Annotated in this window: 52 protein-coding genes (2 of these 52 running past the window's edge); 33 read left to right on the top strand and 19 right to left on the bottom strand. The window is 69.8% G+C overall.

Annotated features, from left to right (window positions below):
* Positions 1-395, top strand: the 3' end of a protein-coding gene (locus tag G9272_RS42850) for a PP2C family protein-serine/threonine phosphatase (protein WP_171401580.1). The gene continues 799 nt to the left of window position 1, outside the view; only the last 395 of its 1,194 coding nucleotides appear in the window; its start codon lies beyond the left edge, outside the window; its stop codon occupies positions 393-395.
* Positions 396-689: 294 nt separating this feature from the next.
* Here the strand turns inward: G9272_RS42850 and G9272_RS42855 are convergent, their stop codons facing one another.
* The 3 genes from G9272_RS42855 to G9272_RS42865 form a co-directional block, all read right to left on the bottom strand.
* Positions 690-2,408 (bottom strand): SpoIIE family protein phosphatase, encoded by a 1,719-nt coding sequence (locus G9272_RS42855; RefSeq protein ID WP_171401581.1) that lies wholly within the window; start codon positions 2,406-2,408, stop codon positions 690-692.
* A 344-nt stretch (positions 2,409-2,752) separates the two neighbouring features.
* Positions 2,753-4,156, bottom strand: coding sequence for an SMI1/KNR4 family protein (locus tag G9272_RS42860; RefSeq protein ID WP_171401582.1), 1,404 nt, complete (start codon positions 4,154-4,156; stop codon positions 2,753-2,755).
* Between the two features lie 186 nt (positions 4,157-4,342).
* Positions 4,343-5,254, bottom strand: a complete 912-nt coding sequence (locus G9272_RS42865; protein WP_171401583.1) for a phosphotransferase family protein — start codon at positions 5,252-5,254, stop codon at positions 4,343-4,345.
* A 425-nt stretch (positions 5,255-5,679) separates the two neighbouring features.
* Here G9272_RS42865 and G9272_RS42870 point away from each other — a divergent pair, with 425 nt between their 5' ends.
* Positions 5,680-6,228, top strand: coding sequence for a DUF1062 domain-containing protein (locus G9272_RS42870; protein WP_171401584.1), 549 nt, complete (start codon positions 5,680-5,682; stop codon positions 6,226-6,228).
* Positions 6,229-6,388: 160 nt separating this feature from the next.
* Here G9272_RS42870 and G9272_RS42875 read toward each other — a convergent pair whose 3' ends face one another.
* The gene (locus G9272_RS42875) at positions 6,389-6,985 is read right to left on the bottom strand and encodes an HD domain-containing protein (RefSeq protein WP_171401585.1); all 597 of its coding nucleotides are present in this window, start codon (positions 6,983-6,985) and stop codon (positions 6,389-6,391) included.
* Positions 6,986-7,449: 464 nt separating this feature from the next.
* Positions 7,450-8,139: a hypothetical protein gene (locus tag G9272_RS42880; RefSeq protein WP_171401586.1), complete on the bottom strand. Its 690-nt coding sequence runs from the start codon at positions 8,137-8,139 to the stop codon at positions 7,450-7,452.
* A gap of 478 nt (positions 8,140-8,617) precedes the next feature.
* Here G9272_RS42880 and G9272_RS42885 point away from each other — a divergent pair, with 478 nt between their 5' ends.
* The gene (locus G9272_RS42885) at positions 8,618-9,154 is read left to right on the top strand and encodes a hypothetical protein (protein WP_171401587.1); all 537 of its coding nucleotides are present in this window, start codon (positions 8,618-8,620) and stop codon (positions 9,152-9,154) included.
* Positions 9,155-9,182: 28 nt separating this feature from the next.
* Here the strand turns inward: G9272_RS42885 and G9272_RS42890 are convergent, their stop codons facing one another.
* Positions 9,183-13,592 (bottom strand): hypothetical protein, encoded by a 4,410-nt coding sequence (locus tag G9272_RS42890; RefSeq protein ID WP_171401588.1) that lies wholly within the window; start codon positions 13,590-13,592, stop codon positions 9,183-9,185.
* Entirely contained in the window at positions 13,589-14,722 is a 1,134-nt protein-coding gene (locus tag G9272_RS42895; protein ID WP_171401589.1) for an AAA family ATPase, read from the bottom strand. The genes G9272_RS42890 and G9272_RS42895 overlap by 4 nt, the downstream gene beginning before the upstream one ends.
* 259 nt (positions 14,723-14,981) lie before the next feature.
* On the opposite strand from G9272_RS42895, the gene G9272_RS42900 reads away from it, so the two are divergent.
* Positions 14,982-15,317 carry a hypothetical protein gene (locus G9272_RS42900; protein ID WP_171401590.1) on the top strand — a complete coding sequence of 112 codons (336 nt, stop codon included), beginning with the start codon at positions 14,982-14,984 and terminating at the stop codon, positions 15,315-15,317.
* 170 nt (positions 15,318-15,487) lie between these two features.
* Here the strand turns inward: G9272_RS42900 and G9272_RS45695 are convergent, their stop codons facing one another.
* The 3 genes from G9272_RS45695 to G9272_RS44855 all read right to left on the bottom strand — a co-directional run bounded on the left by G9272_RS45695 (position 15,488) and on the right by G9272_RS44855 (position 19,080).
* Complete coding sequence (locus tag G9272_RS45695; protein ID WP_253268114.1) at positions 15,488-15,973, bottom strand: hypothetical protein; 486 nt, start codon at positions 15,971-15,973, stop codon at positions 15,488-15,490.
* Positions 15,974-16,246: 273 nt separating this feature from the next.
* Positions 16,247-17,434: a hypothetical protein gene (locus G9272_RS42910; RefSeq protein ID WP_171401592.1), complete on the bottom strand. Its 1,188-nt coding sequence runs from the start codon at positions 17,432-17,434 to the stop codon at positions 16,247-16,249.
* A 920-nt stretch (positions 17,435-18,354) separates the two neighbouring features.
* On the bottom strand, positions 18,355-19,080 hold the full coding sequence (locus tag G9272_RS44855; RefSeq protein WP_216377864.1) for a hypothetical protein: 726 nt from the start codon (positions 19,078-19,080) through the stop codon (positions 18,355-18,357).
* Between the two features lie 7 nt (positions 19,081-19,087).
* On the opposite strand from G9272_RS44855, the gene G9272_RS42920 reads away from it, so the two are divergent.
* The 3 genes from G9272_RS42920 to G9272_RS42930 all read left to right on the top strand — a co-directional run bounded on the left by G9272_RS42920 (position 19,088) and on the right by G9272_RS42930 (position 21,640).
* Positions 19,088-19,246, top strand: a complete 159-nt coding sequence (locus tag G9272_RS42920; protein WP_171401593.1) for a hypothetical protein — start codon at positions 19,088-19,090, stop codon at positions 19,244-19,246.
* Positions 19,247-19,546: 300 nt separating this feature from the next.
* Positions 19,547-21,067 (top strand): catalase, encoded by a 1,521-nt coding sequence (locus G9272_RS42925; protein WP_171401594.1) that lies wholly within the window; start codon positions 19,547-19,549, stop codon positions 21,065-21,067.
* A gap of 240 nt (positions 21,068-21,307) precedes the next feature.
* Positions 21,308-21,640, top strand: a complete 333-nt coding sequence (locus G9272_RS42930) for a putative quinol monooxygenase (RefSeq protein WP_171401595.1) — start codon at positions 21,308-21,310, stop codon at positions 21,638-21,640.
* A gap of 187 nt (positions 21,641-21,827) precedes the next feature.
* On the opposite strand, the gene G9272_RS42935 is transcribed toward G9272_RS42930, so the two are convergent.
* Positions 21,828-22,748, bottom strand: coding sequence for a helix-turn-helix transcriptional regulator (locus G9272_RS42935; RefSeq protein WP_171401596.1), 921 nt, complete (start codon positions 22,746-22,748; stop codon positions 21,828-21,830).
* A gap of 238 nt (positions 22,749-22,986) precedes the next feature.
* Between G9272_RS42935 and G9272_RS42940 the strand changes: the two genes are divergently transcribed.
* Complete coding sequence (locus G9272_RS42940) at positions 22,987-23,493, top strand: SRPBCC family protein (protein ID WP_171401597.1); 507 nt, start codon at positions 22,987-22,989, stop codon at positions 23,491-23,493.
* A gap of 92 nt (positions 23,494-23,585) precedes the next feature.
* Positions 23,586-24,554 carry an SMP-30/gluconolactonase/LRE family protein gene (locus G9272_RS42945; RefSeq protein WP_171401598.1) on the top strand — a complete coding sequence of 323 codons (969 nt, stop codon included), beginning with the start codon at positions 23,586-23,588 and terminating at the stop codon, positions 24,552-24,554.
* Between the two features lie 90 nt (positions 24,555-24,644).
* On the opposite strand, the gene G9272_RS42950 is transcribed toward G9272_RS42945, so the two are convergent.
* Positions 24,645-24,896: an acyl carrier protein gene (locus tag G9272_RS42950; protein WP_171401599.1), complete on the bottom strand. Its 252-nt coding sequence runs from the start codon at positions 24,894-24,896 to the stop codon at positions 24,645-24,647.
* Positions 24,897-25,024: 128 nt separating this feature from the next.
* Between G9272_RS42950 and G9272_RS42955 the strand changes: the two genes are divergently transcribed.
* Together G9272_RS42955 and G9272_RS42960 are read left to right on the top strand one after the other, a co-directional pair.
* On the top strand, positions 25,025-25,318 hold the full coding sequence (locus G9272_RS42955) for an acyl carrier protein (protein WP_171401600.1): 294 nt from the start codon (positions 25,025-25,027) through the stop codon (positions 25,316-25,318).
* A 147-nt stretch (positions 25,319-25,465) separates the two neighbouring features.
* Positions 25,466-26,470, top strand: coding sequence for a bis-aminopropyl spermidine synthase family protein (locus G9272_RS42960; protein WP_171401601.1), 1,005 nt, complete (start codon positions 25,466-25,468; stop codon positions 26,468-26,470).
* A 38-nt stretch (positions 26,471-26,508) separates the two neighbouring features.
* Here G9272_RS42960 and G9272_RS42965 read toward each other — a convergent pair whose 3' ends face one another.
* Entirely contained in the window at positions 26,509-27,750 is a 1,242-nt protein-coding gene (locus G9272_RS42965) for a bis-aminopropyl spermidine synthase family protein (protein ID WP_253268115.1), read from the bottom strand.
* A 41-nt stretch (positions 27,751-27,791) separates the two neighbouring features.
* Positions 27,792-28,922, bottom strand: coding sequence for a BtrH N-terminal domain-containing protein (locus G9272_RS42970; RefSeq protein ID WP_171401602.1), 1,131 nt, complete (start codon positions 28,920-28,922; stop codon positions 27,792-27,794).
* A gap of 214 nt (positions 28,923-29,136) precedes the next feature.
* Between G9272_RS42970 and G9272_RS42975 the strand changes: the two genes are divergently transcribed.
* Complete coding sequence (locus G9272_RS42975) at positions 29,137-29,517, top strand: S-adenosylmethionine decarboxylase family protein (protein ID WP_020129787.1); 381 nt, start codon at positions 29,137-29,139, stop codon at positions 29,515-29,517.
* Between the two features lie 10 nt (positions 29,518-29,527).
* Here the strand turns inward: G9272_RS42975 and G9272_RS42980 are convergent, their stop codons facing one another.
* A complete protein-coding gene (locus G9272_RS42980) occupies positions 29,528-30,223 on the bottom strand; it encodes an alpha/beta hydrolase (RefSeq protein ID WP_171401603.1) in 696 nt (231 codons plus the stop codon).
* A 13-nt stretch (positions 30,224-30,236) separates the two neighbouring features.
* Entirely contained in the window at positions 30,237-31,310 is a 1,074-nt protein-coding gene (locus tag G9272_RS42985) for a PIG-L family deacetylase (RefSeq protein ID WP_171401604.1), read from the bottom strand.
* A 119-nt stretch (positions 31,311-31,429) separates the two neighbouring features.
* On the opposite strand from G9272_RS42985, the gene G9272_RS42990 reads away from it, so the two are divergent.
* The 4 genes from G9272_RS42990 (at position 31,430) to G9272_RS43005 (ending at position 35,558) form a co-directional block, all read left to right on the top strand.
* Entirely contained in the window at positions 31,430-32,074 is a 645-nt protein-coding gene (locus G9272_RS42990; RefSeq protein WP_171401605.1) for a hypothetical protein, read from the top strand.
* Positions 32,075-32,163: 89 nt separating this feature from the next.
* On the top strand, positions 32,164-32,817 hold the full coding sequence (locus tag G9272_RS42995; protein WP_253268116.1) for a 4'-phosphopantetheinyl transferase family protein: 654 nt from the start codon (positions 32,164-32,166) through the stop codon (positions 32,815-32,817).
* Positions 32,818-32,871: 54 nt separating this feature from the next.
* Positions 32,872-34,614 carry a B12-binding domain-containing radical SAM protein gene (locus G9272_RS43000; protein ID WP_171401607.1) on the top strand — a complete coding sequence of 581 codons (1,743 nt, stop codon included), beginning with the start codon at positions 32,872-32,874 and terminating at the stop codon, positions 34,612-34,614.
* Positions 34,611-35,558, top strand: a complete 948-nt coding sequence (locus G9272_RS43005; protein ID WP_171401608.1) for a Gfo/Idh/MocA family oxidoreductase — start codon at positions 34,611-34,613, stop codon at positions 35,556-35,558. Before G9272_RS43000 ends, G9272_RS43005 begins: the two co-directional genes overlap by 4 nt.
* Here the strand turns inward: G9272_RS43005 and G9272_RS43010 are convergent.
* Positions 35,540-36,601 (bottom strand): radical SAM protein, encoded by a 1,062-nt coding sequence (locus tag G9272_RS43010; protein WP_171401609.1) that lies wholly within the window; start codon positions 36,599-36,601, stop codon positions 35,540-35,542. The two genes, G9272_RS43005 and G9272_RS43010, sit on opposite strands and share 19 nt — an antisense overlap.
* A 341-nt stretch (positions 36,602-36,942) precedes the next feature.
* Here G9272_RS43010 and G9272_RS43015 point away from each other — a divergent pair, with 341 nt between their 5' ends.
* From G9272_RS43015 to G9272_RS43085, 16 genes are all read left to right on the top strand, one after another.
* Entirely contained in the window at positions 36,943-37,992 is a 1,050-nt protein-coding gene (locus G9272_RS43015; RefSeq protein WP_171401610.1) for a 3-dehydroquinate synthase family protein, read from the top strand.
* 8 nt (positions 37,993-38,000) lie between these two features.
* Entirely contained in the window at positions 38,001-38,852 is an 852-nt protein-coding gene (locus G9272_RS43020) for a shikimate dehydrogenase family protein (protein WP_171401611.1), read from the top strand.
* Positions 38,849-40,000 carry an aromatic ring-hydroxylating oxygenase subunit alpha gene (locus tag G9272_RS43025; RefSeq protein WP_171401612.1) on the top strand — a complete coding sequence of 384 codons (1,152 nt, stop codon included), beginning with the start codon at positions 38,849-38,851 and terminating at the stop codon, positions 39,998-40,000. Before G9272_RS43020 ends, G9272_RS43025 begins: the two co-directional genes overlap by 4 nt.
* A 94-nt stretch (positions 40,001-40,094) precedes the next feature.
* Positions 40,095-40,346, top strand: coding sequence for a phosphopantetheine-binding protein (locus G9272_RS43030; protein ID WP_020129798.1), 252 nt, complete (start codon positions 40,095-40,097; stop codon positions 40,344-40,346).
* An 18-nt stretch (positions 40,347-40,364) separates the two neighbouring features.
* Positions 40,365-41,111 (top strand): FkbM family methyltransferase, encoded by a 747-nt coding sequence (locus tag G9272_RS43035; RefSeq protein WP_171401613.1) that lies wholly within the window; start codon positions 40,365-40,367, stop codon positions 41,109-41,111.
* Positions 41,112-41,151: 40 nt separating this feature from the next.
* Positions 41,152-42,879, top strand: a complete 1,728-nt coding sequence (locus G9272_RS43040; protein ID WP_171401614.1) for a carbamoyltransferase family protein — start codon at positions 41,152-41,154, stop codon at positions 42,877-42,879.
* A gap of 22 nt (positions 42,880-42,901) precedes the next feature.
* A complete protein-coding gene (locus G9272_RS43045) occupies positions 42,902-44,110 on the top strand; it encodes a DegT/DnrJ/EryC1/StrS family aminotransferase (RefSeq protein WP_171401615.1) in 1,209 nt (402 codons plus the stop codon).
* Positions 44,110-45,180: a Gfo/Idh/MocA family protein gene (locus tag G9272_RS43050; RefSeq protein ID WP_171401616.1), complete on the top strand. Its 1,071-nt coding sequence runs from the start codon at positions 44,110-44,112 to the stop codon at positions 45,178-45,180. The genes G9272_RS43045 and G9272_RS43050 overlap by 1 nt, the downstream gene beginning before the upstream one ends.
* On the top strand, positions 45,177-46,397 hold the full coding sequence (locus tag G9272_RS43055; protein WP_171401617.1) for a DegT/DnrJ/EryC1/StrS family aminotransferase: 1,221 nt from the start codon (positions 45,177-45,179) through the stop codon (positions 46,395-46,397). The genes G9272_RS43050 and G9272_RS43055 overlap by 4 nt, the downstream gene beginning before the upstream one ends.
* A complete protein-coding gene (locus G9272_RS43060) occupies positions 46,390-47,049 on the top strand; it encodes an HAD-IA family hydrolase (protein WP_171401618.1) in 660 nt (219 codons plus the stop codon). The genes G9272_RS43055 and G9272_RS43060 overlap by 8 nt, the downstream gene beginning before the upstream one ends.
* Complete coding sequence (locus tag G9272_RS43065) at positions 47,046-47,519, top strand: type II 3-dehydroquinate dehydratase (RefSeq protein ID WP_171401619.1); 474 nt, start codon at positions 47,046-47,048, stop codon at positions 47,517-47,519. Before G9272_RS43060 ends, G9272_RS43065 begins: the two co-directional genes overlap by 4 nt.
* Entirely contained in the window at positions 47,516-49,657 is a 2,142-nt protein-coding gene (locus G9272_RS44860) for an AMP-binding protein (RefSeq protein ID WP_216377865.1), read from the top strand. The genes G9272_RS43065 and G9272_RS44860 overlap by 4 nt, the downstream gene beginning before the upstream one ends.
* Entirely contained in the window at positions 49,654-50,619 is a 966-nt protein-coding gene (locus G9272_RS43070) for an ROK family protein (protein ID WP_216377866.1), read from the top strand. Before G9272_RS44860 ends, G9272_RS43070 begins: the two co-directional genes overlap by 4 nt.
* Positions 50,616-51,488, top strand: a complete 873-nt coding sequence (locus tag G9272_RS43075) for a glycosyltransferase family 2 protein (protein ID WP_171401620.1) — start codon at positions 50,616-50,618, stop codon at positions 51,486-51,488. The genes G9272_RS43070 and G9272_RS43075 overlap by 4 nt, the downstream gene beginning before the upstream one ends.
* The gene (locus G9272_RS43080; RefSeq protein WP_171401621.1) at positions 51,485-52,888 is read left to right on the top strand and encodes a condensation domain-containing protein; all 1,404 of its coding nucleotides are present in this window, start codon (positions 51,485-51,487) and stop codon (positions 52,886-52,888) included. The genes G9272_RS43075 and G9272_RS43080 overlap by 4 nt, the downstream gene beginning before the upstream one ends.
* A 340-nt stretch (positions 52,889-53,228) precedes the next feature.
* Positions 53,229-54,527: a condensation domain-containing protein gene (locus tag G9272_RS43085; RefSeq protein WP_301272164.1), complete on the top strand. Its 1,299-nt coding sequence runs from the start codon at positions 53,229-53,231 to the stop codon at positions 54,525-54,527.
* A gap of 36 nt (positions 54,528-54,563) precedes the next feature.
* Here the strand turns inward: G9272_RS43085 and G9272_RS43090 are convergent, their stop codons facing one another.
* Positions 54,564-54,869 carry a phosphopantetheine-binding protein gene (locus G9272_RS43090; protein WP_171401623.1) on the bottom strand — a complete coding sequence of 102 codons (306 nt, stop codon included), beginning with the start codon at positions 54,867-54,869 and terminating at the stop codon, positions 54,564-54,566.
* Positions 54,870-55,004: 135 nt separating this feature from the next.
* Between G9272_RS43090 and G9272_RS43095 the strand changes: the two genes are divergently transcribed.
* On the top strand, positions 55,005-56,411 hold the full coding sequence (locus G9272_RS43095; RefSeq protein WP_171401624.1) for a condensation domain-containing protein: 1,407 nt from the start codon (positions 55,005-55,007) through the stop codon (positions 56,409-56,411).
* A gap of 6 nt (positions 56,412-56,417) precedes the next feature.
* On the opposite strand, the gene G9272_RS43100 is transcribed toward G9272_RS43095, so the two are convergent.
* On the bottom strand, positions 56,418-57,138 hold the 3' portion of the coding sequence (locus tag G9272_RS43100; RefSeq protein WP_171401625.1) for a condensation domain-containing protein. 1,058 nt of this gene lie beyond the right edge of the window; the window shows 721 of its 1,779 coding nt (coding positions 1,059-1,779); the start codon falls outside the window, past its right edge — the gene reads right to left on this strand; its stop codon occupies positions 56,418-56,420.

The raw sequence follows: 57,138 nt of genomic DNA on the forward strand, positions 1-57,138 counted from the left end.
TCGAAACAGGCCTGTGCGAACTGGTCAACGCCGGCCACCCCCGGCCACTGCGGCTGCGCGACGGCACCGTCGAAGAGGTCGGACTCGCCGTCAACCTGCCCTTCGGAGTGGTGGCACCCACCGCCTACCGCGTACAGGAACTGCAACTGCGTCCCGGAGACCGCCTGGTGCTGCTCACCGACGGAATGCAGGAACGCGGTGCCGCGGCCGTCGACCTGGCTTCGGTCATTCACGACACCCGCGCGTTGCACCCGCGTGAAGCCGTCCGGAGCCTGACCGCAGCGGTGCTCGACGCCTGCCACGGCAACCTCAAGGACGACGCCACGGTGCTGATACTGGACTGGCACGGCAATCGCCGCCGACCGGACGAGACCAGACCCGACCCGCAGCGATGAGCCGCAGCAGCTCAAGTGATGTGCCCGGTACGGCGCACGACGGCTTCCCCCGTCACGGCGGCCCGGGACTCGCCGGTCAGCCGCCAGCTGTGCCCGGTGCGCCCGGACCGAGACCATCAGCCCGTCGAGGGAGTCCCTGGTCCGCACGAGGTCGGCGATGTGCGCGGAGAGCCGGGCGCGTCGGCGCAGGGCAGCAGCTCGGCGATGGCGGATCCAGCACGGGCCTCGACCACGTCTGCACATGGCCGTTGCCGGCCGGAGTACAAGGGCAACATCGCCACCGCGGCGCGCGGGTCACGTCCGGGTGGGTACCCGCAGGGCGAGCAGGGCGACGTCGTCGTCGTTGGCGGCGGGGCGGACCCGGTGCAGCAGCTGGTCGGTGAAGGAGGCCAGCGGACGGTGGGCGAGGGAGGCGGCGTGCCGGCGCAGTCGGTGCAGGCCCTCGTCGAGGCTGTGGCCGGGTTCTTCGATCAGGCCGTCGGTGTACAGCAAGAGGGTTGATCCGGGCGGCAGCAAGGCGGTGGCGTCGGTGCGGGGCTTGCCGGATCCGGTGCCCAGCAGGATGCCGTTGCCGCCGGTGAGGTAGTCGGCCAGGCCGTCATGGCTGATCAACAGGGGTGGCGGGTGGCCGGCGTTGGTCCAGGAGAGTTTCCACCGGCCCTCGTCGGCCTCTTCGACCCGGGCGAGGATCATGGTGGCCATGGTGACGTCGGTGATGTGTATGACCGCTTCGTCGAGGCGTTCGACGATCCGGCTGGGGGGCTCTTGCAGGGCCCAGGCGTAGGCGCGGAGCATGTTGCGCACCTGCGCCATGCCGGCCGCCGCCTCCAGGTCGTGGCCGACGACATCGCCGATGGCCAGCGCGGTGGCGCCGTTGGAGAGGGAGAAGGCGTCGTACCAGTCGCCCCCCACCTGCGAGGCGTCGGGCGCGGGCAGATAGCGGACCGCCATCTGCAACCCGGACACGCGCGGCATCTGGGGCAGCAGATGGTTCTGCATGGTCTCGGCGACCTTGCGCTGGCGCTGGTAGAGGCGCGCGTTGTCCAGAGCGAGGCCGGCGCGGCGGGCGATGTCCTCGATCAGGGGGAGATCGGCGGTGTTGAAGTCCCCCGGCTGCCGGGCACGGCCCAGGGTCAGGGCACCGAGGACCGCCCGGGTGCTGCGGATCGGCGCGATGGCCGCGGAGTGGACTCCGGTGGCGTCGAACAGGCGGCGCTGTTCGACCGCGATACCGGAATCCGGCGGCCCCTGGTAGGTCTGCGGGCCGGCCAGCGTGGAGGCGACTCCGCGCAGGGCCCTGGACAAGGGCATCGGGGATTCCTCGGGGACCGGCGGCATCGGTCCCTGAAGTTCTTCGTGGGGCACCAGGGCGTCACCGTCCGCCTCGACGACGACAGTACGCCACACCTCGTCACGTTCGGTGATCAGATCGATGATGGCCCAGTCGGCCAGCCGGGGCACCACCAGGGTCACCAGTCGCCGCAGTGCCTCGTCGACATCGAGGGTGGAGGTCAGCTGAGTGGTGGTTGCGGCCAGCAGCGCGAGCCGTTCGAGTTCCGGCAGCAGCGTGGCCGTCGGCTCCGGCCGCGGGTCGGTGTCCCGCGGTTGCCGGGCATGGAAGAGGACGAGTGTGCCGCGTTCGCACCCACGGAGATCGAACGGGGCTATCAGCCATGAGATGGGCAGCACGGAGCCGTCCCCGAGGGCGAAGTAGTCTTCCTCGGCCTGAGCGGTGCGCCCGGCGTGGAAAGCCTGCCGCATACGGCACTGAGTCCTCGGCAGGGGCTGGCCGTGGGCGTCCCGGTGCAGCAGGTCGTGCGCGTCATGGCCGAGGAGGTCTCCGGCGGGCCGGTCCAGGAACTGTTCGGTGCGCAAGTTCACGGCGAGGATGCGGCCCTGCTCGTCCACGACGTAAGCGCAGGTCCCGATCGCTTCCAGCACCTCGGCAACCGCGGCGGCAGACGCCGGCAGGAGCCGTCTGCCGTGGCTGTGCGTGTCCTCCGGTCCTGCCATGCCCTGATCTCCTCAGCTGACGGGCGGCACGCCCGTTCGACGTATATCCGCCTTCCCCGACTGCCCAGCCACTGATGAATCCCACCTGCCCTCGCCTCGCGACCGCCGGAACCGGGCCGCCAGGGCCTGCCCGGGCGGCGGCGAGGAGAAGGGTCATCCGAGCCCGGGACCGGCGGCACCGACAGACACCCAGGCCGGCGCCTACGGCCGGAGCGCCGGCAGGCCGGCCGCAGCGGGCCGCCTTTCGCTCCCGCCTGCTCCCTCTTCCCTCCTCCCTGGCGCTCATGATCCTGCACGAGGACTTCGCCGGACCGTCCCCGGCCGGCTGTCGGTTGCCCCGCCGGCTATGCCACGGGGCCAAGGAATCCTTCGAGGACGGTCCGCATGATCTGGGGCCGGTCCCAAAGGGCCAGGATTTCGTTGGCGAGGGCCACGATGGGCAGCGGATCCTGGTTTCCGTGTACCACGATGGCGGCGGCCAACAAGCTGCGTGGAACGGCTCGGGCGTCGAGGAGGACGCGCCATTCCTGAGGGCCGAGCTGGAGAAACTCCAGTCCGCTGAGTCCGGCGATCTCCAGAGGGTCGGCCAGCGTGCCGGGGTAGGCGGTAAGGGTACGGAGGCGGGGCAGCCCGGTGACGGGGGCAAGGCTGAAGGGCGCGCTGTCCCACACGCCGATGGACAGGACTTCCAGACCGGGGTGTGCGGCGGCTTGGACGCTCTTCAGTCGTGCGATGTTGACCCAGGCCGCGGCCGGTGGACGCTGTCCCTGCGGGCTGCTGGGTTGCGCGCTGGGCCGGTCCAGTACCAGGTCGGTGAGGGAGTCGGCGACGAGCGCGGCGCCAGTGCTCTCCTCGTGGGAGAGCATGATGACCTGTCCGATGTGTCCGCGGGGGCCGGGTGTCAGATCGATGGCCAGCCGGTCGCCGCCGCCGTTGTCACCGAAGGCGATCCAGCCCGGTGAGCCGACGAGGCCCTGTACTGCGGCGTCGGGCGGGGTGTCGACCGCCTCCATCGCCGCGAACTCCCAGCCGCAGTGGCGCGACGATGCGTCGGCGATGTACAGACCGTCCAAGTCGAAGAGCTCGCAGCCGACCGCTGTGGAATCACGTCTCGCCGCCTCGTAGTCGTCGTTCCAGTCCTCCCACCGTGCTCGTGTCACCCGGTAGAGCACCTTGAGCTCGTCGGGCAGCGTGATGCCGAGGCGCCCTTCGGCGGCGGTGATCTCCTCCTCCGTCGCGCCGATGGCGTCGGGCAAGCGCTCGCGGAGCTGCCGCTCCAGCAACTCCAGGTCGGCCGAAGGAGCCGGCTCTGCTCCGGCCACCGGATCAGGGAGGCGGCGCCAGGGCTCGGGCAGGGAGCCGTCGACCAGGACCAGGGCCCCCGGGTGCGGGGTGCCGATGCCGGGCTCCACGGCCGGGCTGGGCCCGAGCAGACGCAGTACGGCCTTCCCGCTCGGTTGGATCTCCGCGGTGAAGGAGACGTCGTCGACTCCGGCGTCCGCGAGCGCTCTCCGCACCCGTTCCACCGCGTCGACTTCCTCCTGCATGTCGTCTACCTGGGCGGCCCGTCCCGGCGGCGGCAGCTGTCGCCGCAGATCCAGGCTCCAGCTGTGTCGGCCGATGCGCCCCGCCACCCGGGTGGACCGGGCGGCATGTTGCTCCTTGCTGCCGGCCAACAGCAGCCGCAGCACGGGTTCCCAGGTCGCGAAGTCGCCTATCGACAGCAGGGAGGGTTTCTGATCAGCCATGCCGAAACCGTATGCGCCGCCACTGACATCGGGCTCGTCCATCAAGGGCCGGTGGACCGGTGGACCGGTGGGCCGGTGGACGCCGCCGGTGACCTTCGATGTCACTTGGGCGCGACCGACTCTGCTACGGGACGTGGAAGCCGGCCCGGCGCTCGCCGCCGTGCCCGCGCCCCGGACCGCCTTGGCTCAGCCCAGCGTGTCCATCAGGGCGGTGACGTAGGCATCCAGCCTCTCCTCCACGGCCCGCGTCGTCAGCTCCGCCCTCCCCGCCTCCTGCCACGGCCGCGCCACCCACTGCACGCCCGCCGCGAACGCCAACCCGTCCAGCAGCCGCCAGTACAACCGCTCGCTCGCAGCCGCGGCCAGCACCCCGCCGGCCTCCTCATACGCCTCGGCGAAGCGCAGACCCCACGCCGGGCCGTGCAGCAGTGCGAGATTGGTGGAGCAGTGCGCCACATCAAGGTCCGCCGGGCCCCAGGAGGTCTGTACCCAGTCGACGACCCCGGTGATCCGGGGCCTCGCCAGGCTTGAGGGCGGCACGTCGAACAGCACATTGCCCGGGTGGAAGTCCCGGTGAAGGAACCGCCCCTCGTAGCGCGGCGCAGGCTTGCCGATCACGTCGGTCGCCGCGGCCCAAGCCGCCGCATCGGCGCCGTCTGGAGGGACGACGGCGTCGGCGGTCGTCCACGCCTCGTACACCTGGGGCCGCTCGGCGGGTCGCAACGCGTGGATCGCCACGAGTTGACGGGCCAGCAGGGGGACGCGCGCCTCCAACCCCTCGTCATCGAGGACCGTCCGGCCCGCGAGATGTGTCATCAGGAGCGACGGATACTCACAATGCGCGGCGGTCGGATCAACCGCGACCGGCTCGGGAGTCGGCACATCGGTCCCCGCGAGCAGGGTGAGGACGCCGGCCTCGCGCTTCAGCAGGTCCTCGGCGTGCTCCACGAAGAGCGGGTCGACGAAAGTCCGCAGCACCAGATCGCGGGTGTCTCCGTCCCGCGTACCGACGGTCAGCCGCCGCATTTCGGCGGTGATGCCGCCGTGAAGCGCCTCGGTTTTGACGATCCGTTCGCCGGCGTCCAGCTGCCGGCCCACCCAAGCCAGGGTCAACGGTCGGACAGCCCCGGCCCCACTGTGGTTGATCACCGTGCCACCCCATCATCCGGACGGCGACCCGCGCAAAGGCTTTCGTTCCGCGCCGCCTGCCTGGACGGCGGGCATCCTCGCACCGCCCCGATCATCTCGGCGGCGACAAGACGGACCGCTCCCGCCGCAATGGCCGCGATCCGGCTCTGGCTTCGTTCATGGTCTGCGGGACAGAACGTGGCGGTGAGGCGCTCGAAAACCGGTGGAGCAGCGCCGCTGTGCGCCATTACCGTGCTGCCGAGCCAAGTCGCCCAGGCAAGGACGTGCCGTTGTACACCGTGTGAGACCTCCCGAGTGCTGATTCGTCGCGCGTCGCGCATGTTGCGCCGCGCTGCTTTTTGCTGCGGACTTCTCACTGAAACCGGTGTACTTCTGTGCTCGAAAACTGGGTGGTCGCGCCCACCTGCCTGCCGCTCGTTCTCCGCCGTTGCCACGCCTGCGCGTCCGAGCGCTTCCGGGCGAGCGGCAAATTTCGCGTCAACGCAAACCACAAGCTCATCGACGTCTGGCTCCTCGTGCTCTGTACGGCTTGCGGGGAAACCGCAAAGCTCACGGTCCTGGAGCGGGTGAATGTGCGCTCCGTACGACCTGAGCTGCTGGATCGGCTGCATGACAACGACCCTGGCCTGACAGCTGAGCTGCTCCAGGATCCGGTCGTGCGGCGCCGTAATCGCATCGCCCTCGACTGGGACAACGCCTGGCGCCTCGACATCGGCGGATCGAATCACCTGGACCGTGAGGTGATCGACGTCTCGGTCCGCTTCGCGGCACGGATCCCTGTCCGGCCGGTGCGACTGATCGCTGAAGGTTGCGGTCTTTCGCGAGCCGAGGTCGAGAGACTGATCACGGAGGGGAATCTCGTTTCGGCAGTCCGGCTGAGCGGCAAGCTCTCCGGCGACTTCACCTTCACGCTCAAGCGCTGAGCCCTCTTCGGGACCTGGGGCCTGTCCGGCAGGATCCGCCGGACGGGTCCCAGGCCTGCCGTTCACGAGCGTCCAGGCATGTGGTGGGAGACGCCTCCGGCCGGCCGTACATCACCAGGGCACACAGTCCCGGTACTTCGCCGCCTCCACGGTGCCGGCCTCAAACCTGCGCGTGGCCGTAGCGCCCCCTGACCGAGGTCAGGTCGGGTTCGCCGAACCGGGCACGCAGCAGGCCGAACGCGTGGACCTTGTCCGCGCCGAACTTCTCGACGCGCGTGGCATAGGAGTCGGCGGTGAGGAACGTGGGGGGAGTCGTCTTGCTGTGGAACTTGTCCGCGTACATGACCAGTTGCTCTTCGACGGTCTCGGGCAGATAGTCGGCCTCGGGTATGGCGAGCCCCTGACTGCGGACGTCGTGCCGGGTGAGACCGACTCCCGTGTGGCAGGAGCAGAAGCGGCGCAGGCGCTCCGGGAATCCCTCCTCGTGGAGGATCTCGTAACCGAGGACGCCATGGCGGATGTAGTTGCGGTGGTCGAGCCGGCCGGCCTGGTCGTACAGCGGGTAGACGCCGATGTCGTGGAGCAGGGCGCCGACACGGACGAGGTCGGCGTCGACGGGGAGGTCTGTCCGTGCCACCAGCTGTTCGGCGATGCTGGAGACGATTTCGCAGTGGGTGAAGACGAGGTCCAGGGCCTCATCCGATGGCGCGTACCGCTCGTGCAGCGCGCGTACCTCATTGACCGTCGGAAGGAACACCTCGGCAGCGTACCCCCCACCAGCCGGGCAGCCCCGAGGCGTGCTGCTCGACGTACCCCAGACACCGCCCGGTCCGCTCCGAGGCCGGCGTCGGCACACCGGCCGCCACGGCCGCCGAACAGGAAGGCGGCCACGGCGGCTCACAGCCTCGCGCGGTCCGTCGGCGACGCGGAGACCGGACCGGGGGAGCAGGGGTGGAAAGCGGATGCGTTCATGCCCCCATCGGATCAGCGCGACCGACGCCGACCCTTCCAACTCCTTCGTGATCCGCACCTTGTTGGCGCCCGCGATTGCCCAACCCCTGCACCAGGACCTACGCCGTGATCCTCGGTCGCACACGGGTCGCCCACCTGTGAGCGAAGGAACTGCCGACGGTGACGCACCGCGTCAAGGTCGCCGGCATCCACGATGTCCTGGTCGGCCTCGCCACGTCACACGCTCAAGTCGGACCTGGCGGAGCCCTGCTAGGGGGTGAAGACCTCGTCGAGGCGGTCGATGGCCCCGCTGCTGCCGAGGTGGTAGGTGAAGACCAGCCCTGAGTTCGGGTGTGCCTCGAGCCAGTCGAGGAACTCCTGGACTCCGATGGGCTGGTTCTCGGTGCTCTCCACGATGGGGTTGGTCACCGTGACGTATGCGGCCTGATCCATCGGGATGTAGGTCTCTTTGCCGACTGTCTCGAACGGTGCGCCGTCCGAGTCGGGCAAGCCGCATCCCCAGTTGCCGTGCTTGACGATCAAGCTCAGGGATCCCCCTTCCGGCGTGTAGCGGTAGACCGCGACCTCGTCGGGGGAGATGGGCATCTTGTGGTCACAGTCGTCACCATCGCCATCGGCGCCCACCGAGCCCGTCGCCGCGGGAGCCGGGGGCTTGGAGGCAACCGGAACGACACTGGGGGACTTGACGCCGCTGCCCGCGTCCGTGGATGCCTCCGCGCCGGGCTTCTTGCCCGTCGTGTCGGCGTCCGCCCCTGCCTCCGTCGTGTCGCTGCTGCCGCTCGCCGTCGTCGCGCTCGGTTTCGCGCCACTGCCGACGCCCGCCGTGCCGCTGTCACCGGAGCAGCCGGTGAGGCCCAGCGCACCTGCGGCGCATACGCCCAGCACGACCGCTCGGACGGCGCCCGGTCTACGACGGCTCATCCTCGGCGTCAGGTTCATGGTTCGTCCCCCACCTTGCTCGTTCGAGATCTTCGTGAGCCTCGCCGGCTCGGAAAGAAGGGACGAGTTTCAGCCGTCGGCAGTTGCGTCCTGGCCGGATCTTGTCATGCCGACTAGTACTGCATACACCGGACGAACTCGCTGCCTTTGGGGTCACGCCTTTCGATACCCACCAGGGCTTGGTCGAGTTCATGTGGGTATGGGTATGTTGCGATGACAGGTGGGGGCAGGCGCCGGTCCAGGCGGGGCGGCCCGTTCCCCGAAGGAGTACGGGCCGCCCTGACGATGCTGGGGGCTCGGCGGGGAATGGGCGCGACTGCCGTTCGTCAGCCGCAACTGTCGGTTGCTCTGACCGGCCAGTCCCGTTCGGGGCGCTGTCGCGTCGATGCGGTGGCTCCCTGGCATTGGCTGTTGAGGCCAGGGAGCCATCGGGCAGAGATCAAGGGATGCTGGTGCCGTGCAGGAAGGGGGCTGGTCGATGCCGTCCAGCCAGACGCCGTCGATCACCGACTGGCTGAGTGCCATCGGTCAGGTGGTAGGTGCGGTGGGCACGTTGGCCGCGGTCATGGTGGCTCTCCTGGTTTCCTTCAAGGACAACAGGAGGCTGGTGTCCGAGCTCCGAGATCGCGAAGCGGCGACGGCCCGTTTGGTTTCCGCCACAGTCCGGCGTGACCTCGGGCTGACATTCCTCGAGATCCGTAACGACGGCAGGGAAGCAGTCCATGACATGGAAGTGGAATTGACGGGTGCGCAATCTGCGGAGCTTCGAGTGCGGGGCCAGAAGGTCGAGGAACGCAACGGACGCTTCGTGGCGGCCGGGCCGGGAACGGGAACCGAGAGTGTCCGCGTCCTGCGACCCGGTGAGGTGCGACGGCTCGTGGTGGAGACTATGGCCACGGCTGCGACCGCTCACGTAGCAGTCCCGGCCGTTGTGATCCTCCGATTCACGGACTCGGCCGGATTGCGGTGGCTTCGGCAGGGCCACGAACCACCGACGCGCCAACTCGGCGGATAGGACGCTGATCCGGGTGGATCGTAAGCGGTCATGGCCACCGCCACTGGTTGAACACCTGGCGGATGCTCCGCGCGAGCATCAGCCGCTCGGAGTCGTCGAGGAAACCATTGACCACGGCCATCTCGCCGGCGAGGGCGCGCAGGAACCGCACAGGCGGCAGCCGCGAGAGCTCCGAGAAGCGCCGGTGTACAGCGGACAGCAGTGCCACCGCGCTCTCACCGCCCGCGCCGACACAGTCATGCAGATGCATGCCGGAGCGGCCGAACATGAGCATCGCCTGGAACTGTGCTTCTGGTGAGGACAGTTGCATCACCAGACAGGACAGCCGTTCGCGGTGTCCCGTCTCCTGTCCGATCCTCACGGCGAGGGACATCAGTTTCAGCCTGTCATCGTCGCCGGCACGTCTGGCCTGTTCCAGGATGATGTCGAACGCGCGGTTCACGCCTAGATGCCCGACCATCAGAAGGGCTGCCGCTCCCTTCGCCGTGGGCGTTTCGAACGAGGCGATGACCGCCTCGGCCCTCGCTGTGACGTCGATACCCATGCCGCCCAGGTTGCCTTGCCCCTGCCAGAGCACCCAGAGCCGTGCGAAGCGGGATTCCAGCGCGTCAATTTCCGCGCGGACGAGCCTGGCGTTGCCCTTGGCGAACATGGGGAGGAGAGCGACGAGGCCTGAGGCGCGCTCGGCTTCGGGGAAATCACGCAGGATGTGCAAGGCGTCAGTGATGTCGCCCTGGGACAGGTGCGGTGCCAGAGCTGCCAGGAAGCGCACCCGTGGGGTCACGAAGTGGTAGGACTTGCGGAATCGTTCGCGCTGGAATCGGTTGCCGAGCTCTTGCGCTGCTACGGACCTGCCAATGTCCGCGTACTTGGGATGAGGACGCAGGATGCGGCCCCAGTCGTGGTAGATCTCCTCCAGCGCCTCGGCCTCGACCTCCTCCGCCGACGTGGCGTCGAAGGCGGGCAACTCCGTGACCAGGGGGAGGAACAGCCCCCGGTCGCTTGTGGGTAGGTGCTCGACGACCTTGGCGAGTTCGGCCAGGTCGTCGTCGCCGAGAAGGTGTGCATGGCGGACAAGTTCCTGGATCGACTCGGTCAGTACGGTCCCGTGCAGCTCCTCCGGCAGAACTTCCGAGAGGCGTGAGAGCGCCCGTACCCGGCTGGTGACCGGTGATTCCAGCAGGAGGGCCTTGAGGAATTCGTCACGCTGTCGGTGCGCGATGGGACTGAGGATCCACATCGCTGCTCGTGCCCTCAGCTCGGCTTCGGTTGGGTCGTGCTCGTCCTCGCCTTGCCGCGGCAGGCGGTCCATACCGGTCAGGCGGATGTATTCGGACTGTTCGTCCGCTTCTAACAGTCGGCCGTGAGCCTCGTCGAGGAAGAGCTCCTCGAAGTCCGGGAATCGCGACGCGACGAACCGTGTCAGCGCCGCTTGCTCTGCCGCGGCGTGACGCTCGGTATGGGGTAGGAGATCGATCAGCAGGTCGATGCGCGCCGGGTCGGAAGCGACGTAGCTGTAGGCGTCTACCAGTGCCATGCCGGTCAAGAGCGCCGCGTCCACATGGTCGTCCTCCGCGAGGTGTTTCAGAATCGCTGCCCCCAGCCATGCGCAAGGTCCGGTGGCCGAGAAGCCCATGGCCATCTCTGCGGCGACTGCACGGCGCTCGCCGTTCAAGCGGTCCACGATCGCGGCGATGATCTCCGCGGTCTGTACTTGACGGTGCATCTGAAACATCGCCGTGGTGTCCATGCAAAGAGCTTGCTCGATGACGCTCGGCGGTGGTGAGTCCTCCAGCAGCAAGTACGTCTGATAGCGCTCGACCGTGTGATCGAACAGCAAGCTGGCCAGTGGGGGATCAGCGGTCTCTGCCAGGGTGCGGAACACAGGTTCGCGAGCTATGTACGGCAGGGTCCTCGCGTAGTCGAATGCCCGGCGCGCGTCGGACGGAGCCATCGCCGGGACGAGAGCGTTCACCACGGCCGCGCGGAGGAACTCGGTCGTCCAGTCATGCCCCCACGCCTGGCTGGAGCCGGTGGTGAATCGCTCCGGGAGCTCCATGGCGGAATCGAGGGCCGCCCCGGCCATGGATGCGTCGAGAAGCCCGGCACAGGCGACCAGGGCAGTCCCGCGCCAGCTGTAGGTGCCGCTTGCGTTCATGCCCGGCAGCTTCAGGATCTCCTCGAGCACCGCAGCGGGAACGATCGTGTCGCGGTCTGCGTGATGAGACAGTCCGCGCAGGGCGTCAGCTCGGTTGTTGACGCTCAGACGCCGTACCGTGGCCAGCACTTCGGGACGCGCGACCGTCGCCGCGGCGCTGGAGGGCTCCCCGTCATTGGTATGCAGCAGCGTGTCGACGTAGGCCCAGCCGTCCTCGATGCCGTCCGCTGCCTCGAGAGCCATGCCTTCGATGAGCTTCCGCACGTCGGCGCCGTCGGACGAGCAGCCGGCGGCGATCTCGCGCAGCGCCCAGACCTGCTCCCGCGCGTCGGCCGGCCGCCAGTTCAGTGCGAGGACGCGTTCGACGACCTCCCGGGGCAGACGCGGGGCCATCAGGTCCAGGCCGCGGTTGCGCACAGGCGTGCTCGGCACTGCCAGGAGTGCGTCCGTGACACGCACCGCGCTCGTCTTATCGAGGTGCTCGGCGATCGCTTCGAGCACGGTCAGCATGGGTACGTCCTGGACCCTGACGTCGTACGATTCGAACAGAGGGCTGGCATGATCGCGTTCCGGCTCCGTCGGCAGACCCAGCACGAAGTCGAGGACGGGTGTCAGATCCGCGGCTACGATCAGTTCGGCGTCCACATCGGCCCACGCTCCCGCAGCGCCCCGCGCGAGATGGGCTGATTCGAGTGCATGACGCAACAGCCCGCCCATCGCGCGTCTTGCCAACTCGGGTGGCACCTGCGCGTCCGCTGCGGCGTTGGCGAGGTTGAGTAACTGGAGAGTCAGGTACTCGTCGTCGAACGCTTCAGGCATAAGGCCGTCGATCATCTCCGGAGGCGCTCCGCTGGCGGCCACCACCATCACGGCCACGATCGGGGCGGTGCCGCGCTTCACCACGTCCATCAGGAGCGATTCGGCCTCGGGCCCGGGCGCCGCCTCCCGCTCGGTCTCCGGCTCCGGCGCATCGACCCGGCGTGGCGACACCTCGGGGACATGGGGTTCTTCAACCACGGTGTCTGCGTGCGCTGAAGGGCTGTCGGACCTGTTCAACACCGCGAGGGCACGCTGCACCCACCCATGCCGCGCCGCGCCGAGGGTGGGCCAACCAATGGGGTCTTCGTCCTGCGGGATATGGACCTCCCGCCGGTTGCCCATCTTGGACTGGAGCTGCTGCTGCCACCAGAGGCGGTCTTGGTCGCGGGGCCAAAACGGAGACGTGTAGCGGGCCGCCTGCCGGTGTACGGAAGGCTGCCAGTGAACGCCCGCCTCGTGCAGGCCCGCGGCACAGGCTGCGGAGAACTTCGCCCACTCTTCGGCCGACGCGGCACACCCCATGCAATCGGCGAAAGCGGACGGCAGGCGCCCTGGGTCGGGGTAGGCAGACAGGAACGAGGCGACTGCGACCAAGGATGACAGGACTTGAGGCCTGGCCACGTAGTCACCGTAGGTGCTCTCTGTGAGATCGGCAGCCATGACGTCATTGAGGGAGGACGCGGACCGGAGCGGGTCCTGGTACTCCACCATGGCGTTGCGGCTGATGCGGATCGCCTCTTCGAGAAGCGTGTCGACGGTCTTCCTCACTAGGGCCGGTCGCCGTGTCTCCGGAACCGCAACCATCGTCGTGACCACGTCGGTCGCATCGAGGACGCCGCCCCCGCCGCGAGCGCGTCGCTGCCACAGAGCGCTCGGGCCATGCGGTGCCATGGGGCACAGGGCGAGCCGGTCCGCCACGGCCCTCTGGTCGGGCGCATTCAGGAATGGGACACCTCGGAGCAACTCGGCCGCCGGGACGTCGTCGGGTCTGACGAAGGCCAGGGAGGCGAGCGTCCTTTGCACCGCGGTGCGGCCGGAGGCGTCCAGGCCAGTGCTCAGCATGGAGACACAGGCCGACGCCTGGCGGCCGCGGTCGGCGTAGCGTTCGATCGTCGAAGTGACGCGCTTGTCCTGCCAGGCGCCCGTGCGGAGGGCGCCCAGAAGGACACCCTCCGGGATATCGGTTGCCGCCGCGAGCGCTGAGCGCACCAGGCACAGTCGTGACAGCCGCAACACCGTCTCACCTGCCCGTGCCTTTCCCGCCTTGATGTCCTGGGCCAGGCTGTCGAAGGCGAGGGAAAGGTCCGAGGCGTAGCCCGACCACCCCAGTTCCCTGTCACCGAGGTGCTTCATCAGCCACCAGTCGGACTCGAACAGCCAGTGGATGCGGTCGGACTGCCCCGTGGCGTGCAGGAGGGGGACCATCCTCGTCAGGCCGAAGTCGTCCAGAACGCCGGTCATGGGCCGTTGTCCCCGATCATGTGCTCCCACAGCAGGTCGGCGATCGTTGCGCGGACGTTGGTGAGGTCGACGGCAGCATTGGCGACTATGTCGTGACGGTGCAGGAAGTCACGGAAACTGGCGTGGTAAAGGCTGTACTTGGCCGGTGAGGTTGAGCCGTCCGCGTGCAGGAACTGCCGCCAGTCGATGAGGCGGCGCTGTACAAAGGTGGGGTCCGCCTGCGTCGTCACACGGGTGACGACGCGCGAGATGATCCAGGCGGGCAGGGGAGTCTCCGCTTCGCACAGCACGTACAGGATCCAGGCGTTCACCGTCGGCGCTTCGGCGGCTGCCATACCCATTGACTCCCAGTGGGCGGCGTAATAGTTCTCCAGGCCCTGAGGCAACTCGCTGAGGAAGCGGTCCAGGTCAAGGTTGGGTGACCGCACAAGGTCGATGAGCGTGTAGTAGAGGTACATGAAGTTGCCCTCGCTCATCTCGCCGAGCCGGTCGACGACCGCGTCCCTGCTCAGGTGGGAGTCGTCCACCAGACGTGCCAGGGCCTCGTCGGACAGCTTGTTCTCGAGGTGACGGCGTACGTCCTCCATGGTCTGGTCGTGGAAGTCCCTCAGGTCGATCCTCTGGAACGGGCCGTCGGCACGGAGCGGAGTCGTGTTCCTGCGCGTCGTCAGCACGAAGTAGACCCCCTTGTCCAGGACTCCCGGCAGGTAGAGCGGATTCGCGGCGAGGGGGGCCGCCTCCGCCTCGTCCAGGGCGTCCACCGCGATCACCAGAGGGAGTTCGTCCGGAAGTCCGGCCCTGATCTCTCTGAGCATGTGGGACACCGATTCGCCGCTGTCGGTGCTCCCTGCCGGATGTGCGCCGTATCGAGCTGTGAGCTGCTGGGAAAGGCCCCTGATGAAGTGTCCGGCAGTGTTCAGCCCTTGGGCCCGCAGGTTGAAGTGTCCAATGCAGTGGGTCCGCCGGATGTACTCGGCGAGGATGGCGGTCTTGCCCGCGCCGGGATCGCCTTCGAGGATCAGGAATCCACGGTCGTGGTGCTCGATAAACTTCTCCATGGCGGTGAAGATGTAGTCGCGGCCGACAAAGTCAGCCGTCTTGGTCTCGATGATGTCCTCAGCAGCGATCATTCCGCCCCCCTCGTACGCCGAGTGAACGCCCAATCCCTAGCTTGGGCGGCAGCAACGCAGCCGCGCAAGAGGTGGGCGAGCGGACCCGGACCGCGTCAACTGTTCGATATAGAGCGGGAGTTCGACCGATCGCTGCTACCCGGGTCCCAATGGGGCCGGAAGCGCCCCGGTACACCCGAGCCCCCCTGACAGGGCGTGATCCTCTGAGACTCCTCAAGTTCCTTGGCAGACACGGAAGCTGACGGCCAGGATGATTCACATGACGGGAATCGCGGAGCTGAACAAGAAGCACAACTTCGTGCTGACGATCCGGGACGCGGACGTGGTCGCCGCGGCACTGCGCCAGGCGCTCGCCGAGGCGGCGCCCGAGGAGCGTCCGGGGCTGGAACGCGCCGCGGCGCTCGTGGAGTCCAGCGCCGCCGCCGATGAGGCACGGCTGCGCGCCCGCTGGGTCCGCTCGCGTCTCGTCGCCGTCGGCTTCCAGGGGGACATCACCTCGGTCGCGGCGCTGAAGGCCCTGCGCCGGGCAGAGCCGCAGCTGAGCCTGCTGGCCGCGGTGCAGCTCCAGCGGGAGGCCGCGGCTCACCCGGAGTGAACCGGCCTACCGCCCCGGCGAGCGGCGTAGCAAACTGGACGGATCCGTCCCTCGTGGACCCCGCATCCTGGACGGCGCTGCACCGGTGTCCGGCCCAGGGGGAGGCATGGCGGACGGACAACTCGAACGTCAAGGCCACCATGGATTCAATGGCCGGCCGGAGCTCGGAGTCAACTATCCATATCGCGGGAGCCCTTGACGGCTTTGGCCTCCCGCCCCGCACGCTCCGCAGCGCCTGTCGTGTCGACCTGGTAGGCACCATGGAACCCCAACTCGTTGGCACGGCCTTCGGCGTGGACCCGCAAGCCACTCTGATCGATCTCGCCGACCACGCCGCCCGTTGAGCGTCGGCGGACGCCAACATGGTCAAGGGCATTGCCACACACGCGGAAGCCGTCCGCCCCGAACTCGCCGAGGTGGTGGAGCGCGTCGAGAACTACGTCACGACGGCCCCTCCCGACCCGGGCCTCAACATGAAGGTGTCCCTCCTGGAGCATCGCGCCCGACTCGTGGGAGCCATGACGCACGCTGCCGCGTAGCGGCAGGCTGAGAGGGCTCTGCTCCCAGTTGGGCCCCACGAGGGGACCGGTCTCGTCGAGATACCCGCGCAGCCCGGCCTGCGGGTACTCGATGATGTCGTCGGGCAGCTCATCCACGTGAACCAGGTCGGTGCGAGGAACTTGTCCGGTTCGCTCAGATGGGGTGTAGGTGCTAGGGCAGCGGCCCATACGCGCTCGCGCAGCAAGCGCAGGCCGTTGAGGCCGACGATCACTACGTCACTTGAGCATGGGGTGGAAGATATCGAAGTAGACGGTCGATCGCGAGGATCCGCATACGCTGGCCGAACGGCCGGCGATCAAGGATTCCGCGTAGCGCAAGCTGTTCATGCTGAGCGGCAATGAGTGGGTGTTGAACCTCAAAACTGAGGGTCATGAGATTGGGACCAGGGAACCGAGCCCTGCGAGCTGGCGGCCCTCTTCAGGAAGGACAACAAAGACCCCGGAGCCAGGTGGATTCTCAACGGATGCTCTATGCATACGACTTGCCCACTCGAGGGTGGGCCACTGGGTATCGCTGTCCCAGCGAACCCCTGCCAGGTTGAATTCAGCAAGGTTCACAGTGGTGAGGTCGGCACCAAGGAAGTCGTTTGCGGCGTCAGTCAGGTTGCCATGAGCTTTGGTGAAGTCACCTTCAAGGTCGCGGGCGCGGTCAAGGTCAAGGTCAAGGGCAAGTGCGCGGTCGAGTGCGCGGTCGAGCGCGCGGGCGATGCCGAACTCGGAACCAGCGTCGACGGTGCGATCGCAGGCGCGGGCTGGGCCGTGGGTAGGGGCAAGGGCGCGGTCGAGAACGCGGGCGCGCGCGAGGGCATGGACGCGGTTGTGGAAGCGGTCGCGGTCGCGGGTGAGGGCCAGGAAGAGGGCGGGGTCGCGAGCGCGGTCGAGTTCGCGAACGAGGGTGTGGACGCGAGCGAGGGCAAGGTCGCGATCTGAGTCAGAGCCAAGGTCGCGGACGAGGGTGCGGGCGAGGTCGCGGACGAGGGTGCGGATCTGGCTGAGGTCGATAGCTCGGCCGGCATCACGGTCGAGGGCGCGATTCTGGTCGAGGGCGCGGACACGGTTCAGGGCGCGGACGCGGACACGATCAAGGTCGACGTCCAAGGCAGGGTCCCGGTCGCTGAGGAGAGTGAGGGCGCGTTCGAGGTCAAGGATGCGGTCGAGCGCGATGTCGTGGGCGTGGTCACGGGCGGCCTCAAGATCCCTGGCGAGGGCGCGAGCGAGCGCGAGGGCGAGAGTAAGGTCCACGGTTGCAGCAACAGTGTCCAGGAAGCCGGCGATTCTCAGAAGGTCTCCGCGATGCCGGAGCCTTTCCTGTGGATAGATGGACTTCCAGTGAGCCGACACGTCGGCCAGAGTCGGCCCCGCGCCGCTCTGGGGCGGCTCGGCTTGGGGGGTCTCAGGAAGTCGAAGAATCTCTGGCACGAGTGCAGGAGGAGACGTAGCGGGATGTTTCGGCTCCAGCAGCGGTCCGGAGGCTTTCAGCGGAGGTTGGAAGCCGGGAGAGCGGCGTGAAAAGACGGCCAGGACGCGGCCGACGAAGGACTCAGCAAGAATCGTCATGCCGTACCTCCTCCGCGCGTTGGATCCTGGCGCGCAGCAACCCCCGTGTCTGGCAGTGGAACTTCCGCTGGGGGACTGCCCGTCTGGATCCCTGGTAGAGCACCGTTCGACTGCCCCGGTCCGGGCTGCTGTCCATTCTGTGGAAGGGCCTGCGCCTGCTGTTGAGCCTCCTCTACCACACCGCCGAGGGCAGCCCGGCCTGCGCTCTTAACCATCAACGGCACCAGTGTGGTGACCTGCTGGACAGCGGACAGCGCACCCAACCCGAGAAGAAACGCTACTAGTGGATTCGTGCTCTGCGGATAGCTGGCTGCCACGGCGCCGGTCAGCGCTCCGCTGACGAGTAGCCGCAACACCCCGGCCACGCAGTACGCCTTCCAGCCGGGCGCGGGCAAGTGCTCCTCACCTGGCCGAACATCGGCTCTGTGCTGGGGTGGATCGACCGTGTCCGACTGGACGTTCCACGGCATCTGGCGATGCCACTTGATCGACTTGATTACGTCGACAGCCTCAATGGAGGCGCCTCCGGCAGCTCCCACCATCGCCGCCATGAACCAATCCATGGTCCGAGGCTAGAGGGAGCCCTAGTGCTGGGAGGCGGTTCTGGGTAAACGACTTGCAGCCTCCCGGAGCCAAAGGGCTTGCGGGCGACCGAGCCGGAAGCACTGAGCAGGTCGTTGACGAGGCACTTGGTCGCCTTCTCCAGGGAACAGTCCAATGCCCGATTGACCTGTTGGATCCGGGTGATCGCGGTGTGTAACCCCTGCTGGCTTCCGGCTGCATGCTGTATCCGGAGCCAGTCCCGATCCAGCAGTCTCTGTGTCCTCGGCCTCGAGGCCGGTCGCGACGTGTGGCGGACCGCGCTGAGGTACTGGTCGTTCGACAGGGGCCAGGGGCCAGGGGAGGGCCATGTTCCTGCATCACGTCCCTGCACGGCCGCCGAGGAAGGCACGCCGGGCTGTCGATACAGCGCGCCACCGCTTGAGAACGCCTGACGGCAGGCACACAGTGGGATGCATGAGCCGCCACCGAAATCCACCACGCAGGGCGCCGTGGATCATGGGTGGGGCAGCCGTCCTCGTGGCGGGTGGCCTGGGAATCTGGGGGCTGACGGCATCGGACGGCGGTACTCCTCGACCGGCGCCGTCGGCATCGAGTGACCTGTCCTTGCCCACGCTCGACCCACTGCCCTCCCTGACGGCTGAGCCGGAAACCTCCAGTACGGCGCGTCCCGCCCCCACGGATACCAGGACCGCCCCGTCCACGGCGACGGCCGGGCAGCCCACGCGCCCCAGCGCCCAGGGGAGCGCCCAGGGGACAGCCGACCGCACCCCTTCCCCCTCGCGGTCCTCAGCCGTGCCGAAGACGTCATCGACGTCGGTACGGCCCGAGACGCCTGCACGGTCACCACAGCCATCGCACACTGCGTTGACAGCCCCGCGACCGACGCCCACGCCCACGCCCACGCCGACGCCCACGTCAATGCCGACGATGACGCCGACGCCGACCCTGTCCGCACCCTCTTCGACCCCCGTACCCGCACAGTCACCGACGGTCGAAAGCAGCCCCACGATCGGAAGCAGCCCCACGATCGGAAGCAGCCCGACGGCCGGCAGCAGCCCGGGGACAACGACGATCTGGTACACGTCTTCCGTGGCTCAGGCCGCTGCCCAGCGCATGGCCGCCTCAGGGACGGTGGGTGACCCGGCGTGCTCCATGTCGGCCCTGGGCGCCCCCGACCCGACGCTCGTGCCGCAGGTCGGCCGAATCGGGATCGGCACATATGACCACTACTGGTGCCTGATCTGGTAGCGATCGCGCCGGACCGCCGACAGCACCGGCCCGGGCAGGTGAGGTCGGCCGGATTCGATCGGGCCGGGAACAGCCTCCCGGCCGCTCTCCTCGCGGCGGGGACGTTTACCGCGGCCGCTGCGGGTCACGCGGCTCACGGAAAGCGAAAGGCGCCACCAGGATCCGCTGAGGACGACTCGAGCGTGTCCGTGCGGCCCGAGCCGGGGCAGAGCGTGCCCCGCTCACTGCGCAGGGCGGATGTCCGCGCAGTGAGCGCCGGACCAGCCCGCTCGTCGCAGCCGCGAGACGAAAGGCAGACGTATGACGGAGATCCGACCCGCCACCACGACCGACTCAGGCGCCCCGGCGGAGAGTGACGAACACTCGCTGACCGTGGGGCCCGGGGGGCCGATCCTGTTGCAGGACGCCTATCTGATCGAGCAGATGGCGCAGTTCAACCGGGAGCGGATCCCCGAGCGCCAGCCACACGCCAAGGGAAGCGGGGCCTTCGGCCACTTCGAGGTGACGCACGACGTCAGTGCGTACACCAAGGCAGCCGTGTTCCAGCCGGGTACCCGTACCGACCTGGTCACTCGCTTCTCGACCGTGGCCGGCGAGCGCGGCAGCCCGGACACCTGGCGCGACCCGCGCGGCTTCGCGGTGAAGTTCTACACCAGCGAAGGCAACTACGACATGGTCGGCAACAACACGCCGGTGTTCTTCGTGAAGGACCCGATGAAGTTCCAGCACTTCATCCGCTCACAGAAGCGCCGCGCGGACAACAACCTGCGCGACCACGACATGCAGTGGGACTTCTGGACCCTCTCTCCCGAATCCGCCCACCAGGTCACCTGGCTGATGGGAGACCGCGGCATTCCGCGGACCTGGCGCCACATGAACGGCTACACCTCCCACACCTACATGTGGATCAACGCCGAGGGTGAGCGGTTCTGGGTGAAGTACCACTTCAAGACCGATCAGGGTGTCGAGTGCTTCACCCAGCACGAGGCGGACCAGATGGCCGCGGTCGACACGGACTACCACACGCGTGATCTTTTCGAACACATCCGGGACGGTGAATTCCCCAGCTGGACCCTCCACGTGCAGGTGATGCCGTACGGGGACGCGGCGGGCTATCGATTCAACCCCTTCGATCTCACCAAGGTGTGGCCGCACGGCGACTATCCGCTCATCCCGGTCGGCCGCATGACGCTCGACCGCAATCCGACCGACAACCACGCCGAGATCGAGCAGGCGGCCTTCCAGCCCAACAACCTGGTCCCCGGCATCGGACCGAGCCCGGACCGTATGCTCCTGGCCCGGCTGTTCTCGTACGCGGACGCGCACCGCTATCGCATCGGCGCCAACTATCAGCAGCTTCCCGTGAACGCACCGGTCGTGGACGTCCATACGTACTCCAAGGACGGGGCGATGGCCTACCGCAAGACGACCGATCCGGTCTACGCGCCGAACTCCAAGGGCGGTCCCGCGGCCGACACCGCCCACTACGGCAGCCCGCCCAGCTGGGAGGCCGACGGCGAGATCACCCGTACCGCCTACGTCTCCCACCCGGAGGACGACGACTGGGGACAGCCCGGCACCATGGTGCGCGAGGTCTTGGACGACGCCGCCCGCGACCGTCTGGTCGACAACGTCGTCGGACATCTCCTCAACGGTGTCACCGAGCCTGTCCTCGAGCGTGCCTTCGCGTACTGGTCGAACATCGACGAGTCCATCGGCAAGCGCATCGCGGACGGTGTACGAGCGAAGTCCGACGAGAAGGATCCCAAGGCCGCCGAACAGGGCAATCCCGCACGACGGGCCATGCAGCACAAGGCATGAGGCTCACTCGGCGCCCATAGGTCGTGCAACGGGTTGTGCGAGCGGCACGACGGTCTCGTGCCGGGAGGGGCGACGCGTCCGCCGAGGCGAAGGCCGCCACCGGTGAGCGTCATGCGCACCGGCTCGTCGTCGAGGGCCGGGTGCGCGGACGTGCCATTGTCAGTCCTGACCAGGCCGCCGACCGTCCGGCGAGGGGTGTCGCCACCCTCGACGGCCGTCCACCACACACCAGGAATGCTCATGATCTTCATCACCGCCCGGTTCCGTGTCCTTCCCCAGCACGCGGACGACTGGCCCGACATCACCCGAGCGTTCACCCTGGCCACGCGCGACGAGCCCGGGTGTCTGTGGTTCGACTGGTCGCGCAGCGTCGACGACCCTGCCGAGTACGTGCTGACCGAGGCGTTCCGCGACGATGAGGCGGGTGCGGCCCACGTCTCCTCCGAGCACTTCGGCGCGGCCTGCGCCGAGCTGCCGTCGTACCTCGCCGAGACCCCCAGGATCGTGAACGTGACCGTCCCGCAGGACGACTGGTCCCTGCTCGGGGAAATGGCGGTACAGGACAACCGCTGACGCGCGGCCTGGGAGGCGTGGCGCGCCTCGTCGTCGAGCGCTACCGAGACCAAGGGCTGCACTGCCTGCGCGGGGTGCTGATCGCCGACGTGGGCCGGTACAGCCCGGCCGCACACCCCGGCTCGGCAACTCGCGCAGAAAGCGGTCCAGTTGCACACGGTGAGCCTCTCCTTGCTTCAGGAGGGGCTCATTTGCTCATGCCGGATCGCCGAACGAGTTCTGTGTGCTTCGGCCTCAGGTCGCGGGTGTCGGAGGTGTCGGAAATGACCTGAGCGAGTAGCCGCAGTGCGCTCTGAGACGCAGAGTCACGTGCAGCCGTGGCGAGCACCAGGTGGAATTCGCCGTTCTGTGGTGGTCGCAGGCTCTGCTGAGTGACGGTGAGGACGCCGACCGAGGGATGGTGCATCTCGAACACGACCGAGTCGCAGGGACGCACACGGTGATCGGCCCACATCGAGGCGAATTCGGCGCTGTTCATGGCCAGTTCGCCGACGAGGGAGGTGAGTCGGGCATCGTCCGGGTGGCGCCCCGCGACCATTCGCAGGTTCTGGATGACCGACCTGGCCTTTTCGGGCCAGTCGGCATAGAGGGCGCGGATATGGGGGTCGAGAAAGACCAGCCGGGCCAGGTTGGGGCGGCCGTCCGGATACTGCGGCCCGGAGAAGTCGACGTGGGAGGCGAAGAGGGCGTGGCCCATCCGGTTCCACGCCAGCACATCGCCGCGCCGTCCGCTGACCAGGGCGGGCACGTCACCGAGCGACTCCAGCAGTTCGAGCGTGGAGGCGTCGGCGTGTTCCTCGGGCGGCCGACGGACGACCGGCGGCCGTCTCACACTGCCGGCCAGGTCATGAAGGTGGTGGCGTTCGGCCTCGTCCAACCGCAGGGCCTGGGCGAGGGCGTCCAGGACCTCGGGTGAGGCTCCCACGGACTGTCCCTGTTCGAGACGCGTGTAGTAGGAGGGGCTGACTCCGGCCAGCATCGCCAGCTCTTCGCGTCTGAGCCCCGGCACCCGGCGCCGGTCTCCGTAGTCCGGCAGCCCGACATCCTCCGGGCGCAGGCGGGCTCGCCGGGTCTGGAGGAAATCCCCGAGTTCTCTCTGACCGTGCATGACATCCAGTATGCGATCGCAGGCCACACGGAGCCCGACCCTGCGAGGGATAGGCACGAGCGGGTCTGGTGGCCCTGTCTGACCTGGGGTGACAGTGATCCGGCAACGGTTCACCGGAGGCGGCACGGACCAGTCCTGCGCCGCACCCACGTCCTTCGAGGATCCCTTCGTGCCCCAGATGTCCGACCCCGCCGACCTGTCTGCGGCATCACCAGAGCCGCAAGAAGCCGGAGTTGTCATGAGTATCCCCATGAACAGGTCGGACCCGCTGTCCGCGCTGGAGGCCGCGGACTACGCCTTCACCCGCAGCGCCTGGATCGCCACCACACCCGCGGTCGCCTTCGGACTGATCAGTGACGTGTCGATGATCGGAACCTGGAGTCCCAGCGCCAGTGACGTCGCCTACGAGGAGGGCGGCGGCCCCTGGCCCGGATCCTGGTTCAGGGGGCGCAACCGCAGCGGAGACCGGGAGTGGGCCAGCCGCTCACAGGTCGTCGAGAGCGTCCCCGGCAGTGTCTTCGCGTTCGTCGTCGACGACCTCGTCCGATGGCGCTGGTCGTTGCGTGCGGAGGGAGCCGGGACCGTGGTCGAGCAGTCGTGGCAGCTGCTGCGGCTGGAGCCGGTCCTGGGGAACACCCGCGAGGACCTCGAGACGCTGCGTGACCACATGGCCGCCAGTGCCGAGCAGACCCTGGTCTCCCTCTCACGCTGGGTCAGCGAGCAGCGTGCCGCTCCACGCGACTGACACGGAAGGGACGTCCCGTTCCCGACCGTCTCTCTCCGCTCTCATCGGGCGACTCTTCTCCGTCCACCCTCACTTCACGCACTGAAGGAATCATGCAGAAAATCATCAAGCAAGCTGTCGTCGCCGCCGGCGTTTCCCTCGTGGCTCTCACCTCGGTGACTCCCGCCGACGCGGTCTCGGCGCCCCTGTCCGAGTCTCGGATCGTCAGCCACTTCGACGCCGCGCAGGGGCAACTGCCGGAGAATGTCGTCATCGGGCGCCACGGCTCGGTGTACGTGACCTTCGCCGCGGCCCGGCAGGTGGCGCGCGTCGACCGGAACGGTACGACACAGATCCTCGCGACTCTTCCCGCGCCGGCCGACGGCGGTGCTGGCACGCCCGTGCTCGGCTTCGCGCTGACCACCGGCCTCGCGCGCACCGACGACGGCTCGCTCTACGTCCTCTACGCCACCGGCACATCGGAGCTGACCGGTCTGTGGCGTCTGAAGCCGGGACAGGACAAGGCGGAGCGGATCGCAGCCCTCCCTGCCGACGGACTGCCCAACGGGCTCGCCTACGACAGCAGGACGCACGCCTTCTACATCACGGACTCCGTCCTCGGCACCGTGTGGTCCGTGCCGCTGAAGGGAGGAAAGGCCACACCGTGGTCGACCGCGCCCGAGCTGGCCGTGGGGGGCTTCCTCGGGGCCAACGGCATCCGCGTGCACCGGGGTGCGCTGTGGGTGACCAATCTCGATCAGGGCACCGTCCTCAGCTTCCCGCTGCGCAACGGCCACCGCGGGGGCACTCCCAGCATCAGGGCGACCGGCTTGGAAGGCATCGACGACTTCGCCTTCACCGGCCGGGGCAACGAGCTCATCGCCACTCTCAATGGACCCAACAAGGTCGTGCGGGTCACGTCCGGCGGCGCGAGCAGTACGGTTCTGAACGCGTACGACGGTCTACAGAACCCCAGCTCCGTCGCGGTCGACGGGCAGAACGTCTACGTGACCAACTCCGCTTACCGCACCGCCACCGACCCCAATCTGCTGCGCGCCAAGCTGGACCGCCTCGGCCGCTAGTTCGATCGACGGCCGCCTACGGGGTGCAGCCGCCAGAACTGAGCCGTCACGAGACCTCGGGCCCTCCAGGGCCGGAGGGCCCGAGGTCTCTCAGGCACGGGGAAGCTTCGACAGGCTGCCCCACAGCGTCGACGGCGTCGCGAAGGTTTCCATGACCAGCATCTCGTCCGGCAGTTCCACCGAGAACCTGTCCTCCAACTCCGCCACCAGGCCGAGCAACGTCAGCGAATCCAGGCCCAGTTCCGTCAGGCTCGCGTGCTCGTCGACGGGTGTCTCCTCGTCGAGGAAGGGCAGTGACCGCCGGAGCACGGATTCGAAGTCGCTGTAGGAAAGGTCGTTCACGGGCTGCTCCTCGATGCTGTGGGCCTGTGGGCGACGGCTGCGCCCCCGTACGGGTCAGGGTAGTCCGTACACGATCAAGAAGGGAGCCATTGCTGAAACAATTTGTTCATGTTTGGCCAACGATATCCGTGAGCAAGTATGCCGATGTGACGAGCCATCAGAGGGATGAATTATTCTGTGATGTATCCACACTTCTGAAGTCGGTCGACGACACATTCGACCCGGACCGAATCGCACCCGATGCGCATTTGCTTTCCCTCACCCTGGGATCACTTCAGCTGCTCGAGTTCTTGAACCGTCTGGAGGAGCGGTTCCGGATATCCATTCCCGACGAGGATCTCGTCATCGACCGTTTCTCGACCCTGGAGAAAATCGTCGCCTACGTCGCCTCGCGTCAGGCGGAAGCCGGGGACGGGCGGTGAGTGCGGAGCAACACGCCGAGTGGTCCCGTGCTCTGCGGGCTGAGGGGCCGGACGACGCACGCGACCCGCGGGCCACCGTGCGCGCGGTGGCCCAGTTCGTCCAGCGCGCGGGGCGGCGGACGGCTCGACGACATCGTCCGTGGCCCGATGACGGTCAACTCCGGGCTGTGGCTGCTCTCCCGCATGTGCCGGGACGGGACGGTGCGCGTGGAACCCGGCGGTACGGTCCGGCCCACGGCCGTCGTCCCGGCCGCCCGCGACGACGGCGCGCCGGGGCTGGTCGACCTCACGCTCGCCGACGGGCTCGTCGACTGGGAGGTCCTGGCCGACGTCCTGGCGCGGCGCACCTACACACCGGACCCGGAACTGCACCAGAGCTTCGACACCTTCGCCTCGCTGCGGCGACGGCTCGCGGTCATGGACTACTACGACGACCTCGACGGCCGGACGATGCTCCAGCTCGGCGACGACGAGATGTTCGGCGTGGCCGTCGGCCTGGCGGACGGTGTGCGGCACGTGCATGTCGCGGACACCGACGAACGCGTGCTCAAGGCCATCGGGGACGAAGCGGCCCGTCTTGCTCTGGGCCTCACCACGCACGCCGTCGACGTACGCCGGGACAGGCCGAATCTGTCCGACGTGGACACGTTCTTCGTGAGCGGGCTCAAGGACCCCGGCGGTCTCTTCCTGTTCGTCGCGACCGCCGTGTCGACCGTGTCGGGAGCGGGCGCGGTCGGTTACGTCAGTTTTGATCTCGACGTTTACAGGGCCGGCACCGGTGCCGGCTCGGGTGGGGAGCCGGCGCAGCGAGAGGTGCTGCGGATGTTCGACCGACTCGACTGCACCGTCACCGCTCTCCTGCCCGGCGACGACGGGCTGCTGGAGGACTCCGTCCTGGCGGATCTGGCCGAGGCCACCCGGGACGCGGCGCGGTACGCCGCCTCACCGACGGAGCTCGGGGCACGGCTGCGGAGACTGCTCGCCCAGCGGCCCGCCGGTGCCGACCTGTCGCTCTACCAACCCGGATTCCCGCACGCGCAACTCAGGCCCATCTCGCTCGCCCGGATCGTGACCGGCCCGGAGAGCAGGCGGCTGGCGAGCCGTTACCTCGGGTTCCTCCAGAGCGCGGTGCCGGCCGAGGGCGGCGGCTGAGAGCGGGAGTCAACGTCGACGCCGTACCGATCGTGGAGTCAGGGCTGGATCCCCTGGGCGGGAGCCGGAGCCTGTTGGGGAGGTGCGGCTTGCTGGGCCGGGGTCGGGGGTTGTTCGGCCGGGGTGGTCGGGTCCTCGGCGGGGACGAGGCGGCCGGGGCGGAAGGGGCCTTTGCCGCAGTTGGGGCAGCCTTCCGTGCGCAGGGCGGCGACCGCGGTCCAGCGGGCGCCGGGTCCGACGCGCAGCCGGGTGTTGCATGCCACGCAGGTGTATTCGCGCTGCCGGGTCCGTTTGTCGCCGGTGTAGAGGGGGCCGCTGAACTCGCCCTCGTGGGAGGGGGCCGTGGAGGTGGTCGTGAGCAGGTGCTGGAAGAAGCCGACGCCGCCGAGGATGCCGCTGCCCTCGTACTCGTTGAAGTTGCGGATGAGTGCGTTGGTGACCAGGCCGAGTCCCATGATCTCCCGCTGCACCTCCAGCATCTCGTCCGGGCTCTTGCCGCCGAAGGAGAAGAAGATGCTGTGTGCGGGGCCGGGGCGCAGGCCCTCCACGGCGCGGGAGAGGAAGAGGCGGGCGCCTTCGGGGGTGTAGGGCGGGTCGGTCATGGCCACGTCGTGCTGCCCGCGGATCTCGGCGGGCAGCGGCAGGCGCAGGTCGTGTCGGACGGTCTCGACGCGGGTGCCGAGGCCGGCCGACACCTTCCGGATGTAGTCGAGGATCTCCGGGGAGATGTCCACGACGGTCACCCGCTCGACGATCGGAGCGCCGAGCACGTCGCCCACCACGGCGACGGCGAGGGAGACCAGGTCGTCGTCGCCGATCAGCAGCAGCGAGCCGCCCGGCAGCGCGCCCGCGGTGAGCAGCGCGAGGACCCGGCGGACCTTGGTCTCGGCCGTGCAGTGCGACTGGTCGATGGCCATGTCGGCGGCGGGACCCGACTCCATGAGGGCGCGCAGCCGCCGTACGGCTTCGTCCAGGACGTCGGGGATCACGAGCTCGCGCCCGTCGCAGGTGGTGCAGGTGGCGTCGAGGGACAGGTCCATGCCGAGCCGGGCGACGAGGTCCAGGCCGTCCTCGGTCAGCCGGGACGGGCGCTGGGTGGTGATGAATCCCCGGCGGCGCAGTTCGTTGCCCAGGGCGGCCACGATCGGGACGGGCAGGCCGGTCGCGCGGCTGAGGTCCTTCGTGGAGGCGGGCGCCAGACGGCGCAGCGCACGCAGGACGGACCGCACTCCGGGCGGGCCCTCCTGGAGCCGGACGGCTTCCGCGACTTCCGTGAGCACGGAATCCGCGGTGGCACGCCGGCGGTGTCGAGGCGCGTCCTTCACAAGGCAACTCCGGGCGGGCTGAGGGGATCGGGGCCGCTCAGTGTACGGTCGGCGGATTGTGGGCCCGACCCGGCGAGGGATTCCCGCAGTTTCGCGTTCCACTCTGTTTCCAGCGTCGCCGTCTCGGCGATGAGGTCGCCGATGCGCCGTACGGCCACGGATCCCTTCCGGAAACGCAGGAAGAAATAGTTCCGGGTCATCTCCCAGCGCCGGGAAAGGGCCTCCGCGTCGGCGGCCCGATCGTGCAGGGACGGGAGCGCGCAGGTCTCGGCGGCGGCCCGCAGGAAGCGCGCGTTCAGGGCGCGTTGGCTGGCCAACTCGCCGAACCAGGCGCTGACCTCGATCGTTCCCACGGGGCTGAGGGAGGTGAAGGCGTCCGGGGTGGCGCGCAGTTCGTCCGCGCACGCGGTCACCAGATCCGCGCCGGCGGCGGAGTGCGCGTTCCGGGCGACGGCGGAGCGGAACCGCTCCTGCTGCGTCTCCTTGCGTGTCTCTTTGTGCGCCGCCTTCTCGGCTTCCCCGGATTCGAGCGGGCCGGCCTTCACGACCACCGTGCGATTTCGCCAATCGGGGTCACCCCTGCGGGCTTCTCCGAGCGCGTCCGACGACATGGCGGTGAACAGCGTGCTGCTCTCCATGAAGCCGTCGAAGAGGGACCCCTGATAGCGGTCGACGATCCGCAGCGAACCGGCCCTTTCCTCGTCGTTGCCGTCCCCGGGGCGGATCACGATCCGGTGAGAATGATGCTGTTGACGGTGGAACGAGCTGTGGGGGACATGGAAAGTGTCCACCCAGGCGATGACCGGATGCCCCTCCAGCAGCCGAGCCCGAATATATTCCTCGGCTCGTCGCGAGTCGGCGTGATGCACGTGGTCGGCGGCCAGACCGTACCAGTCGTGCAGGATCTCCTCGGGTGTCCGACGCTGGATCCCGAGGTGTTCCACGGGCCATTCGGTGTCGACGGTGTCCGTCCTGCGGTGGTATCCCCAGTGGTCTCCCAGAACGCTCGGATCGTGACCGAGCCAGGCCGCCGTGATACCGAAGGTCGCCGAAATACAGTCAAGTGCCGAGAAATCCGGGTCCGTTGCGCCCTGCCGCTCCAAGAACTCCGCTCCTTCGTTGCTCATCGCCGTCCACAGTGTTCCGGCCAATCCGACGTGACCTCCCGTGGCCCCCTTGACGCGGGGTGCCCGCGCGTCCTACGGCGCGCCGGATGCTACGCTGCGCCCCGCCGGACCGTCAGTGAACCGGCCTCGCCGACCTTCCGCTACGGCCGCGCAGACCAGCACATCTCTATCGGAAAGGAGACGGGGGCGAGCGACCAGTGGCCCCCGGTTCCCCATGACCAACTCCAGCAGTCCCGCCACCGAGGAAATAAACGTCGACGATCTGTGCTCGTACGCAGTCGACGTATGGGTGAGCGACCACAGCATCCTGACCGACGAACAGCGCCTCCTCAAGATCCTGCGCACGGCCGCCGAAAAGGGAAACGCCACGGTACTCGGTGAGTCCTCGCACGTCTTCCCGAACGGTGCCGTCACCGCCATCCTCCTTCTCTCCGCCTCGCACCTGAGCATCCACACCTGGCCGGAATTCAGCCTCGCCAACATCGACCTGCTCGCGTACGGCCGCCTGAACGGCGAACGGATGATGCAGAGCGTGGAGTTGGGTCTCTCGCCCACGAGGATCAACGTGACACGCATGCTGCGCGCGGTGCACTGACCCGCACCGTTCACAGCCACCCCGAAAGCGACGCGAGGAACGCGTCGAAGCTGTCCCGGTGGATCGCGTGCGTGGCGTCCGGCACGGTCCGCACCTCGAACCCCCGCCGTGTCAGCTCCGCCCGCATCTCCCCGCTCACCAGCGTGCTCGGCTCCGCCGCCTGGACCAGGGAGCGGACGAGCGGCTTCGCCGGCATGTGATCGGCGGCCCGGTACGCGGAGAGGGCGAGCGCCGACCGCTCGTCCCAGGCGTCCAGCGCCGCCAACTCGGCCGCGACCTCCCGCTCTCCCCACTCCGGGCGCAGACTCCTGATGAGCAGCCGAGGCGCGCGCTTGAAGAGGGTGAAAACGGCCGGGTCGAGGGTGCCGTCCGGGCCGCCGAGCCGCCAGGCCGGCTCCGAATAGACGGCACGCTCCGGTTCCAGTTCCGCCACCGCGAGCGCCAGGGCCAGGGCGCCGAGCGAGTGGCCCAGCGCCAGCTCGGGGCCGCGGGGCAGCGTCTCCAGCAGGTCCTGTGCGAACAGGTGCGGCGCGTACGCCCCCCGGCCGCTGCCACCGTGGCCGCGCAGGTCCACGGCGAGGACGCGGTAGCCCCGGCCGGTCAGGACCGGGACCAGCTCGTGCCAGGTGCGGTGGTCGGCCATGAGGCCGTGGACGAGGACGGCGACGCGGTCGCCGGTGCCCCACTCCCGGGTGTGCAGTCGCATGCCGCGGCCGCCCTCACCCGGCCGCGGCGGCTTCCTCCGCCGCCGCGGACGCCAACTCCCCGAAGGCGTCGGCGGATTCCGGCAGCACCCAGAGGCGCTCCGCCCACCCCGGCGCGCCGAGCCGCCGGCCATGGCGGACGATGCGTTTCGAGACCGCCTCCAGAACCTGGAGCCGGTAGGGCCACAGCGCCTCCTGCTTGGTGCGTACCGCCGCCTCCGACGCCGGGATCAGCACCGGGACCGGCGCGGCCGCCGCCGGCCCGACCGCGAGCCGGCCGGCTTCGGCCGCGGCGTCCGCGAACAGCGAGTACGGCATGTCCTCGTAGAACGCGACCCGTTCGGGTTCCAGCGTCTTGCGGGCGATCAGTTCCAGTGCGGCCTGCCGGGTCAGGACGTGGTCGACATGCCCGCCCACGGCCAGCGGAACGAGCACCGGGCGCCCGCCCGCCACCTCGCCGGCCAGATCGGCGGTGACGCGCTCGAACAGCTCCGGCTCCGTCGCGCGGGCCGCGTCCACGGCGTGCGGCTCCAGGAAGTAGCCCTCCCGCCAGGCGGCCCGGTCGGCGGCGTCCAGGTGGCCGAGCACGGTCAACTCCGCGCCCAGTACCCCGCACGCCACCCGCTCCTCCTCCAGCAGCAGGCGCGAGGCGAGCGCGGGACGGCTCCGATAGTGCGGGTGGCGCGTCCAGGTCTCGTGCGAGAACACGTCCACCACCCGGCCGCCGAACCGGGCGAGCAGTCCGCCCAGGGCCAGTTGGGCGTCGTCCGGGTGGGGAGAGAGGAAGACCGGGGCGCTTGACGGCTGCGTGCGGGGCGGCGGAGCGGCGACCACCAGTCCCGCCGCATGCCAACCGGCGATCAACTCCCGTTCCAGGGAGGACCAGGAGCGGTACGGCCGGGTTCCGTCGCATGCGTGCCACAGTTCCGCGGCCGACGCGGGGAAGACGGCCGGATCGACCGGCTCGCCGAGGAACCGCACCTCGGCACCGTCGAACTCGGTGTGCGGCAGCCGAATCGGCCGGTCGTCCGCCGAGAGTGCGTGCGTTGTGCGCCGGACCAGGGGGGCGGGGGAGGGGCGCTCTGGCATGCGCAGGAGTGTAGACCAAGGGTCGATCATGGAACTATGGGAAGGAGAACGAGAGTTAGAGCACGCGACAGGTCTGTGATCCACTCCGTGATCCGCACGCGACGAGAGGCTCGAACAGCATGTACGTACTCACCCGGGGACTTGCCGCGCCCGATGCCGCCCGCTTGCGGGAGGCCTGTGAGCGCACCGCACTGCCGCTGAAGGAGGCGGCGGCGCAGGACCCGCGGGGAATGGCCGCGCATGTCGCCGACGACCTTCTCGTCGCCTTCGTGGCCGCCGAGGCAGACGGCTCGGCCCCGCTCGAACTGCGCGAGATCACCCGCGAAGGCGCCTACGCCGTGCTCGTACAGCCGACGCCGACCGCCAAGGGCACGCTGGCGGCGATCCGTTCGGGCGCCGGATTCGTCATGGCCGCGCCGCTGGGCGTCGAACGCCTCGTGTCCTTCCTGACCTATCTGCGGGACGTCGCCGCCCCCGCGTCCGCCCAGGTCCTCGACCTGGACGAGAACGGCGTGCTCACCACGCCGTCCGCGTCCGTGCGGCTGTCCGAGGCCGAGGCCAAGGCACTGCGCGCGCTCGCCGACCGCCGGGCCGTCATCGTCCCCCGGCCCGACCTGTTGCGGCTGACCGGCGAGGACCCGCGGGACGTCATCGAGGCGCTGCGGGCCCGGTTCCGGGAGGTCGGCTCGGGCGCCCAGATCCTCAAGGTGCCGCACATGGGGTTCCGGCTCGTCGGGGAAGTGCGGCTGAAGGCCACCGCGTGACAGCGGCGGACCGTCCGCCGCGCCCGGTGCAGGTGTGGTGGGCCCGCCTGGCCGACGCACGCCCGGGCCTGGTCGGACTGCTCGATCCCGTGGAACTCGCCCGCTACGAGGCGACGGTCGACCACGACAACAGGCTCCGCTTCCTGGCCGGTTGCGCGGTCAGCCGGGTGGTGCTCGGCGAACTGCTCGGCCTGCCGCCCGCCGACGTGCCCCTGCGGCGCGTGTGTCCGCGCTGCGGCGGACCACACGGCAAGGTCACGCTCGACGTACCGACCGGGAGCGTCCACGCGGACGTCCGCTTCTCCGTCTCGCACAGCGGTGACGTGATCGGGCTCGCCGTCTGCCGAGGCGCGGACGTCGGGCTCGATGTCGAGGACGGCGCCGGCACCGATGTGGAGAAGGTGGCTCCCCGCGTCCTCACCGAGACGGAACTGGCCGCCCTGTACGCCCGCCCGCCCGCCGAACGGACGCCGGCTTTTCTGCGCTACTGGACGCGCAAGGAATCCGTGCTGAAAGCGATCGGCGTCGGCCTGCGCGTTCCGCTACGCCGCCTGGAGGTATCGGATCCCAAGCTGCCGCCGGCCGTGTTGAGTTGGCCTGAACAGATGGATGCCTGCCATGAAGTGCGCATGGCGGATACGGTGGTCGATACGACGCACCCCGCGTCGGTCTCGGTGACGGGAACAACCGAAGTGACACTCGTGCGCCACGACACCTCGGCGATGCTCCGGGCGTGGCGGTGACTCCGCTTATTTGCATCGACTTCTTTATGGACCACGGGGAAGGGTTAGGGTCAGATGTCGGACGTCGTGCTGTTGACTCCGCGTGAGATAGCCACGGGGGCACTCAGCCTGAACAACCAGAACGTGACCGTCACCGACGAGGAGTACGTCCAACTCGACCCGGCACTGCGGATTTTCTACGAGAAGGTCCGGGAGAATCTGGGCCTGGCCTGCATCACCGGATATCTGCGCAACGCCGGACACTCCGTCACATCGCTGAATCTGCACGGCCGTACGCCCAGCGATGAGGCCATCATCGAGCTCATCCGCCGGGAGCGCCCCCGCTTCATCGGCATCAGCATCATGTACGACCTGCACATCATCGACGCCATCCGGCTCATCCGGTGTGCGCGGATCGCGGACCCGGACGTCTTCATCGCCATCGGCGGCGCCTTCTGCACCTACAACGCGAAACTCATCGCAGAGCAGGTACCCGAGGCCGACTGCGTCACCTTCGGTGAGGGCGAGTTGACGGTCGTGGGCATCATGGACCGGCTGACCGCCGGGACCGACTGGCGGGAGACGCCAGGGCTGTTCTACCGCGACGGCGACCGGGTGCGCACCAGCGGTATGCCCGTGCTGCCCGACCTCGGCAACCTCGTGTGGCCGGCCCGTGACGTGCTGGAGTACCACAAGGCGGCGGGCATCGCGACGCCCGTGGCCTCCACGTTCACCAGCCGAGGCTGCCACGCCAAGTGCACCTTCTGCTACGCGCCCCGCCAGCCCGGCGTGGTCGACGGCTTCTGGCGGATGCGGCCGCCCGGTGACGTCGTCGACGAGATCGAGTACCTGCAAAGGGAGTTCGGGACCCGTTTCATCTGGTTCAACGACGACAACTTCGGTGGGGCGTTCGGCGACGGTTTCGCGCATGCCGTCGAGTTCGCCGAGACGGTCCTCAGCCGTGGTCTGAAGTTCCAGTTCCACTGCGAGTTCCGGGTCGACTCCGGGCTGATCGACCACGAGGCTCTCGACCTGCTGCACCGGGCGGGACTCTCGTCCGCCCTGCTGGGCATCGAGTCCGGGTCGCCCGGCATGCTGCGGCGGTTCAAGAAGGGCACCACGGTGGCCTACAACCTGGACGCGGCCCGTATGTTCAAGCGCAAGGGCCTCGGCCTCGATCCGGGCTGGATCATGATCGAGCCGAAGACCACCATCGACGAGCTCTGGGAGAACCTCGAGTTCATCGTGGCCGCGCGGATCCACGAGGCCGACAACCCGTTCTTCCTGATCAACCGTGCCATCGCACTGCGCGGCACCGAGATGTACGACAAGATCGAGGAGCCGCTGCCGCTGGCCGACATCGAAGGCCTGGAGGGCGACGCCTACGAGATCCTGCGCACCGCTCGTCGTGACTACCGGGTGCCGGACCCCCGCGTCGAGGCCCTGTGGAGCGCGTGGAGCGAGGTCGGTGAGGAGATCAGCGACCGCAAGGAGAACGTCCTGCCGTTCATCGCCCAGAAGATCGCCCTGGGCGCCCGTCGGCTACGAGGCACCGAGCACAACCCGCGCGCCTTCCTCAGCCGGCTGCGGGCCTGGCGCAACGGGCTGCCGGAGCTGTTCCTCGCCTTCATGAACTACGGACTCGTCCTCGCCGAGACCGACCCGCCGGACCTCGCCGCACGGCTCACCGCCGACCTGCGGGACCTGGTGGCCGACTACGACGCCGAGCACCTCGGCGAGTCCTTCCAGGAGTTCGGCGAGCGGGTCGAGCGCGTCTGCGGCGCCGAGGCCCTCGTCGCGGCGGGAGTGGGCCGATGACCCTGCGCTACGGAGTGGTCGGCTGTGGTCGCGTCTTCCAGCGCTATCACCTGCCCGCCGTCACCGACCACGAGGACTACACCTTCGTCGCCGCCTGCGACACCGACGCCGACAGCGCGCGCTCGGTGCTCGGCGCGGCGGCCGACGGCGTCCTGGTCACCACCAGCCTGGAGGAGTTCCTCAGGGTCGGCAGGCCGGACGTGGTGGCGGTGTGCACCCCCAACGACGCCCACACCGAGCCCGTGCTGGCGGCACTCGCGGCCGGTGCCCACGTCCTGTGCGAGAAGCCGCTGGCCGCCGACGTGTCCGAGGCGCGCCACCTGGCCGGGGCGGCGGGCGCCGACCGGCTCGCGGTCAACCTGCCCTACCGCTTCCACGAGCTGGTGCCGGCGTTCCTCAAGGCGCTGCCCGAGGGCCCCTGTGAGATCACCCTGACCTTCACCACGGCCGGCCAGCGGCTGTGGCGGCCGGTGACGAACTGGTACGGCGACGCGGCGCGGGCCGGCGGCGGGGCGCTGGTCGACCTCGGTGCGCACGCCCTGGACCTGCTGATCACCGTCTTCGGCCGGCCCCGTCCGGTCGCCTGCCGGGTCGACGCGGCCGGCGTGGAGGAGCGGGTGGTCGCCGACCTGGAGTTCCCGGCCGGTCACGCGAAGCTGCGCATCGATCGCCGCAGCCGGGTCATGGGCCTCACCCTGGAGGCCACCGCAGGCAATGGCGAGAGCACCGTGCTGGACCTGCGGCGCGGCGAGGTGCGCAGCGCCGCGGGCACCGTCACGGCCGAGGACCGTCGGCCCGAGCTGGCGGCGATCCGCGGCTTCCTCGACACGGTGGCGGGCCGGGCCCGGGGCCGCACGGTGGCCCCGGCCCAGGCGCTGGAGGTGCAGGAACTCATCGCGGCGCTGTACGCCGACGCCGAGTGCGATCAGGAGCTGACGCTCTGAGAGACGCCCTGCCCGGTTGCGGGGGCGTCGGATATGACCGGCCGGAACGTCTCCTTCAGCTCCCGCAGCCGGGCGCGTGAGCGCTCTCCCGAGTACAGGTGCGTCGCGCCGATCTCCTCCTCCGTGATCCGGTCCAGGAAGAACAGGTTGATGACGTCGGACGGCGTGGCGCACGTCTTGCAGAAGCTGAACCGCGGCCGGTCGTGCATGAACAGGTCGTAGTGCTGGTGCGAGCCGTACTGGTCGAGCAGCAGCTTCCGGTCCTGCGCCAGGTTGCCCATCGGTTTGACCCAGGCGTGCGGGCATGCGGAGACGTCGCCCTGGCCGAAGAGCTGGGCCATGGTCGCCGTGACGAAACAGCCGAGGGTGCGCACGTTCGTCTTGAGCTGCTCGGCCATGTGCTCGACGTAGGCGCGCGGCGGCAGGACGTCCGCGAACTCGTCGTAGTGCTCCACCAGCGGCATCAGGTGGTCGCCGGGCGGCGGGCCCATGCGCTCGGCGGTGTCGCCGCGCACGGGGAAGAAGTACAGCGTGGTGCTGCCCGCGACCTCGTCGCGCAGGTACCGGGCGAACTCCAGCTGGCCCGTGTAGTTGGCGTCGGTGAGCACCGACTGGATGTCGATGCGCAGCCCGGCCTCGGCCGCCGCGTGGAGACTGCGCATGATGACGTCGTGCAGCTTCGCCTGCTTCGGGGGCAGGCGGTGCCGGTTCAGTTCCAGCGTGTGCCCGTCCAGGGAGATGTTCAACTGGACGTTGCCCATGGCCGCGAGGGCCTCGATGCGCCGCTCGTTGAGAAACACGCCGTTGGTGATGACCTGGACGGTCTCGTAGCGGCGGCTGGCCTCCTGGACGAACTCGGTGGACCCCTTCAGCCAGAAGAACTCACCGCCGGAGAGCCGCAGAATGGGCGCGTCCACGTGCTCGTGGTACATGTCCAGTATCTCGTGCCAGTCCTGACGGCGATCGGTGGTGAGCCGCAGCCGCGCGTCGGGCACGTTCATGAGGAGGTTGTACTCCTCGGTGAGGCAGTAGGAACAGCGCATTTGGCAAAGCTGTTCCTCGATGACCATGTCGTTCATCAGGAACGGGAGTCGCCCGCCTTCTGCCGCCGAGGCGGTAAGTGCGGCACGAAACTTTTCCTTAAGGCGCATGAAATTCCCCGTTTTGCGGTCGGCTTGAGATGTGCGGCCAGGTCGCTCGACCTGTCAACCCTAACTGTTCGTCAACCACACGGCTATAGGACCGAGTTGGTGCTCGCCGAGCGTGAAACACTCTGTACATGTGCAGAACTGACGGTCCGCACGATTGAGGGGTGGACCTTGATCCGCACCGTTGGCTAGCATGCCGTCGGTGAAGGCCGGACAGCCACGGGGGCACTGAAGGCATGAGCGCAATCCGCCGTATCGACGTCACACTGAAAGACCACGACTACGCCGTCCACGTCGGATCCGGCGCCCGTCGGCTGCTGCCCGCCGTCCTGGAGGAACTGGGCGTCGGCCGCGTCGCCCTCGTGAGCGCCGTACCGGAGAGGGAACTTCCCGATCCCGGTGTGCCGTTCACGGTCGTGCCGGTGGCCGACGGCGAGCGGCACAAGACGCTCGCGTCGGTCGAGTCGTACTGCCGCGCCTTCGTCGAGGCGGGGCTGACCCGGTCCGACGCCGTGGTCGCCTGCGGTGGCGGCACCACGACGGACACCGTCGGCCTGGCCGCCGCCCTCTACCACCGCGGCATCAAGGTCGTACACCTGCCGACCACCCTGCTCGCCCAGGTCGACGCGAGCGTCGGCGGCAAGACCGCGGTCAATCTGCCCGAGGGCAAGAACCTGGTCGGCGCCTACTGGCAGCCCAGCGCGGTGCTGTGCGACACGGACTTCCTGCGCACCCTGCCCCGACGCGAACTGCTCAGCGGCTACGGGGAGATAGCCCGCTGCGCCTTCATCGGAGCCGGCGATCTGCGCGGCCTCGACCTGACCGAGCAGATCGTGGCGAGCGTGACGCTGAAGGCGTCGGTCGTCGCCCGCGACGAACGCGACCAAGGCCCGCGCCACATCCTCAACTACGGCCACACCCTCGGGCACGCCATCGAGCGCGCCACCGACTACGCCTGGCGACACGGCGAGGCGGTCGCGGTCGGCACCGTGTTCGCCGGGCTGCTCGCGGGCCGGCTGGGCCGCGTCGGCCAGGACCGGGTGGCCGAGCACCGGGAGATGGTGGAGAGCTTCGGACTGCCGACCTGGCTGCCGTCCGGCGTGCCCGTGACCACGCTGGTGGAGCTGATGCGGCGCGACAAGAAGAAGGGGAAGGACGCCGACGCCGGGCTGACGTTCGTCCTGGACGGCCCGCGTGGGGTCGAGCTGGTGCCCCGGGTCGACGAGCACCTGGTCTCCTCCGTCCTGGCGGACCTGCCCTCGGGCCCCGCCCCCACCCCGGCCTGAGGAGCGCCATGCCCGACGCCCCGCCCGGCCCGAGCGCCATTTCGGGCACGACCCGGCTCTACGTGGTCCTGGGTGACCCGGTGGCCCAGGTGCGCGCCCCCGGCCTGCTGAACGACCTGTTCGCGCGCACCGCGCGGGACGCGGTGCTGGTCCCCGTGCACGTGGGCCCCGACGACCTCGAGGAGGTGATGCGCGGACTGCGCCACATGCGCAACCTCGACGGCATACTCGTCACCGTGCCGCACAAGATCGAGGTGTGCCGGTACGCCGACCTGCTGGGCCCGGCCGCCGAAGTGGCCGGAAGCGCCAACGCCCTGCGCAGGAACCCCGACGGGACCTGGCTCGCCGACAACTTCGACGGCGCCGGCTTCGTCCACGGACTGCGCGACAACGGCCACGACCCCGCGGGCACGACCGTCGCCCTGGCCGGAGCCGGCGGCGCCGGACGGGCCGTCGCCGCCGCCCTGCTCACCGCCGGCATCGCACAACTGCGGCTGTACGACCCCGACTCCACCCGCCGGGAAGACGTGCTCGCCCGGCTGGAGGCACGTTGGCCGGGTCGCGTGACGGTCGGCGCGGAGGGCGACTTCGACGGCGACGGCGTCGACATCGCGGTGAACGCGACCCCGCTGGGGATGCGACCCGATGACCCGCTGCCCTTCGACCTCGCACGCCTGCCGCATACCTGCGCGGTCGCCGACATCATCATGAAGCCGGCCGAGACCGCCCTGCTCAAGGCCGCACGGGACAGCGGCCGGCCCGTGGTGCACGGCCGCCACATGCTCGACAGCCAGGTGCTCCTCTACGAGGAGTTCTTCGCACTGCACGCACCGGAACGAAAAGGGAGGTTGGAGCCGTGATCGACCATGCCCAGGCCGTGGCCCTCGCGCAGCGGGCCCTGGCGCACCTGGAGGCCGGCACGACGGACCAGGCCGAGGACGTGCTGCGGGTCCCCGTCACGGAGTACCTCGACCCCGACCGGTGGCAGCGGGAGATCGACGTCGTCTTCAAACGGGTCCCGCTCGCTCTCGCGTTTTCCGTCGAGCTCCCGGGCGCGGGCTCCTACAAGGCCCTGGACGCCCTGGGCACCCCGGTCCTGCTCACCCGTGGACAGGACGGCGTCGTACGGGCGTTCCTCAACGTCTGCCGCCACCGCGGCGCCCAGCTGTGCCCGGCCGGGACCGGCACCCGGCACCGCTTCCGCTGTCCGTACCACGCGTGGGTGTACGACGATCAGGGCGGTCTCGTCGCCGTGCACAAGCCCGGCACCTTCGGGGACGTCGACACCGCCGAGCTGGGGTTGCGTCCGCTGCCCGTCGTGGAGCGCCTCGGCTTCGTGTGGGTGTGTCTCACCCCGGGCGCCGCGATCGACCTGGACGCCTGGCTCGGGGACTACGCGCGCGAGCTGGAGCGGCTCGAACTCGACAAGTGGCACGTCTACGAGCAGCGCGAACTGGCCGGGCCCGGTTGGAAGGTGGCCTTCGACGGCTATCTGGAGAGCTATCACATCCAGGCGCTGCACCGCACCACGTTCGCCCCGACGTCCACCTCCAACCTGATGGTCGTGGACTCCTTCGGGCCGCACCAGCGGATCCTGTACCCGGTCAAGTCGCTCCGGACGCTGCGGGACGTCCCGGTCGAGGACTGGGACCCCGCTCCGCACTGCGGCACCGTCTACACCGTCTTCCCCAACGTGTCGATCGCCGGCGCCTGGGAAGGACACGGAGTGGTCTCCCAGATCATGCCCGGCCCGGGCGTGGACCGAAGCAGCACCGTGCAGACCATCCTGACGCGCGTGCCCCCGGTCACCGAGGAGGACCGGCGCTACACGGCGGAGTTCAGCGAACTCGTCGAAAGGGGCGTGGCGGACGAGGACTATCGCACCGGATTCGACGTACAGGCGGCTTTGTCCTCCGGGGCGAATACGCACTTTTTGTTCGGACGCAACGAGTTGGCGTTGCAGCATCACCATCGCTGGTTGGACCGCCTGCTTGCAGAAGCCAACTAGTCTGTCCACAAGTGTTTTTGAGGCTTAGTCAGGATGGACAGCCTCTGACCCACCGACTAGATTGTCACTCGTCCGAACGAATGAAAGGCTGTCTGTGAACCGCGACGAAGTGCTCCAGGAGATCCACCAAATCGCCAAGGAGTTTGCCGCCTCCAGTGGTCGTACGGTGAATGAGAACAGCAGCAACTTCCTCGAAGCCTATGGATTCACCTCGCTGGACGCGCTGGAGTTCCTGCTTCTCCTCGAGGAGCGCTTCGGTGTGACGTTCGAGGACGAGGACCTCACCGAGGACACGCTCACGTCCGAGGACCGGCTGGCCGACTACGTCGTCGAACGTCTCGGCTGAGCGCCGGAGCCTCGGTCTATGACACCCCCCAAGCTGACGGAAGTCGCCGAGGGATTCTCCGTGCACGCCGTCAGCGCGCTGGACGCACGCTTTCTGTACCGCGAGATGTTCGAAGGCGGAACCTACGCCGGTATTTCCCTTCCCGACGAGCCGTTCGTCATCGACGTCGGGGCGAACATCGGGCTCTTCACGCTCTTCGTGAAGCAACGGCGGCCCAAGGCCCGCATCGTGGCCTTCGAACCGCTGCCCGAACTCGTCGCGGCTCTGCACGCCAACGTGGCGGAGTTCGGTCTCCATGACGTGTCCGTGCACGAGACGGCCCTGGGGAGCGAGGCGGCGGCGGGTGTGTCCTTCCGCTACTACCCGCTGCTCCCCAGCAGTTCGACGCTGTACCCGCAGGATCAGGGGCAGTTGAGGGAACTCCTGGGCAAGAGCTTTCCGCCGCGGGTCGTGGAGCGGATGTTCCAGGGACGCGAGATCACCGTCACCGTCGACCGGCTCTCCCGCCACATCGGCACCGACCGGCCCGTGGATCTCTTGAAGATCGACGCGGTGGGCTCCGAACTGGAGATCCTCCGGGGCATCGACGTGGGCCTGCGTCCCCTGCTGCGCAACGTGTTCATCGACGTCCAGGACGTGCACGGCCGGGTCGCCGAACTCTGTCTGTATCTGCGGGAGATGGGCCTGGAGCCCAGCGTTCTGAAGCCGCCGATGGCGGACGGGGACGACACACTGAACCACCTGATCCACGCCGTGCGGCCGTGACACAAGGAATCCTGCGAGCTCGAAGAGGGGAAACACGGGGATGCTGACTCTCGGCCTGGGCGGGTCCAACCACGACTTCGCCGCGTGCCTCGTCTCGGACGGCGTCATCGCCGCCGGAATCGAGGAAGAGCGGGTACGCCGGGTCAAGTACTCGGTCGGAGTCAACTCGCTGTTCAACGAGTCGTGGCGGTACTGCCTCGACATGGCGCAGGCACGCCTCGCGGACGTCGACGTCATCGTCGCCGACGACACGCTGCTGGCGCCCGCGTACTTTCCCTTCCGTAAGCGCATCCACCTGATACGCCATCACATGGCCCACGCGGCCAGCACCTTCTTCCCCTCGCCCTTCGAACGGGCGGCCATTCTCGTGGTCGACGGAGCCGGCAGCCTGATCGACGACCAGGGCGTGGAAACCCTCACCACCGCCGTCGGCGAGGGCACCACCATCACCGAGCTGTCCAAGGTGCTCGGCACCAACTGGTCCACCGACGGCCTCAGCGCCCTCCGGGTCTACCAGGCCGGCGACAGCGACCACTCCCTCGGCTACATGTACAAGGCGGTCAGCAAGGCCATCGGCTTCGTCCTGTACGAGAACGAGTACGAGGGCCGCCACTGGTACCTGTCCGAAGACGGCAAGACGATGGGCCTCGCGCCCTACGGAACCCCGCGCTACTGCAAGGAGTTCCGCGAGTACCTCACGCTGCTGCCCGACGGCCGCTACGAACTGCACCTCAAGAACGGCGGACTGCTCGACTTCATCGAGCACGCCCTCGACGGCTACGCGGGCGACGAACGCTTCGCCCGCGCCGCCGATCTGGCCTACGCGGCCCAGGACACGCTGGAGGAGGCCCTCCTGCACGTGGCCCGGCGGCTGCACGCGGACACCGGGCTCACCGACCTGTGCCTGGCCGGCGGCGTCGCGCTGAACTGCGTGGCCAACGGCCGGCTCCTGCGCGAGACCCCCTTCGAGAACGTCTTCGTGCAGCCCGCCGCGGGCGACGGCGGCTGCGCCGTCGGCAACGCCTACTACGGCTACCACGTCATCGCCGGACAGCCCCGCGAAAAGCCCGCTCGCACCGCCCAGCGCCACGCCTACCTCGGCCGCACCTACGACGACTCCGAGGTGCGGGCCGCGCTCGACGCCTCCGGACTGCCCTACCGCAAAGTGGACGAGCCGTCCCGGATCGGGGCCGAACTGCTCGCGCAGGGCAAGCTGCTGGGCTGGTTCACCGGTGGGTCGGAGTTCGGGCCGCGCGCCCTGGGCCACCGCAGCATCCTGGCCGACCCCCGGCGCGCCGAGATGAAGGACATCATCAACGCCCGCGTCAAACACCGGGAGCCCTTCCGGCCCTTCGCCCCGGCGGTGCTGCGCGAGCACGCGGCCGACTACTTCGACCTGGACATCGAGTCGCCGTACATGCTCATCGTGGCCCCGGTCCGGCCCGAGAAGCAGGGCGAGGTCCCCGCCATCGTGCACGTCGACGGCACCGCCCGGGTGCAGACCGTGACAGCCGAGGACAACGGCGCCTACCACCGACTGATCGCGCACTTCCACCAGTTGACCGGCGTTCCGGTGGTGCTCAACACGTCGTTCAACGACAACGGTCAGCCGATCGTCGAGACCCCGCAGCAGGCCCTCGAGTTCTACGGCGGCAGCCGGCTGGACTGGATGATCATGGAAGACTACGTGGTGGCGCACTCGGCCGACGACCTGGACGCCCTGGCGTCCTCCCCGTCGCCGGCGACCGGCAGCCCCGCCAACGACTGACACCGACTGAGAGGGACGCACTGTGGCTCTGGCACTCGACGGTGGCAATCCGGTCCGCCGCCACGACTTTCCGGCCTGGCCGTACCACGACGACACCGAGCGCGCGGCACTGATCCGCGCGGTCGACCAGGGCCAGTGGTGGCGAGTCGGCGGCTCCGAGATCACCTCGTTCGAGGCGGAGTTCGGCGAGTACCACGGCGGCACGACGCTCGCCGTCACCAACGGCACACACGCCCTGGAACTCGGCCTGGAGCTGCTGGGCCTGAAGCCGGGCGACGAGGTGATCGTGCCCGCCTTCACCTTCATCTCCACCTCCATCGCCGTACAGCGGGCGGGCGGCATCCCGGTCCCGGTCGACGTGGACCCCGTGACGTACTGCCTCGACCCGCAGGCCCTGGAGGCCGTCCGCACCCCGCGGACGCGCGTCGTCATCCCTGTGCACATGGCCGGGCACGTCGCCGACATGGATGCCATCGGTGCCTGGGCGGCCCGGCACGACGTCGTCGTCTTCCAGGACGCCGCGCACGCGCACGGCGCCGTCTGGTCCGGCCGGCGCATCGGCGACTTCGGCACGCTCGCCGCGTTCAGCTTCCAGAACGGCAAGCTGATGACGGCGGGCGAGGGCGGGGCACTGCTCCTGCCGTCGCAGGAGTGGTTCGACGAGGCGTTCGCCCGGCACAGCTGCGGCCGGCCCCTCGGCGACACGCACTACGAGCACCGCACCCCGTCGTCCAACTACCGCATGACGGAGTTCGCAGGCGCGGTCCTGCGGGCCCAGCTGGGGCGGCTCGCCGAGCAGAACGCGCGCCGCGAGAGCCGCTGGAAGACGCTGTCCGCGGCGCTGCGCGAGATACCCGGCGTGGTCCCGCAGGGCCGCGACCCCCGCTGTGACCTCAACCCGCACTACATGGCCATGGCCGCCCTGGACCCCGCAGCGCATTCCGGGACCGACCGCGACCTGGTGGTCAGGGCGCTGGTCGCCGAGGGCATCCCCGCCTTCGTCAACTACCCGCCGGTCTACCGGACGCAGGCCCACGAGGCGCTGCGCGGCAACGGACTGCCGGACACGGCCGAACTCGCCGAGCGCAACCCGGTCAGCGAACACCTGGGCGCGCACGGCTTCTGGCTGCACCACCGGGTGCTGCTCGGCACGGACGCCGACTGCGCCGATGTCGCGGAGGCCGTGGCCAAGGTGCTGTCCGAGCTGGCGGGGAAGAAGCGTTCGGCTTGATGAGGGTCGCCGTCGTCGGGCTGGGCTGGGTGGCCCGCGAGGTATGGCTGCCCCGGCTGGTCAAGCACCCGGACTTCGAGGTCGTCGCCGTGGTGGAGCCGCGGCCGGAGGCCGTCGAGCGGGCCACCGCCCTGGTGGGCGGGGCGCGGGTGTACGGCGGGTACCAGGAGCTCGGGCCGGACGAGGCCGACCTCGTCTTCGTCCTCACCCCGAACCACACCCACGGCACCCTCGCGGGCCATTTCCTGCGCCAGGGCCTCGCCGTCTTTCTGGAGAAGCCCACCGGTACCGACTTCGGCCACCTGCGGCTCCTCGAAGACGCGGCCCGCGACGGCGGGGGACGACTGCTGCTGTCCACCGCCGCCCGCCACCGCACGGACGTGGGGGAGCTGGCGCGCCTTGTCGCGGACGGGGCGCTCGGCACGCCCCGCCTCGCCGAGCTGAGCTGGGTCCGCTCCCGGGGCATTCCCGGCAGCGACTGGTTCGCCCGCCGGGAGACGGCCGGCGGCGGCGTCCTGGTCGACCTGGGCTGGCACGTCATCGATGTTCTCCACCATCTGTGGGGCGCCTCCGGCGTGCGCCACGCCACCGCTCTCGCCTCCTGCGACTTCCTCACCCGTGAAGGCTGGGGCGCGGACTGGCACGCCGGCACGGCCGCCCTCGGGAACGCCGACGTCGAGGACCAACTCACCGCCCTGGTGGCCACCGAGCGATACGGCATGCAGCTGCGCTTCGCCTGGGCGTCGCACGAGACGGTCGACCGCACCCGGCTGGTGCTGCACGGCACCGCGGGCACCGCCGAGCTGACCACGACGTTCGGGTTCAGCCCCCGACGCGTGACCGAACCGACGCTCACGCTCCGCCAGGAAGGCGGAGAGCGCCGAGTGCCGCTGCCGCCGGCCGGCGTCGGCGACGAGTACGACCAGCAACTCGACGCGCTGGCATCCGAACTGGCCCGGGCCGACGCCACGGGCCGGGCCCTGCGCGAGGCCCGTGAAGCCCTCGCCGTCGTCGAGGCCTGTTACCGCGCCACGTCCGCCCGCTGGACAGCACCGGAGACGAATTCATGACTGCATCCCTGTCCGAGCCCACGACGCTGCGCTACGAGCCGCTGCGCGGCCTGGCCCTGTGGGGCGAGGAGGAGAAGGCCGCCGCGCTCGACGTGCTGGAGAGCCGCTCCCTCTTCCGCTACTACGGTCCCGCGCTCCAGCACCGCGTCGAGCGGTTCGAGGAGCGCTTCGCCGCCCTTCACCAGGCACCCCACGCCGTCGGCGTGTCCTCCGGCACTGCCGCCCTGACCTGCGCCCTGGTCGGCCTGGGGATACCCGAGGGCGGCGAGGTCATCGTGCCGTCGGCGACCTTCGTCGGATGCGTCAACGCCGTCGTGGCCGCACGCGGCATCCCCGTCTTCGCCGACATCGACGAGTCGCTCACCCTCGACCCCACGGCGTGGGAACAGCTCGTCACCGAGCGGACCTTCGCGGTGATGCCCGTCCACCTCAACAACGCCGCCGCCGACATGGACCCGATCCTGGCCGTCGCCCGCAAGCACGGCCTCCGGGTACTGGAGGACGCCGCCCAGGCCTGCGGGGTGAGCTACCGGGGACGTCCGGTGGGGTCGATCGGCGACGCGGGCGCCTTCAGCTTCCAGCTGGAGAAGAACATCACCGCCGGCGAGGGCGGCGCCGTCGTCACGACGGACCCCGACGTCCACGACCGCGCGGTCCGTTACCAGGACCAGGGCGGGCAGTTCACCACCTCGCGCAGCGGCGAGCGCGGCGGCGGCGCCGGTGAGGCCTTCCTCGGCGCCAACCTGCGGATGACCGAGATCGCCGGCGCCCTGCTGTCCGTCCAGCTGGAACGGCTCACGCCGATGCTGCGACGGCTGCGCGACATCGCCCGGACCGTCCGAGCCGACCTTGCCGACCTGGAGCTCGAGTGGCGGCGGCTGCCGGACGAGGAGGGCAGCGGCGGCGATCTCACGGTCCTGCTGGACAACCGCATGGCCGCCCGTCGGTTCGTCACCGTACTCACCGCGGCCGGCATCCCCGCGGCCACGCTCTACTCGGGCCGACTCGTCCAGCAGAACCCCGCCGTCCGCGCCGGCCGCACCGCCTGGGGCACCGCCTGGGACGCCACCGCGCGCCTGCGCGCCAGCGAGGCCGTCCTGGGCCGGTCCGTCACCGTCGGACTCGGCGCGACCATGACGGACGACGACGTCACCCATCTGACGGCGAGCCTGCGGACAGCGGCCGAAGCCGTCCGAAAGGGAGCGAACGGTGAGTGACCTCAGGCCGCGGGCGGTCGTCCTGGACCTGGACGGCGTGCTCATCGACAGCATCCACGTGATGCGCAGGGCCTTCCAGCGCGCCTACGACCTCACGGTCGGCGACGGCGAGGCACCCTTCGAGGAGTACCTGACCCACCTCGGGCGGCACATGCCCGACACCCTGACGATCATGGGCCTGCCCGCCGGGATGTACGAGCCGTTCGTCGTCGAGAGCCGCAAACTCGTTCACGAGATCGAGCCGTGCCCCGGCGCCGCTGAGCTCCTCGCCGGACTGCGCGAGGCGGGCGTGCCCACCGCCGTGGCCACCGGCAAGACCCATGGCCGTGCCGTCGAGGCCCTGGCGGCGACCGGCCTGCTGGACCTGGTGGACGCGGTGTGCGGCAGCGACGAGGTGGCTGAGGGCAAACCGGCTCCGGACATCGTCCTGCTCGCCCTGGAGAAGATCGGAGCCTCCGCCGAGGGCGCCGTCATGGTCGGCGACTCCGCGCTGGACCTCCGGGCCGGCCGCGCGGCCGGCACCCGGACGGCCGCCGGTCTCTGGGGCCAGGGCGACCGGGAGGAACTGCTCGCCCACCAGCCCGACCTGGTGGCCGGCTCGTGCGCCGAACTGGCCGCCCTGCTGCACCGCCGTGAAGGGATCCCCGCGTGACCATCGCCTCGACCTCCCGTGACCTGCTGCTGCTCAACGGCCCCAACCTGGGCACGCTCGGCACGCGCGAACCCGGGATCTACGGCACCACCACCCTCGCCGAGGTGGAGGAGGCCGTGGCCGAGCTGCTGGCCCGCGGAGGATACGGACTGCGCAGCGAACAGCACGACGGTGAGGGCGAGTTGATCCGGGCACTGCACAAGCACCGGGACACCGTCGCCGCGATCGTCAATCCCGGCGCGCTGATGATCGCCGGCTGGAGCCTGCGCGACGCCCTCGCCGACTACCCGGCGCCCTGGGCCGAGGTGCACATCTCCAACGTCTGGGCCCGCGAGTCCTTCCGGCACAACTCCGTCGTCTCCCCGCTCGCCGTGGGCGTCATCGCGGGCTTCGGCACCCACGGGTACGAGCTCGCCGCGCAGGCACTGGTGCGCCGGCTGGAGACGGCGGCGCAGGGTACGGCGAAGTGACGGCCGCGGACCTGTGGGAGGCGTTCTCCCGGGCGGACCTGGACCCGGACGCACTCGCGCTGGGTGATCTGACCCGCCGTACCGCCGTCGCACGGGTGACAGAGCTGGCCGAACGGCTGCGCGCACAGGGCGTACGGCCCGCGGAAGCCGTCGGACTCCAGGGGCCCAACCAGCCGGAATGGGTGCTGGGCCTGCTCGCGCTGACCGCGGCGGGCGCCTGCCCCCTGCTGCTGCCCACGGACTCGCCACCGGCGGAGACCCGCAGGCTGCTGAGGACTGCCAGGGCCCGCCGGACGCTCGTGGCGGACCACGACGAGGCCGACTGGACGGTACTGCGGGCGGCGGACGACGAGGCGAACGGGGCGCTCGTCGGTGACGGGATCACCGCTGCCGACGCGGGCTCCGATACGGCCGCACACACCCCGGGCACGGTTCTGCTCGTCTCCTCCGGGTCGACCGGGACACCCAAGCTGGTGGCGCGGTCGCCGCGTTCCGTGCTCGACGAGGGCGTGCGCTACCACCGCGCCGGTCTGGCGCGGCCCGACGACTCCGTACTGCTGCCGTTGCCGTTGAGCCACGCCTACGCGCTCGGCTGGCTGGCCGGCGCGCTGGTGGCCGGGGCGCACGTGGACCCGGTGCCGCCGCGTGCCGTCGGCGCGGTGCACACCCGGCTGCGCGAGCGGGCGACGGTCCTGGTCACCGTGCCCGGCCTGGCCCGTGTCCTGGCGCGCCGCCGGGCCCTGGCCGACGACGCGCCCTTCCCCGCGCTGCGCCGAGTGATGGCCGGCGCCGGATACGTGGACGCCGAGCTGGACGCGCTGTGGACCCGCACACTCGGTGTGGGCGTCTCCCGCAACTTCGGCTCCAGCGAGACGGGCTCCGTACTGTGGGGGGACCCGGGACTGCCGTCGGGAGCCGTCGGCCGTCCGATGCCCGGCGTTCGGGTCGACCTGCTGGACCCCGACGGCACGCCCCTGCCCGGCCAGGGCGCGGTCCAGGGCGAACTCGCCGTCGTCCTGGAGGACGGCTCGACCCACCGACTGCACGATCTCGCCGATCGCGACGAGCGGGGTGTGCACCGCATCCTGGGCAGAGCCCGGCTCGGAGTGGTACGCCGGGGGGCCCGCTGGGTCTCCACGATGGAGGTGGAGTCGGTGCTGCGGGCGGCCCCCGGAGTCGCCGACGTCTCGGTCACGGCGACGGGACCGGACGACTCGGACGACCAGGGTCTCACCGTCGAGTACGTGCCCGCCGACGCCGAACTGGCCGCACCGCAGCGGGTGCAGGCGTATGCCCGCACCGAACTGGCCGCGTACAAGGTGCCCGACAGCTTTCAGCCGCGCTACCGGCTGCGCCGCTCCGCCGTCGGCAAGGCGCAGGCGGCCCCCGTGTACCGCCTCGCACGCGCCGCCGCCCGCCCCGGCGACACAGCCGAGCAGGTCCTGGCGGCGGCCCTCACCGAACTCGGCCTGCCCCCGCGCCTGGCCGACGGCGGCACCGCCGCCGACCTGGCCCGGACGGCGGGGCTGCGCGCGGACGTGCTGTCGTCCGTGCTGGACACCGCCTGCGCAGTGGGGCTGTTGGTCACGGACACCCCATCCGCGGGTACTCCGGACGCCTGGTCGTATGCCCCGGACGTCGTGTCGGCCGGCCGGACCCTGGCGGCCCGGGTGCGCGGCGAAGCGCCGGGCGAGGCACCGCGGCTGCCCGCCGGACCCCCGGCACCGGAGAGGGCCCTGCGCGCGACCGTCGAGGCGTTGCTCGCCGAGGTCGCCGTCGACGGTGCGCTCCTGGAGATCGGCGCCGACGGAGCCCCGACGGCGGGCGAAGCGGAGTACGGCGCCTGCGTGGTCCTCGGCGGTGTCCACGGCCCGGCTGCCCAACTCGGCTCGCTGGCCGCACTGCTGAAGCCGAAGGGCCTGCTCGTGGTGGCCGACGCCTTCGTGCCCGACCCGCTCGCCCTCACCGACGCGACGAGCCGTACGACGGTCGTCCGCTGGCTTGTCGACGGACACCTCCACTGGTGGACCACGCAGGAGCTGCGGGGAGGCCTGGAGGCGGTGGGGCTGCGGGTGGAGGAGAGCCACGGTGTCGAACAGGCGCCGTACGCGATCCTCGCGGCCCGGAAGCCGTCGTGACCGGTACCCGCCCGCGCACGGACTCCGGTACGGCGGCCGGCATTCTCGCCGTGGACATCGGAGGCACCAAGCTCGCCCTGCGCGCGGTCGCCGCCGGTGCGGCCGTGTACGAGCGCACCGTGCCGTGGCCTGTCGGCGGTGACGCGGGAGTCGAGTCGGAGCTGCTGGAGGCGTCCGTGGCCGAGGCGGTCGGCGCGCTGGGGGAGGCCCCCGTCCGTATCGGCGTGGCGGCGGCGCCCAATGTCGGAGTCGACGGGACGGTCGTGAGTTGGCCCAACCGGCCCGGCTGGGTGGGCCGTTCGCTGCGCGCGCCCTTCGCGGGCAACGGCGCCGAGGTCCTGTTCGGCGACGACGCGACGCTCGCCGCGCTGGCCGAGGCCCGCTCCACGGGCAGTCGTGACCTGGTCTACCTGGGCATCGGCACAGGCGTCGGCGGCGGGCTGGTCAGCGGTGGCCGACTGCTGACCGGCGCCTGGGGCACGGCGGGCGAGCTGGGCCACCTGGTGGTCGACCCGGAGGGCCCGCACTGCCGGTGCGGCACCCGCGGCTGCCTTCAGGCCGCGGTCTCGGCCGAGGCGCTGGCCGCGCACGCCTGTGTGGACCGTGGACTTCCCACGACGACCGCCGAGTTGGTGGCGGGCGTGGACCGCGCCGAACCCTGGGCGGAGCGCACCCTCGATCACGCGGCCGACTCGATCGCCCGCGCGTTGCGGGTCCTCGTGGAGCTCGTCCAGCCCGCGCAGGTACGCATCGGCGGCGGCCTCGGAGCCGCGCTCGCGCCCCTGCCCCGACGGATCGCGCGGCGCCTGGCCGCGACCGGCCGCCCGGGCCGGCCGCTCCCCGAGGTCGGACCGGCCGTCCATGGTCCGCACTCCTCCCTCGCAGGCGCCGCCCTGCTGGCCGCCCACGGCACGAGCCTGCTCGGTGGGTCGGACCTGCTCCGCGAGGGGAGCCCGACATGACCCGGCCGACGGTCAGCGTGGTCATCCCCACCCGCGACAAGGCGGACAGTCTGCGGCTCGTCCTGGCCTGCCTGGCCCGTCAGGTGTGCCCGGAGCCCCACGAGATCGTGGTCGTCGACGACGGTTGCACCGACGGCACCGCCGACGTCGTGGCGGCCGCCACCGCACGGCTGCCCCTGCACACCGTGCCGGGACCGAGGGCGGGCCGCGCGGCCGCACGCAACGCCGGGGCGGCCGCGGCCCGGGGCCGCCTGCTGATCTTCCTGGACGACGACATCCTGCTCCCGCCGCCGGCCCTGGCAGCCCACGTCGCCGAGCACACCGGCCGGGAGCCCGCCTGCGTCCACGGTCCGGTCCGCGAACTTCCCGCCGCCCGGCGTCTGCTGGCCACCGACCCGGACGAACTCCTTCCCGATCCCCATGCGGCGGCGACGGGCGGCCGGTTCGGGCGCACGGTGGCGAACGCCCTGGAAACCTTGGTCACCCGCATGGCGGAGGGTGAACTGGAGGCGGTGGCACCATGGTTGACCTGCATCGGCGCCAACACCTCCATGCCGCACGGGCTGTGGGAGCGATCCGGGGGCTACGACGAGACGTTCGGTACGACATGGGGGTGCGAGGACCTCGAACTCGGCCTGCGCCTGTGGTCGTCGGGGGTCGGGATGCGCCTCGCTCCCGCCGCACCGGGCGTGCACCTCACCCACGAACGCGCCGACCGCTGGGAACAGCACACGGTGAACCTCACCCGGTTCACCGAGAAGCACCCCGTGCCCGCCGTACGCGCCCTGCCGGAGCTGCTCGGTCCCTCGGGAAGCAGCCGCCGGTACGTCGCGGCCGTACGCACCCTGGAAGAGAGCGCCCACCCATGATCCACCAGGCCCGGACCCACCCTCCCTCGGCCGGTCTCGCCCCGCTGCCCCTGTTCTCCCGCCAGGACTGGTGCTGGGAGTGGACCCGCAGCTACACCGGTGACTCCACGCCGATCGAGTCGTCCGAGACCCTGCTGTTCCAGGGCCCGCTCGACACGGGAGCACTGCGGGACACGCTGGCCGAGATAGGTACCCGGCACGAGGCGCTGCGCCTGCACCTCGTGGCAGCCGCCGGGCCGGACCCGTCCGCGGCCTGGCCCGGACAGGCGCTGCGGCCCGAGCCGGGACCGCTGGACACCGTACGGGTCGCGCCGCAGGAGCGTGTGGCGGAGGTGACCCGGGTCCTCTCGCGACCTCTCGACCTGACGGACCGCATGACGCGCACGACCCTGGTGCGCACGGCCGAGGAGGAGCACGTCCTCGTCGCGCAGTTCCACCACCTGATCTTCGACCGCACGTCCCACCTCCTCTTCCGGGAGCTGCTCGCCCACGGCTACCAAGAGCGCGTCTCACCGGGCCACGGCATCGCCAAGCGCCGTACCGAGCACGCGAGTTATACCGGGCTGATCAGCGGGGAGCACACGCCCGAGGTGCGCTCCGCCGTGCGGGGGCGGGCAGCCACCCTTGCCGGGGAGCTGCGGGCGTACGGTGCGGCGGACCCGCTGGCGGGCGACGCCGGGGCGGTCGTCGCCGGGGCGGAGTTCGGCTCCGTACCGCTGACGCTGACCGCCGAGCGGACCCGGCTGTTGCTGCGGCGCTCGCGTGCCGAGCGCGTCACGCTGCACACCGTCCTGCTGGCGGCCCTCGGTCACGCTGTCGCCACGGAGTACGAGCGGGACCGCCTGGTGTGCTCCGTATACACGCATGGGCGGACCTCCGCGAGCGCCCGCGAGACGCTCGGTCTGTTCAGTACCGTGGTCCCGGTGCCGGTCGACACGGAGTTCCGGTCCCTGTCGGTGTTCGTCAAGGCCGTCCACGGCAGCGTCCGGCGTGCCTCGGACCGCGCCGACCTGCCGTTCAGTGAGGTCGCCTCCCGCGTCCTGGACCGCCCGCCGGGCGACGGGGCCTACTACCGCAGCGCTCTGGCCCATCTGGAACTGCGGCTGAGCGGAGTGACCGGCTGGCTGCCGGAGGAGCCGGACCGACCGCTGCCGTTGCCTCCCGGGCTCACCGTGACCCCGCAGGGCCTGGATCCCGACCACCCGTTCCCGGTCTTCGCCGGCCCCGAGCAGGCGCTGGCATGCGCCAGCACCCTCTTCGCCGATCTGGACATGGCGGACGGGGCTCTCACCGGCTCGCTGTGGTACGAGAACCACTACCACGACGCCGGAAGGGCGGCACGGGTGGGCGAGATATTCATGCACTTCATTGAACGATTGATCGAAGAGGACACGCAGTGAAGCGCACGGTGATGTTCCGTCAGAAATGCGTACTGCAAGGGATATTGCCGAAACCTGGCGGATATCCGGAACCAACCCGACCCTGTGGCGATTCTTGTTGACGGGAGATCACCCGGCCTGGAAGCATTCCCCTGCCACCGACCGGTGGTTGAGGAACCCTCCTGAATAGATGGGAAGTTGAGATGACCAAGGTCAACTCCGTAGGCCTCGCCCTCATCAACCTCGAGCAGCTCCGCCGGCAGGCCGCGGCGAAGTAGGACCACCGACAAGTGCCGCACGGGGAGTCACTGTTTTCCGTGCGGCACTCGTCGCACCTTCGGGCGAGGGAGTGCACGGACGCGTGGACCAGGCAAATGGAAGTGCGTACGCCACGGAATTGAGCCGTCAGCAGCAACGGCTCTGGGAAGTGGAATGCGTGGTTCGAGGAAGCGCGCTGCTGCACACCGGTATTGCGCTGCGCCTCGACGGAATGCTCGACGAGAAAAGGCTTTCCCACGCCGTCACGGCCGTATTTCAGCGCCATGAACTGCTCAACACGGGCTTCCGCGCCGATGGCGAGACACTGACCCTCGGCCCGGCCACGCACCACGAGCTGCGCGTCCTGCACCGCCCGGACCTGTCTGCCGACCAGGCCGGGCACCTCGCCGAGGTACGTCGAGCGACGGCCGCGGCCCACGCGGAGATCTTCCCCCTCGTCGGCGAGCCCTTGGCGCGCGCCGACCTGACGCTTCTCGGCGACGGCAGCGGCGTCCTGCTTCTCACCTTCCACCGGCTCGTGATGGACCTGTTCTCCCTGCACCAAGTGGTGACTGACCTTCAGGAGGCCTATCTGCGCGGGCCGGACGAGCCGCTCGCAGCGGCGGACCGGTACTCCTCACTCCTGGCGGCGCGCGAACCCCGCAGGTCCGCCGACTGGGAGTTCTGGCGTACGGAGCTGTCCGGCTTCCCCACGCCGTGGATCGGCGAGCGGCGGCCGGAGCCGGGCTGGCTGCCCGACGGCGCCGAACTGCGCGTTCCCCTCGACCCCGCCCTGCCCGGCCTCCTCCACACGAACGCCCGCGCCGCCCGCTGCACGCCCACCGTGTACGTCACGGCCGCGGCGGCCCACCGGGTGCTGGAGCGCTCCGGGGCCGCCGACCTCGTCCTCGGCACCATGTCCGCGAACCGCATGAACTCCGATGCGGTGGGCCCGCTCGCCCAGGCGGTCCTCGTCCGCGTCGGCCGCTCGGGCCCGTACGGTGACCAAGGGGTGCTCGCCCAGGTGCGGCGCGGGCTGCGTGAGGGAATGGCCCACCAGGGAGTGGAGTTCGAGGAGATCGTCGATCTGCTCACGGACGGGATGGGTGTGGCGCGCGACGACCTGGCCCCGCTGAGCGTGAGCGTGACCGCGGACTCCTGGCAGGGTTCCGTGGCGGGGCTCGCCTTCACCCCCTTCGACCTGGACGACGATCAGGGCGAAGGGGAGGACGAGGGCACCGCCACGCCGGTGGTCCGCCCGTCCCAGCTGGACCTGGAGCTCAACCTGTCCGGAACGCAGCCACAGTTGATCCTCACCTACGACCGCCGGTGCTTCGGTGCGCAGTGGTGCGAACGGTTCGTGGCCGACCTGTTGACCGACCTGGCGACCGGTCGCGGCTGACCGGACGGTCGGCCCGGCCGTGCCACCGTCGCTCGGTCAGGCAGACCCACTCCGTGCGTGGTCGATCGACTCCAGTCCCAGCCGTCGTACGTCCCCGAAGCGCGCCTCGTCGAGAAGCGCGGTCATCAGCGTGACGTCCAAGTCCTCGACGTCCGGGGCGAATTCGGCGGTCTGCGAGGCGATCCGGGCCGCGTCGATCGAGGTGCCTCCGGCGTTGTAGAAGTCCGAGTCCTCCTCCGGGAGGGAGCCGAGCACGCCGTGCCACGCCTGCGCGAGGGCCGCCGCGAGACCGTCGAGTCCGTTCGGACCCTGCCGCGTTGCCGAGGTGTCCACATCCGCCATGGCAGGAACATAACGCACCCCGTTCACTCCCATCCGGAGTTTTACAGTTGTGTGGCATGACCGCTTTGACGAGGGGCTTTGCCCTGCGCCGCGGGTAGCGTCGACAGCGTTCGGACGTCTTCTCCAAGGCAGGTCATGACGGCGACATCACATGGGCCGGATCAGGGACTTCCTCTCTCCTCGCGCCAGGAGTGGTGCTGGGAGTGGGAGAGGTGTTACGACGAGCCCTACCCCAAGGCCGTCTCCCTCGACTGCTCCACCACCCTCCGTATGCGGGGTCCCCTGGACGTCGGCGCGTTACGCGACGCACTCGCCGAGGTCGCCCTGCGCCATGACGCGTTGCGACTGCGGTTGCTCGACACCGGGACGCCGGTCGAGCGGGTGGTCCGACCACGGCAGGCCCTGCGCCCGGAGCCGTTCCCCCTGGACACGGTGGACCTGGGCGACGCACTGCGCCGACGGGAACTGCACGAGATCCTCCTCGACCTGACCACGCGCCCCTTCGACGTCACCGAATGGCTGTCCCGGGCCACCCTGCTGCGGCTGGCCGCCGACGACCACGTCCTGCTGACCAGCTTCCACCACATGGTCTTCGACGAGCCGAGCCATCAGGTCTACCTGCGCGACCTCGCCGACTTCTACAACCGCCGCGTGGCCGCTCCCGTCGCCGACGGAGGCCGACCCCCCTTCTCCTACGTGGACTTCGTCCGCGCCGAGAACACTCCTCAGGCCCGCCTCGACACCGCGTCCCGCCTGGCGGACTGGGCGGACCGGCTGCGCGCCCACGGCTCCGGGGACCTCCTGCCCGGCCGCACCACCGGGTTCCTCCCGCTCCAGCACCACTACGAAAGCGTTCCCCTGGACCTGTCGGCCGAAGAATCCCGGCGGCTGCTGCGCACGGCCCGCGCCGAGCGGGTCTCCCTGTACGCGCTGCTCGCGGCGGCGCTGACCCGGACCCTCGGCGGCTTCTACGGCCGCGAGCGGCTGATCCTCTCCACGCCCTCGCACGGCCGTCTGCGCCCCGAGACCCGCTCCGCCCTGGGCCTGTTCTCCAACATGATCCAGGTGCCGGTGGATCTGAGGCGGGCCTCGCCGAGCGGACTGTTCCGGCAGGTCGACGGCCGCATCAGGGACGCCTCGGCGGCGGTCGACCTGCCGTTCGGCCGGCTCGCCGAAACCGTCCTGGGCCGCCAGGGCGACGCGGCCTTCTTCCGCCACGCCCTGGCGCACGCGGAGTTGCGCCTGTACGGGGTGACCGGCTGGATCGTCGACCGACGGGAACACGAGTTACCCATGCACGGACTGCGCACCGGCCTCGCCCCCTACCACCAGGATTTCTCCCGGCTCAAATACGCGACACCGCAGTCCTCCCTGGCCGGCGCGGCCACTCTCTCGGTCGGCCTGACCATGGAGTCGGGCCGGCTGACCGGCGCGCTGCGCTATGAGACGACGTATCACGGACGCCGTACGGCCGAGGCCCTGGCGAACGGCTTCCGGGGACGTCTGACGGACCTGGCGCGGGTCGGGGCCACAAGGCGGTGAGCCCCGTCATGTCCGGGTCGTGTCCGGGTCATGCCGGGCGGGGGACTCCCGGCCCGGACCCTCCGCGAGGACGTCGTACCGGCGCCACTCCTCCTGCGTGGCGGGCCCGTCGGGCCCTGCCGCGCAGACGACGTACCGGTGCGGGGCCATCACGAACCTGCGCCCGCGCAGGGCGGCCAGCAGCAGCCGGTGCACCTCCGGCGGCCCGGGTGGCCGCTGCGCGTGCGCGGGTACGAGGTACGCCGTCAGACGCGGGCTGCCGGTGGCGCCCGGTTCTAGGAAGACCTGGGCGGACCGGGGGGACAGGGCCTGCGTGAGCAGTGCCTGCACCTCGGCCGGATCGACCCAGCAGCCGTCCACGAGCACCAGACCCTCGCGTCGCCGCAGCCCGGCGAGTGCCTCGGCGTCCCGGACGAGGTCCTTCGGTCGAGGCGCATCGCCGGCGGCGGCCCTCAGGAGGATGTCCTCCAGGCAGGTGAGGAAGCCGGTGAGCCGGTCGCGGGAGAAGAGTGCCGTGTCCGCGGAGAGCGTGACCTCCAAGCACCCCGACACACGCCATACGTCGACGTAGAACTTGCCCGGCTCCCACTCCTCGATGCCGCCGTCGTCGTCGAAGGCCGTGAGCTCGTGCGCCGTCCCCTGGGCCGTCAGGGTCTCACTCTCTTCCTGACCGCCGTATCCGTGGATGTTGAGGAAGCACTCGAGGTCGAGGTCGACTCCTCGGACG

This window comes from Streptomyces asoensis (genome assembly GCF_013085465.1).
In the GTDB taxonomy this organism is placed as follows: domain Bacteria; phylum Actinomycetota; class Actinomycetes; order Streptomycetales; family Streptomycetaceae; genus Streptomyces; species Streptomyces cacaoi_A.

What these genes read in the sequence shown, in the direction of transcription:
- G9272_RS42855 (WP_171401581.1), bottom strand. Translation starts at nt 2,408, where the DNA reads ATGGCAGGACCGGAGGACACGCACAGCCACGGCAGACGGCTCCTGCCG.
- G9272_RS42860 (WP_171401582.1), bottom strand. Translation starts at nt 4,156, where the DNA reads ATGGCTGATCAGAAACCCTCCCTGCTGTCGATAGGCGACTTCGCGACC.
- G9272_RS42880 (WP_171401586.1), bottom strand. Translation starts at nt 8,139, where the DNA reads ATGAACCTGACGCCGAGGATGAGCCGTCGTAGACCGGGCGCCGTCCGA.
- G9272_RS42885 (WP_171401587.1), top strand. Translation starts at nt 8,618, where the DNA reads ATGCCGTCCAGCCAGACGCCGTCGATCACCGACTGGCTGAGTGCCATC.
- G9272_RS42890 (WP_171401588.1), bottom strand. Translation starts at nt 13,592, where the DNA reads ATGACCGGCGTTCTGGACGACTTCGGCCTGACGAGGATGGTCCCCCTC.
- G9272_RS42895 (WP_171401589.1), bottom strand. Translation starts at nt 14,722, where the DNA reads ATGATCGCTGCTGAGGACATCATCGAGACCAAGACGGCTGACTTTGTC.
- G9272_RS42900 (WP_171401590.1), top strand. Translation starts at nt 14,982, where the DNA reads ATGACGGGAATCGCGGAGCTGAACAAGAAGCACAACTTCGTGCTGACG.
- G9272_RS42910 (WP_171401592.1), bottom strand. Translation starts at nt 17,434, where the DNA reads ATGACGATTCTTGCTGAGTCCTTCGTCGGCCGCGTCCTGGCCGTCTTT.
- G9272_RS42925 (WP_171401594.1), top strand. Translation starts at nt 19,547, where the DNA reads ATGACGGAGATCCGACCCGCCACCACGACCGACTCAGGCGCCCCGGCG.
- G9272_RS42930 (WP_171401595.1), top strand. Translation starts at nt 21,308, where the DNA reads ATGATCTTCATCACCGCCCGGTTCCGTGTCCTTCCCCAGCACGCGGAC.
- G9272_RS42935 (WP_171401596.1), bottom strand. Translation starts at nt 22,748, where the DNA reads ATGCACGGTCAGAGAGAACTCGGGGATTTCCTCCAGACCCGGCGAGCC.
- G9272_RS42940 (WP_171401597.1), top strand. Translation starts at nt 22,987, where the DNA reads ATGAGTATCCCCATGAACAGGTCGGACCCGCTGTCCGCGCTGGAGGCC.
- G9272_RS42945 (WP_171401598.1), top strand. Translation starts at nt 23,586, where the DNA reads ATGCAGAAAATCATCAAGCAAGCTGTCGTCGCCGCCGGCGTTTCCCTC.
- G9272_RS42960 (WP_171401601.1), top strand. Translation starts at nt 25,466, where the DNA reads ATGACGGTCAACTCCGGGCTGTGGCTGCTCTCCCGCATGTGCCGGGAC.
- G9272_RS42970 (WP_171401602.1), bottom strand. Translation starts at nt 28,922, where the DNA reads ATGAGCAACGAAGGAGCGGAGTTCTTGGAGCGGCAGGGCGCAACGGAC.
- G9272_RS42975 (WP_020129787.1), top strand. Translation starts at nt 29,137, where the DNA reads ATGACCAACTCCAGCAGTCCCGCCACCGAGGAAATAAACGTCGACGAT.
- G9272_RS42980 (WP_171401603.1), bottom strand. Translation starts at nt 30,223, where the DNA reads ATGCGACTGCACACCCGGGAGTGGGGCACCGGCGACCGCGTCGCCGTC.
- G9272_RS42985 (WP_171401604.1), bottom strand. Translation starts at nt 31,310, where the DNA reads ATGCCAGAGCGCCCCTCCCCCGCCCCCCTGGTCCGGCGCACAACGCAC.
- G9272_RS42990 (WP_171401605.1), top strand. Translation starts at nt 31,430, where the DNA reads ATGTACGTACTCACCCGGGGACTTGCCGCGCCCGATGCCGCCCGCTTG.
- G9272_RS43000 (WP_171401607.1), top strand. Translation starts at nt 32,872, where the DNA reads ATGTCGGACGTCGTGCTGTTGACTCCGCGTGAGATAGCCACGGGGGCA.
- G9272_RS43005 (WP_171401608.1), top strand. Translation starts at nt 34,611, where the DNA reads ATGACCCTGCGCTACGGAGTGGTCGGCTGTGGTCGCGTCTTCCAGCGC.
- G9272_RS43010 (WP_171401609.1), bottom strand. Translation starts at nt 36,601, where the DNA reads ATGCGCTGTTCCTACTGCCTCACCGAGGAGTACAACCTCCTCATGAAC.
- G9272_RS43015 (WP_171401610.1), top strand. Translation starts at nt 36,943, where the DNA reads ATGAGCGCAATCCGCCGTATCGACGTCACACTGAAAGACCACGACTAC.
- G9272_RS43020 (WP_171401611.1), top strand. Translation starts at nt 38,001, where the DNA reads ATGCCCGACGCCCCGCCCGGCCCGAGCGCCATTTCGGGCACGACCCGG.
- G9272_RS43035 (WP_171401613.1), top strand. Translation starts at nt 40,365, where the DNA reads ATGACACCCCCCAAGCTGACGGAAGTCGCCGAGGGATTCTCCGTGCAC.
- G9272_RS43040 (WP_171401614.1), top strand. Translation starts at nt 41,152, where the DNA reads ATGCTGACTCTCGGCCTGGGCGGGTCCAACCACGACTTCGCCGCGTGC.
- G9272_RS43050 (WP_171401616.1), top strand. Translation starts at nt 44,110, where the DNA reads ATGAGGGTCGCCGTCGTCGGGCTGGGCTGGGTGGCCCGCGAGGTATGG.
- G9272_RS43055 (WP_171401617.1), top strand. Translation starts at nt 45,177, where the DNA reads ATGACTGCATCCCTGTCCGAGCCCACGACGCTGCGCTACGAGCCGCTG.
- G9272_RS43075 (WP_171401620.1), top strand. Translation starts at nt 50,616, where the DNA reads ATGACCCGGCCGACGGTCAGCGTGGTCATCCCCACCCGCGACAAGGCG.
- G9272_RS43080 (WP_171401621.1), top strand. Translation starts at nt 51,485, where the DNA reads ATGATCCACCAGGCCCGGACCCACCCTCCCTCGGCCGGTCTCGCCCCG.
- G9272_RS43090 (WP_171401623.1), bottom strand. Translation starts at nt 54,869, where the DNA reads ATGGCGGATGTGGACACCTCGGCAACGCGGCAGGGTCCGAACGGACTC.
- G9272_RS43095 (WP_171401624.1), top strand. Translation starts at nt 55,005, where the DNA reads ATGACGGCGACATCACATGGGCCGGATCAGGGACTTCCTCTCTCCTCG.